Source organism: Erwinia typographi, from assembly GCF_000773975.1.
Classification (GTDB): Bacteria; Pseudomonadota; Gammaproteobacteria; order Enterobacterales; family Enterobacteriaceae; genus Erwinia; species Erwinia typographi.
In genome coordinates, this window is the sequence record NZ_JRUQ01000042.1 from 1 (window position 1) to 46,090 (window position 46,090).

45 protein-coding genes and 2 tRNA genes are annotated in these 46,090 nt (G+C 53.1%); 21 read left to right on the forward strand and 26 right to left on the reverse strand.

Going from position 1 to position 46,090, the window contains the following annotated elements; all coding sequences use genetic code 11:
* Positions 1-54 precede the first annotated feature (54 nt).
* A complete protein-coding gene (iraP, locus tag NG99_RS15025) occupies positions 55-390 on the reverse strand; it encodes an anti-adapter protein IraP (RefSeq protein ID WP_034894558.1) in 336 nt (111 codons plus the stop codon).
* Between the two features lie 463 nt (positions 391-853).
* Here iraP and NG99_RS15030 point away from each other — a divergent pair, with 463 nt between their 5' ends.
* Together NG99_RS15030 and NG99_RS15035 are read left to right on the forward strand one after the other, a co-directional pair.
* The gene (locus NG99_RS15030) at positions 854-1,468 is read left to right on the forward strand and encodes a hypothetical protein (protein WP_034894561.1); all 615 of its coding nucleotides are present in this window, start codon (positions 854-856) and stop codon (positions 1,466-1,468) included.
* A gap of 170 nt (positions 1,469-1,638) precedes the next feature.
* Positions 1,639-2,004, forward strand: a complete 366-nt coding sequence (locus tag NG99_RS15035; RefSeq protein ID WP_034894631.1) for a TonB family protein — start codon at positions 1,639-1,641, stop codon at positions 2,002-2,004.
* Positions 2,005-2,170: 166 nt separating this feature from the next.
* On the opposite strand, the gene NG99_RS15040 is transcribed toward NG99_RS15035, so the two are convergent.
* Positions 2,171-3,115 carry a ketopantoate reductase family protein gene (locus tag NG99_RS15040; protein ID WP_034894564.1) on the reverse strand — a complete coding sequence of 315 codons (945 nt, stop codon included), beginning with the start codon at positions 3,113-3,115 and terminating at the stop codon, positions 2,171-2,173.
* A gap of 205 nt (positions 3,116-3,320) precedes the next feature.
* On the opposite strand from NG99_RS15040, the gene NG99_RS15045 reads away from it, so the two are divergent.
* The 5 genes from NG99_RS15045 to NG99_RS15065 are packed head-to-tail and all read left to right on the forward strand — an operon-like array spanning position 3,321 to position 9,585.
* On the forward strand, positions 3,321-4,307 hold the full coding sequence (locus NG99_RS15045) for an ABC transporter permease (RefSeq protein WP_034894567.1): 987 nt from the start codon (positions 3,321-3,323) through the stop codon (positions 4,305-4,307).
* On the forward strand, positions 4,304-5,173 hold the full coding sequence (locus NG99_RS15050; protein WP_034894569.1) for an ABC transporter permease: 870 nt from the start codon (positions 4,304-4,306) through the stop codon (positions 5,171-5,173). Before NG99_RS15045 ends, NG99_RS15050 begins: the two co-directional genes overlap by 4 nt.
* Positions 5,174-5,177: 4 nt before the next feature.
* The gene (locus tag NG99_RS15055) at positions 5,178-6,788 is read left to right on the forward strand and encodes a rhodanese-like domain-containing protein (protein ID WP_052130733.1); all 1,611 of its coding nucleotides are present in this window, start codon (positions 5,178-5,180) and stop codon (positions 6,786-6,788) included.
* Positions 6,785-7,936, forward strand: coding sequence for a mandelate racemase/muconate lactonizing enzyme family protein (locus NG99_RS15060; protein WP_034894571.1), 1,152 nt, complete (start codon positions 6,785-6,787; stop codon positions 7,934-7,936). The genes NG99_RS15055 and NG99_RS15060 overlap by 4 nt, the downstream gene beginning before the upstream one ends.
* Positions 7,937-7,956: 20 nt before the next feature.
* Positions 7,957-9,585, forward strand: a complete 1,629-nt coding sequence (locus tag NG99_RS15065) for an ABC transporter ATP-binding protein (RefSeq protein ID WP_034894573.1) — start codon at positions 7,957-7,959, stop codon at positions 9,583-9,585.
* A gap of 24 nt (positions 9,586-9,609) precedes the next feature.
* Here NG99_RS15065 and NG99_RS15070 read toward each other — a convergent pair whose 3' ends face one another.
* The 13 genes from NG99_RS15070 to NG99_RS15125 all read right to left on the reverse strand — a co-directional run bounded on the left by NG99_RS15070 (position 9,610) and on the right by NG99_RS15125 (position 22,011).
* Complete coding sequence (locus NG99_RS15070; protein ID WP_034894574.1) at positions 9,610-10,413, reverse strand: SDR family oxidoreductase; 804 nt, start codon at positions 10,411-10,413, stop codon at positions 9,610-9,612.
* 12 nt (positions 10,414-10,425) lie between these two features.
* Positions 10,426-11,631 carry an SfnB family sulfur acquisition oxidoreductase gene (locus NG99_RS15075; protein ID WP_052130734.1) on the reverse strand — a complete coding sequence of 402 codons (1,206 nt, stop codon included), beginning with the start codon at positions 11,629-11,631 and terminating at the stop codon, positions 10,426-10,428.
* On the reverse strand, positions 11,624-12,973 hold the full coding sequence (locus tag NG99_RS15080; protein ID WP_034894575.1) for an LLM class flavin-dependent oxidoreductase: 1,350 nt from the start codon (positions 12,971-12,973) through the stop codon (positions 11,624-11,626). Before NG99_RS15080 ends, NG99_RS15075 begins: the two co-directional genes overlap by 8 nt.
* Positions 12,970-14,325, reverse strand: a complete 1,356-nt coding sequence (locus NG99_RS15085) for an LLM class flavin-dependent oxidoreductase (RefSeq protein ID WP_034894576.1) — start codon at positions 14,323-14,325, stop codon at positions 12,970-12,972. The genes NG99_RS15080 and NG99_RS15085 overlap by 4 nt, the downstream gene beginning before the upstream one ends.
* 10 nt (positions 14,326-14,335) lie before the next feature.
* Entirely contained in the window at positions 14,336-15,601 is a 1,266-nt protein-coding gene (locus NG99_RS15090) for an acyl-CoA dehydrogenase family protein (protein ID WP_052130735.1), read from the reverse strand.
* Positions 15,602-15,623: 22 nt separating this feature from the next.
* Positions 15,624-16,418: a class II aldolase/adducin family protein gene (locus tag NG99_RS15095; RefSeq protein WP_034894578.1), complete on the reverse strand. Its 795-nt coding sequence runs from the start codon at positions 16,416-16,418 to the stop codon at positions 15,624-15,626.
* A 36-nt stretch (positions 16,419-16,454) separates the two neighbouring features.
* A complete protein-coding gene (locus NG99_RS15100) occupies positions 16,455-18,056 on the reverse strand; it encodes an ABC transporter substrate-binding protein (protein ID WP_034894580.1) in 1,602 nt (533 codons plus the stop codon).
* A gap of 374 nt (positions 18,057-18,430) precedes the next feature.
* Entirely contained in the window at positions 18,431-18,901 is a 471-nt protein-coding gene (locus NG99_RS15105) for a GNAT family N-acetyltransferase (protein WP_198138792.1), read from the reverse strand.
* 382 nt (positions 18,902-19,283) lie between these two features.
* Positions 19,284-19,511, reverse strand: a complete 228-nt coding sequence (locus NG99_RS15110; protein WP_034894582.1) for a hypothetical protein — start codon at positions 19,509-19,511, stop codon at positions 19,284-19,286.
* Positions 19,512-19,874: 363 nt separating this feature from the next.
* Positions 19,875-20,093, reverse strand: coding sequence for a DUF7661 family protein (locus tag NG99_RS15115; protein WP_034894584.1), 219 nt, complete (start codon positions 20,091-20,093; stop codon positions 19,875-19,877).
* 32 nt (positions 20,094-20,125) lie between these two features.
* Positions 20,126-20,284 (reverse strand): hypothetical protein, encoded by a 159-nt coding sequence (locus NG99_RS29265; RefSeq protein WP_157032632.1) that lies wholly within the window; start codon positions 20,282-20,284, stop codon positions 20,126-20,128.
* A 29-nt stretch (positions 20,285-20,313) separates the two neighbouring features.
* Entirely contained in the window at positions 20,314-20,553 is a 240-nt protein-coding gene (locus NG99_RS15120; protein ID WP_034894587.1) for a putative hemolysin, read from the reverse strand.
* Between the two features lie 69 nt (positions 20,554-20,622).
* A complete protein-coding gene (locus NG99_RS15125; RefSeq protein WP_034894589.1) occupies positions 20,623-22,011 on the reverse strand; it encodes a PTS transporter subunit EIIC in 1,389 nt (462 codons plus the stop codon).
* A gap of 329 nt (positions 22,012-22,340) precedes the next feature.
* Between NG99_RS15125 and NG99_RS15130 the strand changes: the two genes are divergently transcribed.
* Positions 22,341-23,540, forward strand: coding sequence for an enolase C-terminal domain-like protein (locus tag NG99_RS15130; RefSeq protein WP_034894591.1), 1,200 nt, complete (start codon positions 22,341-22,343; stop codon positions 23,538-23,540).
* Here NG99_RS15130 and NG99_RS15135 read toward each other — a convergent pair.
* The gene (locus tag NG99_RS15135; protein WP_034894593.1) at positions 23,537-24,247 is read right to left on the reverse strand and encodes a GntR family transcriptional regulator; all 711 of its coding nucleotides are present in this window, start codon (positions 24,245-24,247) and stop codon (positions 23,537-23,539) included. The two genes, NG99_RS15130 and NG99_RS15135, sit on opposite strands and share 4 nt — an antisense overlap.
* Before the next feature lie 244 nt (positions 24,248-24,491).
* Here NG99_RS15135 and NG99_RS27635 point away from each other — a divergent pair, with 244 nt between their 5' ends.
* The gene (locus NG99_RS27635; protein ID WP_052130736.1) at positions 24,492-25,028 is read left to right on the forward strand and encodes a GNAT family N-acetyltransferase; all 537 of its coding nucleotides are present in this window, start codon (positions 24,492-24,494) and stop codon (positions 25,026-25,028) included.
* A gap of 154 nt (positions 25,029-25,182) precedes the next feature.
* On the opposite strand, the gene NG99_RS15145 is transcribed toward NG99_RS27635, so the two are convergent.
* The 7 genes from NG99_RS15145 to NG99_RS15175 all read right to left on the reverse strand — a co-directional run bounded on the left by NG99_RS15145 (position 25,183) and on the right by NG99_RS15175 (position 32,070).
* Positions 25,183-25,256, reverse strand: a tRNA-Gly gene (locus tag NG99_RS15145).
* 1 nt (position 25,257) lies between these two features.
* Positions 25,258-25,333 (reverse strand) — tRNA-Lys (locus NG99_RS15150).
* 192 nt (positions 25,334-25,525) lie between these two features.
* Positions 25,526-26,596 (reverse strand): ABC transporter ATP-binding protein, encoded by a 1,071-nt coding sequence (locus NG99_RS15155; protein WP_034894596.1) that lies wholly within the window; start codon positions 26,594-26,596, stop codon positions 25,526-25,528.
* Positions 26,589-28,358 carry an ABC transporter permease gene (locus tag NG99_RS15160; protein ID WP_034894598.1) on the reverse strand — a complete coding sequence of 590 codons (1,770 nt, stop codon included), beginning with the start codon at positions 28,356-28,358 and terminating at the stop codon, positions 26,589-26,591. Before NG99_RS15160 ends, NG99_RS15155 begins: the two co-directional genes overlap by 8 nt.
* A gap of 87 nt (positions 28,359-28,445) precedes the next feature.
* Positions 28,446-29,534: an ABC transporter substrate-binding protein gene (locus tag NG99_RS15165; RefSeq protein ID WP_034894600.1), complete on the reverse strand. Its 1,089-nt coding sequence runs from the start codon at positions 29,532-29,534 to the stop codon at positions 28,446-28,448.
* 173 nt (positions 29,535-29,707) lie between these two features.
* Positions 29,708-30,424: a response regulator gene (locus tag NG99_RS15170; protein WP_034894602.1), complete on the reverse strand. Its 717-nt coding sequence runs from the start codon at positions 30,422-30,424 to the stop codon at positions 29,708-29,710.
* Positions 30,421-32,070 carry an ATP-binding protein gene (locus NG99_RS15175; protein ID WP_034894603.1) on the reverse strand — a complete coding sequence of 550 codons (1,650 nt, stop codon included), beginning with the start codon at positions 32,068-32,070 and terminating at the stop codon, positions 30,421-30,423. Before NG99_RS15175 ends, NG99_RS15170 begins: the two co-directional genes overlap by 4 nt.
* 214 nt (positions 32,071-32,284) lie before the next feature.
* Between NG99_RS15175 and msrA the strand changes: the two genes are divergently transcribed.
* From msrA to NG99_RS15215, 8 genes are all read left to right on the forward strand, one after another.
* Complete coding sequence (msrA, locus tag NG99_RS15180; RefSeq protein WP_034894605.1) at positions 32,285-32,821, forward strand: peptide-methionine (S)-S-oxide reductase MsrA; 537 nt, start codon at positions 32,285-32,287, stop codon at positions 32,819-32,821.
* Positions 32,822-33,315: 494 nt separating this feature from the next.
* Entirely contained in the window at positions 33,316-34,965 is a 1,650-nt protein-coding gene (gene mqo, locus NG99_RS15185) for a malate dehydrogenase (quinone) (protein ID WP_034894607.1), read from the forward strand.
* A gap of 233 nt (positions 34,966-35,198) precedes the next feature.
* Positions 35,199-35,297, forward strand: a complete 99-nt coding sequence (locus NG99_RS29270) for a YoaK family small membrane protein (RefSeq protein ID WP_157032633.1) — start codon at positions 35,199-35,201, stop codon at positions 35,295-35,297.
* Between the two features lie 122 nt (positions 35,298-35,419).
* The gene (locus NG99_RS15190) at positions 35,420-35,779 is read left to right on the forward strand and encodes a hypothetical protein (RefSeq protein ID WP_034894609.1); all 360 of its coding nucleotides are present in this window, start codon (positions 35,420-35,422) and stop codon (positions 35,777-35,779) included.
* Positions 35,780-35,931: 152 nt separating this feature from the next.
* Positions 35,932-36,366, forward strand: a complete 435-nt coding sequence (locus NG99_RS15195) for a 6,7-dimethyl-8-ribityllumazine synthase (RefSeq protein WP_034894611.1) — start codon at positions 35,932-35,934, stop codon at positions 36,364-36,366.
* 286 nt (positions 36,367-36,652) lie between these two features.
* Complete coding sequence (gene lldR / locus NG99_RS15200) at positions 36,653-37,408, forward strand: transcriptional regulator LldR (protein ID WP_034894613.1); 756 nt, start codon at positions 36,653-36,655, stop codon at positions 37,406-37,408.
* A 9-nt stretch (positions 37,409-37,417) separates the two neighbouring features.
* A complete protein-coding gene (lldD, locus tag NG99_RS15205) occupies positions 37,418-38,569 on the forward strand; it encodes an FMN-dependent L-lactate dehydrogenase LldD (protein ID WP_034894615.1) in 1,152 nt (383 codons plus the stop codon).
* Between the two features lie 204 nt (positions 38,570-38,773).
* Positions 38,774-39,739 (forward strand): chemotaxis protein, encoded by a 966-nt coding sequence (locus NG99_RS15215; protein ID WP_034894619.1) that lies wholly within the window; start codon positions 38,774-38,776, stop codon positions 39,737-39,739.
* Here NG99_RS15215 and NG99_RS15220 read toward each other — a convergent pair.
* On the reverse strand, positions 39,709-40,620 hold the full coding sequence (locus tag NG99_RS15220; protein WP_034894621.1) for a DMT family transporter: 912 nt from the start codon (positions 40,618-40,620) through the stop codon (positions 39,709-39,711). The two genes, NG99_RS15215 and NG99_RS15220, sit on opposite strands and share 31 nt — an antisense overlap.
* Before the next feature lie 172 nt (positions 40,621-40,792).
* Here NG99_RS15220 and NG99_RS15225 point away from each other — a divergent pair, with 172 nt between their 5' ends.
* The gene (locus NG99_RS15225; protein ID WP_232298319.1) at positions 40,793-41,662 is read left to right on the forward strand and encodes an AraC family transcriptional regulator; all 870 of its coding nucleotides are present in this window, start codon (positions 40,793-40,795) and stop codon (positions 41,660-41,662) included.
* On the opposite strand, the gene NG99_RS15230 is transcribed toward NG99_RS15225, so the two are convergent.
* Together NG99_RS15230 and NG99_RS15235 are read right to left on the reverse strand one after the other, a co-directional pair.
* Positions 41,629-42,198, reverse strand: a complete 570-nt coding sequence (locus NG99_RS15230) for a hypothetical protein (protein ID WP_157032634.1) — start codon at positions 42,196-42,198, stop codon at positions 41,629-41,631. The two genes, NG99_RS15225 and NG99_RS15230, sit on opposite strands and share 34 nt — an antisense overlap.
* The gene (locus NG99_RS15235; RefSeq protein ID WP_034894623.1) at positions 42,173-43,072 is read right to left on the reverse strand and encodes a winged helix-turn-helix domain-containing protein; all 900 of its coding nucleotides are present in this window, start codon (positions 43,070-43,072) and stop codon (positions 42,173-42,175) included. Before NG99_RS15235 ends, NG99_RS15230 begins: the two co-directional genes overlap by 26 nt.
* Before the next feature lie 599 nt (positions 43,073-43,671).
* Between NG99_RS15235 and NG99_RS15240 the strand changes: the two genes are divergently transcribed.
* The 3 genes from NG99_RS15240 (at position 43,672) to NG99_RS15250 (ending at position 45,835) form a co-directional block, all read left to right on the forward strand.
* A complete protein-coding gene (locus NG99_RS15240; RefSeq protein ID WP_034894625.1) occupies positions 43,672-44,658 on the forward strand; it encodes a lysozyme inhibitor LprI family protein in 987 nt (328 codons plus the stop codon).
* Between the two features lie 237 nt (positions 44,659-44,895).
* On the forward strand, positions 44,896-45,390 hold the full coding sequence (locus tag NG99_RS15245) for a DUF1198 family protein (protein ID WP_034894627.1): 495 nt from the start codon (positions 44,896-44,898) through the stop codon (positions 45,388-45,390).
* A 151-nt stretch (positions 45,391-45,541) separates the two neighbouring features.
* Complete coding sequence (locus NG99_RS15250; protein ID WP_034894629.1) at positions 45,542-45,835, forward strand: hypothetical protein; 294 nt, start codon at positions 45,542-45,544, stop codon at positions 45,833-45,835.
* The last annotated feature ends 255 nt before the right edge of the window (positions 45,836-46,090 follow it).

A 46,090-nucleotide genomic window follows, 5' to 3' on the forward strand; every position in this document is an offset into this window, starting at 1 on the left:
AAATCTATGTACAGGCTCGAAAAAATAACATGATGCATTTTTCTTACGCTAGCTTTACTTTCTATCAGGTAAGCTTTCGAAGTTATCTATTGCTTCTTCGCTAATCTCATTTTCAAAATTATTGATTAGCTGAGTCAGTTCCAGCTGTTCCTGGAATTTCGTTAGTAACAGCTCGGCATCTGATTTGATCAGACCATCTGAAGACTCAAGGACCGAGTTTATTGCTTTATTAACACTACCAATCATCGCAGATACGCCACCTTCTTTGCCTGTTGCGAGCATTAGCGCACTGATGAGAAGGGATTGTGTCTCAACTTGGGCCGTCAGTTGTTTTGCTTCCGCGTCCATAACCGACATTTTTGCAAGCATATTGAGTATGACGTTTTTCATAAATGAACCTTAATTCAATAGGTTGATTATCATCCCTGAGCATCTAAACTTAAGGTGTCTTTAGTTTTAGCTGGCGCTAATTCAAAGGAGGTCACAATAAGTTCTCATGTCAGAGAAAAACTATTCCAGATGGTGGGATATTATACCGATCAAAGTCTGCACGGCAATTCTGGCGCGGTGTTGTTGACAGATATTGAACGTTACAACGTTCAGGGGCATGGTGCTCGTCAGATTGGACCGCTGCTGCAAGATTCTACCGGGGTTAACAGCACGGCAAGATAGCTATCTGCGGCAGGGGGAAAACAACCGAGCACGATGAAATATGTCATTAAATAACAATATATTGCAAACTGTTAGTGAAAGTGGGATATCACCGGAAAGGGGGATGAGCGTCACACCAAAGGTTAAGGAAAAAGCTTTCTACTGCTGTACAGTTCCTCTTTATTTCTGAAGAAGCACTTTTATGTCATTGCGAGCAAATATCCTTCTTTTTATATTGTCTTCTGCCATCGTGTCAGCGGCAATGCTGATGTTGTTTGTTGATGTTTTCTGGTTTCATGATGGCGTTAAAGAAACCTCGTTCACAGAGATATCCCAGGAGCTTATCCTGGCCCTGATTGTATCGCTGCATATGTTTATGGCCAGGCGAAGAGACAGCATGTCGCACTGTGGTGTGTTGATCGCCGCCTTCTTCACCTGCATGTTTATTCGTGAAATGGATTTTTTATTTGATGAGTTATCACACGGGTCCTGGGTATGGTTTGCTCTGGGAGTTGCAGTATTGAGCATAGTTTACTGTCTGCTAAAACCCGCTTTGACGGTCAATCAGCTGATAAAAGTTATGAGTTATCCTTCCTTTGGGATGATGCTTTCCGGGATATTATCAATCCTGGTCTTCTCAAGGATATTCGGGATGGGGATACTGTGGGATGGATTGATGATTGATGGATATAATCGTCTGGTCAAAAATATGGTGGAAGAGGGTACTGAGCTTTTTGGTTATACTTTGTGTTTAATATCAACAGTCTGGCATTTGTTCCTGACCAGCAGGCCGTCGCAAAAACCGGATAAACAGTAATCCGAATGATATACAAGTATCCCTCTTCAATAGGCTGAGCCTGAGAACAGTCGTCCACGGCGTTAACCTCTTGAAGAAGACTGTTCTGAGGGTGATAAATATAAAGAAGTGTCGAATAAGCGCGCCTGATGTTTTATAATGAGAATGATTTTCATTATAGGGACGTTGTCATGGTAAAATCTCTGCTTTTTTGGGCTGTATTGCTTATTACGGCTTGCTCAAATCAGACAAATAATCAAAACTCCGCAATTCCCAAACAGCTGATTGTTACCGCTCCTGCCTATCCGGCATATGCCGCAGCTAACAGGATAACCGGGTACGTTAAGTTTGATTATGATGTTGGCGCTGACGGGAAGGTAAGTGAAATGAGAATAATTGACTCCAAGCCTCGGTTCTTATTTGAGGATGCGGTGGTCAAGGCTGTTTCCCAATGGCGGTTTGAGAACAACAAACCCTACCACGGCTTACATAAGAGCGTCTTTTTCAGGATCAACTACGATCCAGGGATGAATAAAATTACCAAAGTCTTACGATAACCCACTTCGGGCGGTTTTAAGCGACCCGCAAGGGGGGAAATCCCTGGAAAATATCGGCGTTACGCCAGAGTGGAAGTCGCCGGATGAGACGGAGGCGTTAGTAAAAGCCACATGGGATGTAAGCAAAGATATTATCAAGCGAGCGCATATCAATACCTTTTAAGCCTTATCTTACTTCGGCTGTTGCCAGTACCCTCTGCTGTAACAGGGGTAGCAGAATATCAAGTAACGGTGTGGCAACCTGGGCTTTACGCGCCAGCGTTTGCAGCCTTTGCAACTGCACGTCGATCTCCATGGGGCGATGCGCCAGCAGGTCCTGTAGCATCGACGGCGCATGCTTCTGGCGGTAAAAACGCGCGAGTAAATGCTCATCGGCCTGATCAATATTCACGCCGTAACCGGCTGCGACTGCTCGCGTCTCGGCCAGCAACTGCAAAAATTGCGTTTTGAGCGCGGGGATCTTCAGCACGTCGCTGGTATAAGAGTGCGTTAGGGTGGTGAGAAGCGAGCTGGCTACGTTAATGCGCAGTTTGTTCCATATCTCAGTACGGATTTCTGTGGTCAGCGTTATCGGCAAAGTAGCCTCCAGCTCAGTCTTAATCTTCTGTAATCGAGGGGTTAAAACATCCGTCCTCTCCCCCAGAAAGAATTTAAGGTGGTTTTGGCTGAGGCGAATGACGCCGGGCCTGATCACCGTTGCTGGACACTGCACCACGCAGCCTATCACCCGCTGCAAGCCAATACTCTCTCTTAAACTCTGGTATTCGCTGCTCTCATCATTGTCGAAATACCACCAGGGAATCCCATTTTGTGCAAACACCACCGGGGTATCTTCGCCAAGAAGAGAGGCCAGGCTGGTCGCTGCTGCGGGCAGGCTATAAGCCTTCAGGGTACAGATCACCAAATCTTGTTGCCCAAGCTGACTGGCATCATCGCTGGCGATGACGTTGACCACAAACTCCTCATCAGGCGTCTGAAACCTCAGCCCGTTGAGCTGAATTGCCGCTAAATGCTGGCCCCTGGCAACCACACTGACTTCAAAACCTGCCCGTGCCAGTAGCGCAGCGAGAGTTCCGCCAACCGCCCCTGCACCAAAAATAGCTATTCGCATGCTTTTCCTTATAGTGAAAGTGAATAAGAGAGCGCCTTGCTAATATAGATATCCTGATAAAAATAACGCCTATCCTGCAATAAATATATGCTTACCTGAATTTATGCATTTAATCTATATATTTCTAATTAAGTACGCTGGATATAACAATAATGTCGTTTTCTTCTGGACTGTAGCAGATATTCTTCCTGTCGGAGGAATTACTATGAACAGTACCATTACCTATGTAAGCTGGCGTGTTCTTCAGGTTGTCCCCACGCTCATTATTATTATTCTTTTAGCATTTGGCTTAATGAAGCTTGCGCCGGGAGATATGGCCGATGTTATCGCTGCGCAATCAGGCGGTGCTTCACCTGAATACATGAATGAAATGCGCCATTTATATGGCCTCGACGTGCCATTATGGCAGCAGTTTGCTAACTACCTGCACTCGCTGTTTACTCTCAATATGGGCTACTCGTTTCTCTACAACGCTCAGGTGTCCGAGCTGATTTTTAGCCGTCTGCCGGCCACGTTATTACTGGCTCTGACGGCTATTCTGTTTGCCCTTATTGTTGGGGTGTTGTTGGGGATTGTGGCCGCCCGTTACCGGGGATCATTTCTGGACGGTTTCATCTCAGTATTCTCAACGATTGGCTTTGCCACTCCGCTTTTTTGGATCGGGCTACTGTTTATCGTGCTCTTCTCACTCGGGTTGGGATGGTTTCCGGTGGGAGGATTCTCTACTGTTGGGGCCGGGCATACCGGACAGTGGGGCTATGTGCTCGACGTACTGCACCATTTAGTTTTACCCGCCTTTTCACTCAGTCTGTTCTTTTTGTCAGTGTATGTCCGCTTAACCCGATCGGCGATGCTTGATGTTTATCATCAGGATTATGTTCGCACCGCGCGGGCAAAAGGATTACGGGAGTGGCGGGTCATCTTCAGTCACATGCTGCGTAACGCTGCGCTACCAATTGTTACCCTGACTGGACTGGAAATCGGTGGCCTGCTGAGTGGTTCGGTGGTCATTGAAACCGTTTTTGGCTGGCCCGGCATTGGTCGGCTGGCTTATGACGCGGTGCTGCAACGCGATATCAATTTACTGCTGGGCATCTTTTTGCTGAGTTCGCTACTGGTGGTGGCGATGAATCTGCTGGTCGATCTGTTGTACGTGGCACTTGACCCACGAATTGGGAGACGTCGTTCATGACTGTCGCTGTTCTTAGTCCGCCGCGCCGCGTGTCAGCCGGTTTGCGACGCCTGAGCCGTTCCCCCTCATTACTCATCGGCTTGCTGTTGCTGGCTGCAATCATTATTTGCGCAATTATCGCTCCCTGGCTTTTTCCCGGCGATCCGCGTGAAATGGTCGGCGCCCCTAACCAGTGGCCCGGTACTGCTGTCGGCTACCCTTTAGGTACCGATATGATGGGCCGTGATGTCATGGCGCAGCTGTTCTATGGCGCTCGCGCATCTCTTTCAATTGGTTTAATCGCAACGGCGTTATCGCTGGTTTCTGGTGTGGCGATCGGCGTGATTGCCGGCTATTTCGCCTCAACCTGGCTTGATGACGTTTTGATGCGCTTCACCGAAGTCTTTCTCACCATGCCTCGCCTGCTTTTTGCCATCGCGATCATTCTGGTGCTGGGGCCAACCCTGCTTAGTTTATCACTGGCATTAGGGGCAACATCCTGGCCTCAAATTGCCCGACTGGTGCGCGCCGAAGCGATGAAAATTCGCGAGCAGGATTTTATTCGCGCGGCTTCAACCATTGGATTGGGCGATTTTCGCATCATCTTCCGTCACGTTCTGCCAAACAGCATCACCCCTGTGATGGTGGCGTCCTCCGTATTGATTGCGCAGATTATCCTGTCTGAAGCTTCTCTCTCTTTTCTCGGTCTGGGCGATCCCAGCCTCGTCTCCTGGGGCGGCATGGTTGGTGCCGGGCGTGAAGTGTTGCGAACCGCATGGTACATGGCCGCGCTGCCGGGCCTGGCGATATTTATTACCGTGATGAGCTTTATGCTGATCGGTAATGGTCTGAACGACATTTTTAACCCACGTTTAGCGGGGAAGTAATGCTATGGCTGAAGCAAAAATTCAGGTAATCGACGTGTTCGCTATCAGAGACGCTTTGCGGGATCGGCGTGAGCTGGCGCTGATTGATGTTCGTGAGCCCGGTGAGTTTGGCGCAGGGCACGCATTGCTGGCGGTTAATCTGCCGCTGAGCGAACTTGAAGTTCGGGTGAGGCAGGCAATCCCCAGGCGTACCACCCGCATTATTGTGCAGGACAGAGAAGGCGGTGAACGAGCGCGTAAGGCCATCCTTCGCCTGAGGCAATCAGGCTACACTAACGTCTATCTGGCGCAGGGTGGGGTAGATGCCTGGCAGAAAGAGGGGCACGCGCTATTTCAGGGCGTCAACGTTCCCAGTAAAGCGTTTTCAGAGTGGGTTGAAGTACAAAAGCACACGCCGGCCATTTCCGCTGAACAAGTGCATTCCTTGCAGCAGGAGGGAAAACCCTTACTTTTGCTTGATGGCCGTACGCCCGAAGAATTTATCCAGCACCATATTCCCGGCGCGATTAACTGCCCCAATGCTGAGCTGGTGGACTGGTTCTCGCGGCAGCAGTTACCTGACAATTTGCCGGTGGTGATCACCTGCGCCGGACGCACGCGCGGGATTATTGGCGCTCAGTCGCTGATCGAAGCGGGGATCAGGCAGCCCGTTGCCGCGCTGGCCGGGGGGACGCAAGCCTGGCGCATTGCCGGGCTGCCGTTGAGTCATGGCGAGCAGGATCATCCGCTGTTTAAGGCCCAGCCAGCGCAGCCCGCTTTCCCGGAACATTACGCGGTATCTGTTGCCACCATTACCCATGCGCAGCTGGAGCAGCGGCGAGCAGATGAACAGCAAACCACCTATCTGTTTGACGTGCGTACACGAGAAGAGTATCAGGCTGGCACGCTGTCGGATGCTCAATGGCTGCCCGGTGGTCAACTGATTCAGACTATCGATGAATATGCCGCCACGCGTGGCGCGCTTATCGTATTGTTCGATCCAACGGGGTCGCGAGCCCTGGTTACGGCAAGATGGCTGTATCAACTTGGCTGGTCCGTGAGCGTCTTGCCGGATGATGAGGCCCTCCGTCAGCCTCAACCGAAGCAGCCCGAGCTTAGCGAACTGTTCCCAGGCGTCACAACGCTTTCTCCCGCAGATGCTTACGCCCGGTTAACCAACGATGTGCAATTACTCAGCGCCGATCGCAGCAAACAGCATCTGCAAAATCATGTTGCAGGCGCACGCTGGGTAAACCGTGCACGCCTGCAAAAGCTGACCGAAGAGCTCAATGTGGATAAACCAGTTTGGATCTTTGCTGCGCAAACTGCTCTGGCCTGGGCGATTGCCTGGGATCTTCGTACCGACTTTGGCATCAATGCGCAGGTCATAACCGGTGATGTCGCTGCATGGCAGAGTGCAGGGTGGTCGCTGACGCAGGACGAGGCACTCAGCGACAAAGAGCGTATCGATTTCCTGTTCTGGCTGCACGACCGCCACAGCGGCAACTTACAGGCCTCGCGTGATTACCTTGCCTGGGAAGCCAGCCTGCCAGACCTCGTCGAGCGTGAAGGGCTGCACGGTTTTCGTCGACTCCAGGATGAGCGCCACCCAACTAAAGAGGGGATCGGCGTATGAGAACGGCAATCCCTCCGGGCTCATCACCACCGCGTGGAGTCATCCGCGAGGTCGAGCTTTGGCCGCTGCGTATTCCGTTAAAAAGCCCTCTCCAGATAGCGGTGGGAAAACAGCGGCAGAGCATTGAGGTGGTTATCGTCCGCCTGCATACCGAAGAGGGCGTATCTGGGCTGGGCGAGACCCAGGCCTGGCAGCGACAGGGAAGTAATGAAACGCTGGCAGGATTGGTGGATGTGCTGAAAAACCAGCTTATTCCTCAGCTGATTGGGCGGTCTGTTTTTGACATTGCGCAGATCGCCCAGCAGTTTGACGCGTTAATTTATGGTCGACTGTCCGCTAAAGCCGCCCTGTTAGATGCCTTATACGACGCGCAAGCTAGGTTGCTCAATGTCCCTGTATGGCAGCTTTTAGGTGGACGCGCGCGCGACAGCATTGAAACCGGCGCGGTGCTGACTATTGCACAACCCTCCGAGGCCGTAGAGCAGGCGCAATCCTTCTACCAGCAGGGCTATCGCCATTTCAGCGTGAAGGTGGGCAAGGACATCCGCAGGGATATTCAGACTCTTGCCGCAATACGCTATGAACTGGGCGATGAGATTCGACTGCTGGTGGATGCCAATGCCGCCCTCGAATTTGACGATGCGCTGCGGCTGCTGAAGGGCATTGAGCCATTCAACGTTGAAGCTGCTGAGCAACCGCTTGCCGCGCACGATCTCAGAGGATTAGCAGAGTTAGCGTCCCGCACGCCCGTCCCTTTAATTCTGGATGAAAGCATCACCACCCAGGCTGACTTGCTGAATATCATCCCACAACGGATTGCTCACGCGCTTCATACCAAAACGGCCAAAAACGGCGGCGTCTGGCACATTCGTCCGCTATGGCAACTGGCGCATGCCGCCGGTTGGCGGGTAAGGCCCGGAAATCATCCTGCCACCTCGCTGGCAACGTTGTCAGTCGCACACCTTGCCACAGCCTGGCCCCATAGCCTTATCCCTTCACCGTTTACTCAGAGCGTGACCCACGATCTTGAGGGCGATGTGGTGACTGAACCGCTAAAAGTCGATCGGGCCCACCTGACGGTCAGCGATAAGCCTGGCTGGGGTGTTGAGCTGGACATTAAGCAACTTGCCCGCTGGCTGGCAGGCTAAATTTTTCCCGGGAGAACAGCATGAGCTTATTAACGGTACGAGATCTGCGTATTGGATTTGGCGATAAACCGCTGGTGCAGGGCGTTTCCTTTCAACTTAAGCCTCATGAGAAAGTGGCGCTGGTAGGTGAGTCAGGCTCCGGGAAAAGCATCACGGCGATGAGCCTGCTGCACCTTCTGCCCGGTGCGCAGATTTCCGGTGAGGCGATATTTGAGGAGCAAAATTTACTTACCCTGAACCAGGCGCGGATCAGAGAGATCAGCGGCCGGGATATTGCCATGATCTTTCAGGAGCCGATGACCGCCCTCAATCCACTGAAAACCGTGGGGGAGCAGGTCGCGGAAATTTACCGCATTCATCGCAATTATAGTCACCGCGAGGCCTGGCAGCATGCCATTGACCGCCTTCATGAGACCGGTATCCCAGAGGTAGAGCAGCGCGCGCATGCCTATCCACATCAACTTTCAGGTGGGCAGCGTCAGCGTGTGATGATCGCGATGGCGCTGGCGGGCGAACCCAAACTTTTGCTGGCCGATGAACCGACAACGGCGCTGGACGTGACGCTGAGGCTGCAAATTCTCGAGCTTCTGAGCCAGTTGCAACAGCGCAACGGGATGTCGGTGCTGTTGATCACTCACGATCTTCATCTGGTCCGTCGTTTCGCCGACCGGGTATTGGTGATGGAAAAAGGCGTGCTGGTGGAGGATGCGCCTACTGAACGGTTGTTTAACGCCCCTGCGCATCACTATACCCGCAAACTCCTTTCAAGCCGACCAGAACGCCGGGTTGAAGCCGTACCCGCCGATGAAAACGAGACGCCGCGACTGCGTGCCGAGCAGGTGCAAATCTGCTATCCGCGTATCAGCCGGGGCCTTCGTCAATGGTTTCGCCCTGGCTGGCATCAGGCGGTCAACAATGCCAGCCTGGAGCTGAAACGCGGTCAGACCGTGGGCATTATTGGTGAATCTGGATCGGGTAAAACCTCGCTGGCGAATGCCGTATTAGGGCTGGTCAAGCATCTCGGCGTGCTGGAAGTGGATGGCGTGTCGTGGCAGCAGGCGCTCAACACCAGCAGGCACGACCGCAAGTCTCAACGCCGTAAAATACAGGCAGTCTTTCAGGACCCCTATTCGTCTTTGTCGCCACGATTGACCATCGAGCAGATCATCGGCGAAGGATTGCAGTTTCATCAGCCGCATCTGTCAGCTGCCGAGCGTCGTCAGCGTATCTCATCGCTGCTGGCTGAAGTGGGGCTGCACCCTCAGCAGTTTCCCGATTTGTTGCAGCGTCATCCGCACGAGTTTTCTGGCGGTCAGCGCCAGCGTATTGCCATTGCGCGCGCGCTGATTGTGGAACCGGACATCTTAGTGCTGGATGAGCCGACCAGCGCGCTGGACGTTACAGTACAGAAGCAGGTGGTGGAATTACTGCAACAGATCCAGCGCGAGCGGGGCTTAAGTTATTTGATTATTACCCATGATGTCGTGGTGGTGGCCGCGATGGCCCATCATGTGCTGGTGATGAAAGAGGGGGAGGTGGTGGAGGCGGGGGAGGCCGTTACTCTCCTGTCGACGCCGCAGCATCCTTATACTCAGGCGTTAATTGAAGCGGCTCAGGACGTGCCGCTTCAGGCTTTACCCGCCGCCTGAATGAGGGCGGCCAGAGGGGGAGTCTTAGAGTATTGCCTTCTGCCCGCCATCAACGGTCAGCAGCGCACCCACGATATAACTGGCGCGCCGACTGGCTAAAAACAGCACGGCGTCAGCAATCTCTTCCGGTTGCCCAAAGCGTCCCAGCGGCAACTCTGCTTCCATTTTTGCCAGCGCCTGCTCCGTCGTCAGCGCCAGACGTTTCGCCTCATGCTCGACCGAGCGATGAATACGTTCAGTGAGGGTAAAGCCCGGATTCACCGCATTAAGACGGATGCCATAGCGGGCATAGTGTTGCGCCAGGGCGAGGGTGGATAATAGCAGCGCCGCGTTAGCGGCACCGCCAGCCGCATGTGACGGATTGGGTATCCTGCCGCCGGTGCCGACAATGTTCACAATCGCCCCACGCTGACCAAAACTGTCGGTTTTCTTTTTTCGCCATCTCGCCAGCATCGCATCCTGGGTATGGATATAGGTAAAATATTTCGCATCCATAGCGGCGCGCCAGGCTTCACTATTCAGTTCTTCTGGCGCGCGTCGTTGCGCATCCCCGGCGCTGTTGACCAGAATATCAATTTCCCCAAACCGCTCCGCTACCTGATTAACCACGTCGGTTGCCTGATTGGCGTCTCGCAGATCGGCCGATAAAGTAATCACGCGATCTGCTGGCTGCGCCAGGCTCTCTTCCGCCGCACGGAGGTTGTGTTCATTACGCGAGACAATGGCAACCCTTGCCCCTTCTGCGAGGAAACGTTGCACCACCGCTAAACCGATGCCTTTACTGCCGCCAGTCACAAGAACGACTTTGTTGCGTAATTCTAATTCCATGCTGTTCGGACCTCAGATTTTGGTATTGATGGGCGGCAGTGTGCCATTCAGATAGAAATCGCCGACCGCGCGGGCTTTATAGGAAACAGGATCGTGAGTGGTATGCGTGCGCGCATTACGCCAGTGACGATCCAGATTTATCGCCTGGGTGGTCGCCGAGGCTCCTCCGAGGCGGAACAGCTTTTCGCTTACCCACAGTGAGGCTTCGGTAGTGGCGTATTTGGCTTCCGCGATAGCAATCGATGCTTCGGCTAACAGGCGATCGGCTTCGCCGGCATTTTCATAGCTCGCCTGTAATGCCCGATCTAAAAGACGAGCGCCACGTTCCAACAGCGCATCCGCTCCGTGAGTCTGTATCGCCATTTCACCGACGGTGTGCAGCACGTAGGGGTCCTGCGTTGCGTCTGCCACGCCGCTTTCACGCAGTACTCGCGCATGCTCGCGACCATACGCGCAGGCATCCTCCAGCGCAGCTTGAGCAATACCGGCATCAATGGCGCAGTGGAGCAACTGGGCAAACGCGCCTTCATGGGTGCGGCGCTGACCAAACGCTGGCACGGGCAGTATTTCATCCTCGTCTATCACCACATCCTGATATTCGGTGGTGCCGCTGGCGGTGGTGCGTTGGCCCATACCATCCCAGTCGTTATGCACCGTGACGCCGGCACGATCCTGAGGTACGAAGATGGCTGCACGACCGCCATCAGGATGTAATGCCGTGACGAGGATAATGGTCGAGAACAGGCTGCCAGTGCTGTAGGCCTTACGCCCATTCAGTCGCCAGCCCTGTCCGCTGCGTTGCAACGTCGTACTGACATCGCCAATAAAATTGCCGCCTTTCTCTGCGGCCGCATTACTCATTAATCCTCCGCTCAGCGTATGGGCGAAGTAGCTCTGTTTCTGGCTTTCGCGACCATAGAGACGGAGTTTTTCAAGATTGGTGAACTGTGGGGCGACGGCTTGCGCAATGTTAGGATCGCCAGCCGCCAGCGTGCGTAGCACCTGACTGAAGGTCAGTATATCGATTTCAGCGCCGCCATATTCACGCGGTACGCGCAGTGCGAGCAATCCACTCTGCTTAAGCCGTTCAATTTCTTCATAAGGTAGCTCACGCGAGCGGTCGCGCTGACTGCTGCCCGCGGCGAACTGTTCACGAAAGGCATCAGCGGCCTTCAGCGCCTGCGCGGCGTTCAATATGGGAACGGAAGCGTTAGCCATTTTTTTCTACCTCATATTTTGTTGCGGCGTAACGGCTGGCAGGGCGCTGGAATCCCATGCGCTCGCGTAAGGTATCGCCGTGGTAAGCCGTACGATACAGACCGCGACGCTGCAATTCTGGCACCACCAGATCCACAAAATCTATCAACCCGCCAGGCAACCAGCCCGGCATAATATTAAAACCATCCGCCCCTTCTTCCTGAAACCAACTCGCCATAAAATCTGCGATATCAGCGGGCGTTCCCACCAGTAAAGGATGGCCGCGCGCCACGCCGACCTGCTGATAAAGCTGGCGAATGGTCAGATTATCGCGACGGGCGATATCAATCAGTAATTGAGCCCGACTGGTATATTCCCGACCCGGCGGCAGCGTTGGCAACGGACCATCCAGCTCATAACCTGCCAGGCTAACGCCGCCGAGATGGTGTTCAAGCTGTGCCAGCCCAACCTCTGGATGGAGCAGAGACTGTAACTGCTCAAACTTCTCTTTGGCCTCGCTGCGGGTGGGGGCGACGACCGGGAATAAGCCGGGCAGAATACGAAGGTCATCGCGTTGACGGCCCGCTTTTTCAGCCAGTCCTTTAATTTCACGATAAAAATGCTGCGCGTCGGCAAGCGTGGTTTGCGCGGTATAGATCACTTCGCCATATTTCGCGCCAAGCTCAATTCCCTGCACGGACGATCCCGCCTGCACCAGCAGTGGATAGCCCTGAGGCACGCGCGACACGGTAAGCGGACCGCGAACGTTGAAGAATTCACCCTGGTGATTGAGGGCATGAAGTCGCTGCGGTGGGAAATAGAGCCCTTCCTGCTGGTCGGCTATCAGCGCATCGTCATCCCAGCTGTCCCACAATCCGCGGACTACTTCTACAAACTCTTCCGCACGGCGATAGCGCGTCTCCGGAGGAGGAATGTTGGCGAGAGAAAAATTGTCGGCCTCGGCCTGGCTGGATGAGGTGACAATATTCCAACCGGCGCGGCCGTTGCTCAGATGGTCCAGCGACGCGAATTTGCGCGCTAAATGCCATGGCTCATTGAAGGTGGTGGACGCGGTGGCAATCAGACCAATATGTTGAGTCAGCGGAGCGAGGGCGGAAAGCAAGGTCAGCGGTTCAAGATGAGCTTTGGGCGTGCGCCCCAGCCGTTCAGCCGCCCGATCCCGAACGGCCAGCCCATCGGCCAGAAAAAACAGGTCGAACAGTCCCCGCTCGGCAATTTCAATCAGTTTGCGATAGTGCTCAAAGCGCATCGGCGCTTGCGGATCGACGTCGGGGTGTCGCCACCCCGCGAGATGACGTCCGGTGGTTTCAACAAACACGCCTAAATGCAGGGTTCGGCTCATTTCACCGCTCCACTTGCTGCATAACGGCTCGCTGGCTGACGCAATCCCAGATGATCGCGTAAGGTGCTGCCGGAGTAGGCTGTGCGGAACAAACCGCGCTTTTGTAACACCGGGACGACCTGCGTGATAAATTCATCCAGCCCGCCGGGCAACCATGGCGCCATAATGTTGAAACCATCCGCTGCGCCTTCCCTGAACCAGCTTTCAAGAATATCGGCTATCTCCTCAGCGGTGCCAAACACCGACCAGTGTCCGCGCGTGCCGTTAACGTGCCAGTAAAGCTGGCGGATAGTCAGGTTTTCACGCCGGGCAAAGGCTATCAGTAGCGCCTGACGACTTTGGTTGCCCTGCGTTAACGGCAGATCGGGCACCGGATCGTCCGGGGAATAGCCGGAGAGATCGAAGCCGCCGAGATGACGGGCCAGAACCGCCCAGCCAATTTCAGGATTGATCAGCTCTTGTAACTGCTCGAACTTTTCACGCGCGTGTTCAGCGCTTTCACCCACTACCGGGAATATCCCCGGCATGATTTTCAGGCTGTCGGGCGTGCGGCCCCACTCAGCCAGCTGTGATTTCACCTCGCGGTAAAATTTCTGCGCTTCACCAGCATCACGTTGGGCCGTAAAAATCACTTCCGCATGGCGAGCGGCGAGCGTCTGGCCGTCCGCAGAAGAACCTGCCTGAACAATCACCGGTTGCCCCTGTGGCGAACGCGAAATGGTTAAAGGGCCGCGAACCTGGAAGAATTCGCCCTGATGATCGAGAATATGTAGCCGTTCAGGATCAAAGAATCGCCCCTGTTCACGATCGTCCAGCAGGGCATCGCCGTCCCAGCTGTCCCACAAACCTTTAACTACCTCGACAAACTCCTGCGCACGTCGGTAGCGCAAGCCATGCTCCATCACTTCGCTGCGGTTAAAGTTTTTCGCTTCCCCGCCGGTCCAACTGGTCACAACATTCCAGCCCGCGCGACCTTTGCTGAGGTGATCGAGCGAAGCGTATTTACGGGCGACGTTAAAAGGCTCGTTATAGCTGGTGGAGGCCGTCGCAATCAGGCCAATTTTTGAGGTCGTCACCGCTAAGGCCGCAAGCAGCGTTAGCGGCTCAAAATTGACGGTGCGGGATGTCCGCCCCAGAGACTCATCCTCTTCATACTGAAACGTCATCTGGTCGCCGAGGAAAATCATATCGAATTTGGCCTCTTCCGCTCGCCTGGCAAGATAATGGAAGTGGTCAAAATTCATTCCTGCGCCAACGGGAGCATCGGGATGGCGCCAGGCGGCAATATGATGCCCGGCATCTTGTAAGAACGCCCCGAGATGCATCTGGGCGTTTGGCTTATTGCTCATCATGGCTCTCCGGCTAGTCGTACATGGTGATGGGCGGCGGCGTCTGGTCGAGATAAAAACGACCTACAACGCGATAGCGGTGGTTGATGGGATCGTGGGTGGTGTGAGTCCGGGCATTGCGCCAGTGACGGTCAAAATTGTTGGCGCTCAGGGTCGCGGAGGAGCCGCCGACGTCGTAAATCAATTCTGCGGCGCGCAGGGCGGACTCGTTGCAGATGATCTTTGCTTCTGCGGTGGCAATGGAGGCGGCAATCAGGCGGGCTTCGCGTTCAGCTTCTGCAAGATCGCCGTACCATCCCGACACGGCCTCATCGACCTTGCGGGCTGCGCGCAACAGTGTGGCTTCTGCCGCATGCGCATGCGCGGCGATGTTGCCGATAATATGCTGAACGTACCAGTCATCCACCGAGCGCTCAACGCCCGAATCAGGCCGTGGACGCGCGCCGCGATTGGCCCAGCCGATAGCCTCGTCGAGCACTGCGAAGGCAATGCCTACTTCAATCGTTGAGTGCAGCATCTGGGTAGCGGCGGGCTGATAGTTGCGGCGTTTCTTTTCCGCGTGACTGTAAAACATCACTTCTTCCGGCAGCACAGCAACATCGTTGAATTCGGTGCTGCCGCTGGCAGTGAGCCGCTGCCCCATGCCATCCCAGTCATCATGCTGTACTACCCCCTGGCGAAGGCGCGGTATTAATGCTGAGACAGTGTCGCCGAGGTCGTTTTTTGCCGTCACGCGCAGTCGGTCAGCATATAAGCCGCCGGTGCTGTAAAACTTTTTACCCCGTAAGCGCAGGCCCTGCGGCGTAGTGATCAGCTGCGTCGTCATATCGGTGACAAACTTGCCGCCCAGCTCACCCGTTGCGCCACTGATGATGTCGCCGTATCGCAATCCGGCAAAATAACGCGCCTGCTGCTCCGCGTTGCCGTTGAGCCGCAGACGTTCAACCGAGGTGAAATGGGGGATCAGCACCTGCGCCACGTTGGGATCGCCTTTCGCCAGCGCGATCATGATTTGGGCTAAATCTTCATAGGCAAGCTCAGGACCGTCCCATTTCACCGGAACGCGCACAGCGGTAATGCCAGCTGTACGTACCCATTCCAGCGCCTCATGGGCCAGAATTCGCTGCTTATCACGCAGTGAAGCTTCTGCCGCCAGCGCTGGCGTCAATGCTTGTGCGGCGCGAATGATCCCTTCCGCTGAGGTTGTCGCACTGACGACGGGATAATCAAAATGGCCCACTGGGCTTTCCAGTTCAACCGGGGAATTCTGTAAAGTCATCGTTATCTCCTGAGGGGCCTCATCAGTCGCGATAGGGCACGCCATCGCGATCCAGTAGGCGCTTCAGCGCGTTGAAATGCAGTTCAGCGCCGGGCAAATACTCGCTCTGCTGGCCGTCATGCAGCGGCGTACGGGTAATTTGATGACGAACTTTTTCCCGCAGCGCTGGCGTCAGCTCACGTAACGGCTCGCCCGTCCAGCGGGCATAGAGCTGGACCTGGCAGGCATACTCGAGAGAATACAGTCGATCCCAGGCTTCACCTGCGGTGGTGCCGGTCACCACCACGCCGTGATTGGCCATAAACAGGATTGATTTCAGCTGTAACAGTTCGGCCAGACGTCCACCTTCGTCCGGGTCACGCGCCAGGGCCTGATAGTCGTTGTCATAGGCAATGTCATCACTCAGCAAGGCTTCCGCCTGGCCGGTGATCAGCAAACGCTGATCGGCCAATCGTGCGATCGCGCTGGCATAGGGCATGTGGGTGTGAAAGACCGCCGCGTGCTGCGGGTCGAAAGCATGAATTGGCGCATGGATGCAGTAGGCGGAACGCTGTATCTGTCCTTTTCCCGCCAGCAGCTTGCCGTCATAACCCACTTTTAGAAAGACGCTGGCCGTCGCCTCTGACCAGTGCAGGCCAAAAGGCAGCAGCAGAAATGCCCGCTCGCCTGGGACGGCCAGCGTCAGATGGTTGTAAATCCCCTGACTAAAACCATTACGGTCAGAAAAATGATGCGCAGCGGCAAGGTCGATACGGGCCTGCCACTCTTCCGCGCTCACCTCGTTGCGAGAGACGCGTTCGATGTGTAAATCAGTCATAGCCTTCTCCTGGAGTTCAATGATTGAAAGGGCAACTTAAGGCGCTAACCATGCATCGCGGAAACCGTTGTGCGCGCCAGCAGGGGACAGATCGACACCGTGCAATTTCTTGTTCCATGCGGTGAAGAAAGGGGCCTGCATAATGGGAATCAGAGGGAGGTCGGTCATAGCAAGTCGTTGGAAATCATGGAAATCCTGCACGCGTTTTTGCGGATCGACTTCGCTTTCGTAGCGATGAATGATCTCGTCCATCGCCGGGTTGCTGTAGCCGAAGGCGTTGGCATAAGGCACGCCGCGCGTTTGTGCTTTCGAATCGTAAACGCGGGTCAGCCCCATCTGAGGATCGAGCATGATTCCCCACCCCTGGAACACCACATCAAAGTCGTAATCAGTGTAAATTTTGCGGGTGAAAGTCGCGTTATCCAGCGGAATGTATTGCAGTTTTACCCCTACCTTACTCAGGGACTGACGCAGGAATTCACCGACCAGTAAAGCCTGGCTGGACGCCGGATCGGTATAAAGCCTCAGGGTGAATCGCGTCCCATCGGCCTGGCGTTTAAAGCCAATCTCATCCAGCAGCTGATTGGCTTTATCGATATTTAGATCGTAGTGGGGCACATTATTGCTGAAATAGCGCGTCAGCGAGGAGGGAATAGCGCTGTATTCCGGTTTGCTTTGTCCATACCAGACCGTATCAATCAGCCGCTGACGGTCGATGACATGCGCGAACGCCTGGCGTACCTTCTGTTGTTCCAGATATTTATTCCGCAGATTAAACGCCAGGAAATAGGTCTGAGCGGCATAAGAATAGCCACGAGAGTCAAAAGAAAGATTAGGGTTTTTTTTCAGTCGCGCTATATCGGCAAAGGGAACGCCAGCAAACGGGATATAAGACACTTCACCCGATTCGAGAGCAGCGCTGCGTGCTGACGCATCTGGAATAAAACGGTAAATAAGCCGATCTAAATAAGGTTTCCCTTTATTCCAGTAGTCCGGGTTACGGACTAACTCGACATACTGTCCACGCTCCCATTTTTGAAATTTAAACGGACCCGTGCCAATCGGTTTGGCGCTCGCGGGGTTGGTGCGGATATCCTTACCGGCAAAAATATGAGCCGGTAAAACCTGAGATTCAGCACCGTCAAACGCATTTAAAATCACCTGCGACGGGGCGCTCAGGCGAAATATGGCGGTGAGCGCATCCGGGGTTTCAACATCGGTCAAGGTGGCAAAGGTTGATCGACCGCGGGAGTGCACTTTTTTCCACACTTCAAGCGCAGAGTAACGTACGTCCTCTGACGTAAATGGCTGACCGTCATGCCATTTTACCCCTGGGCGCAGCTTAAAAGTAATGCTTTTGCCATCCGGAGAAACGCTCCACGACTCCGCAAGATTGGGCTGCGGTTGGTAATTATCGTCATAACGTAACAGGCCGTCGAAAATGTTGGCGGAGATGGTGCGGTTGGAATATTGATTATTAAACGTGGCGGTAAGTGAACTGGGTTCCGGATCAATTGCTACGATTAACGTGCCGCCGCGTACCGGTTGTGCTGGCGATGCGTCTTGCGCCTCTGCCGCTGTTATCATTTGCCCAAGTGAAAAAACTATCGCCAAAAAAGTAAAAAAACGCCGAGCCATCAGATTTTCTCCATGAATAGTAATATGCGTCGATAATATTTATTGGGAATCTGTCGATCAGGCCGATACTAGCCTTGAGAATTGGCAATCCATAAGTAACAAGTTCAGGATAATATTCCTGGATTTGGCATTAGAGATGATTTTAAAGCGATAAATAGGGCGCTGAATAAGCCGTTTTAGATAAATACCCCCCTTCAGTCAGTCATTCGTTCAGACGAGGCATACATTTTTTTCAGGCCCGATTGATGGTGAGAGATAACGTTATAAATATAATTTTTTCTTAAGTGTGGGGGGCACCAACATGACGCCGGCTCAGTGGCGTATTTATCATGCCGTAAAATCTCTAACAATGATAAACACCGCAGCGGTGTGAATTAAAGCAGCTTATTCATATTGAAACCATTCACTCTGTAACCGTTAGATTCATAAACATGTTTTGCCCGATCGTTGCCAGCCGCCACCCGAAGTTTAATCTGGGTAACTCCCTGCTCGCGCAGTATTTTCTCCAGCGCTTTCATTGACTCGCTGCCTAAGCCTTTCCCCTGGTATTGCGGGAAAATAGTAAAATCATAAATAAAGGCAGACTTAGACAGTGAATCAGGTCTGTACCAAAGATAGCCAGCATGATGTTGCTGCTCGGAATCGCAGTGGAAAATGCTCAGCAGAACCTGGCCGGCAGTCTTTTCACCCGCAGGAAAGCTGGCTTCGATTTCTCGTTGTGCCTGGGCGAGAGCCTCGTCTGGCGGCAGCCGATAGCTTGATGAGATCTCTTCGGCATAATCTGGTATCAGGTATTGCACGAAAGCCGAAAACTGATCGGCCGTCATCGCTTTGAAATCAATCATCTGTTGTCCTTTATGAAAAACGTCTTACTGTATACCACGTATATCAGACATTCGGCGATAGTGTGGTGGGAAGGCTATCACACTGAATGAGAAGAGGCTCGAATATCCGGGCTGGAAGCGTCGGTCAAGCGCAGCAGTGGGTATTGTGAGTGGCTATAATAGGGCCAGTTGGTCGCAACGGGGCATCATGGCAGGATTGATATGAAACAAGAATGACTATGGTAAGGTAGTCTTGTGTCTCACTACCTGTTCCGTCTGGCCGCTGATGGTACGATTAAACAGTATGACGCTAATCAGTGGCCCGTGGAATCTGTTGCTGGCATCGCTCAAGGGTCTGGGTAATAAATCGGTTATAAAATGTAGATGTCTCCAGGGGCGTTAGTTATTTTTGGCCTATGTATCCGTGTATGAGTTTTTCAATCGTACCTGGCTTGTGCTCCATTACAGAGCCAATAAAATAGGTGTTCCCGTCATTAGATTTGAAAGGGTAGAGATAATAATTTTCCTCTATCCCTTCATGAAAAAGAAAGTGGTCCTGGTAGGGGTGAGAATACTCGGCCTCAACAAACTTACCTTTATTAGTGCCGTCGATAAGAAGAAAACGTGACATTTAGAGACCTCCAGTTGATTTCACATGGAGAACGTAACACATCGTGAGCATCATCACTGTTACGGATTGTGAGCCATTGGTAATGATTCGTAAAACACATTACGCAAAGCCTCCAGGCCCGCTCAGGGGGCTTCACTGCTGGGTTTTCTCTCCTGTTTACGCCCTGCCACTCCCGCCCAAAATCTCTTGTTAGCCTGGACCGATCGCCAGTGATTCATTGAGGTGGTGGAGCGGCGACAGAGGCAGTAATGACAACGTAGTGTGATGGAAAGGAGGGGACAAAAGACGCGACCCGAAGGTCGATTAGAGAGGCTTTTTTTATTGAGAAGTAACGCTACCGGCCGCAAGTCTCAGTAACAGCTTTCACTGAATCTGTTTTACATCAGGGTGCTGCTCAGTGGCGGCTTCATGGAAGATGTCGCCAAGCCAGAGCGGGATGTCATCCTGATTCATATCGTCTGGGATAGCGACGTCATAAAGCCTGGAAAACTTCTGTTCGGACAGGTCTACCCGAAACACCAGCCAGCGATTTTGCTCTCGCCTGACGCCGATATGCCGTCCAAAAACATCGTAAATCAACATTCGATCGCCTGTAGGCTTTAATTCTTCCACTCTCAGCCCGCGCTTAGGCCAATCACGGCATTTACCAGCCCCGCAGCGAACAAAACCAGACCGGGTATCAGGTAGTTTTTGTCCTTTTTCTTATAAAACAGCGCCAGCAGAACCAGCCCGATAGCCAGGAGGGGAACAGCGATAATGGCAAATGTAGACATGTATGCTCCTTTACAGAATGTTTTTCCGCTTATGCTTTGTGATCGCGCCGGTACAATGTCCACTCCTCAATGCGTTCACCGCCTGGCAGAGTGCAATAACCCGTAACGCCTTTATCCGTTGTGACCATATCCAGCTTCCCGCCCAGCTTACCACAATAGACTGAGGCCGGATTAGCCATGCCAACGGCGGGCTGCTTCGGCTCTTCTTGCCCGGTTGCGCAGGCGGCGAGCGAGGAGGTTACAGCGAGAGCGAACAGTACTTTTTTCATAAACTTTTCCAGCTATAAATTTTTAGACCCAAACATCTCTTTCGGCTTTTAAACAGCAGTCTGAAATAGTTAGCGGGTTTGATTCACCATCGGCACCGTTTGTTCGGTGCCTTTTCCTCTTACTATCATCAGATATGTCAGCGTAAATGACAATCCCAACGACAGCGCGACGCCCATCAGAACAAAGATAAAGTACGGGCCGATGTAGGCGGGCAGGCTGAAAATGCTCGACAGAATATAGCCATACAGCCGCACGCCAAAGAAGGCGATAAAGGCAGACGCCACCGAGCTGCTGATAGTTGTGGCAATAAAAGCCTTTTTGTAGCGGGTCAGTACGCCGAACAGGGCCGGCTCGGTGATCCCCAATAGTCCTGAAATCGCCGCCGAAAGCACCACGGATTTTTGTTCACGGGTTTTAACGTGGAAATAGATCGCAAAGGTCGACCCGGCAATCGCCATGTTGGCCATAAACATCATTGGCATCAGCATATCCCAGCCCCGATCGGTAAAGTTCTGCAGTGCGATCGGCGTCATGGCGTGATGCATACCGGTAAGAATAGCGACCGGGCGGATGGCGCCGACAATAAAGCCCGCGAAGACCGCTGAAACATCGAACAATCCCTGAATGCCGAACGCCAGCAGTTTACCGAGATAAATGCCCACCGGGCCGATCAGCGTCAGAGAAACCAGCGCCGTAATAAATAAGGTCAGCGTTGGCGTGAATACGGTTTTCAGCACCTCCGGCATAATTTTATCCACCCAGCGATGGATATAGCTCAGTGCCAGCACTGAGAAAATTACCGGGATCACGCTGGCTGAATAGTTGAAAACGGGTACTGGCAGCACCTCCATAAAATGGAGCGCGGTCGGTGCGCCTGCGGCGTGGCTGGCGAGCGCTTTAGCGGCATCAATAAGCGTCGGGTACATCAGGCAGGCCGCGACGGCGGCGGCGAGATAGTCGTTCGTTTTGAAGATCCTCGCTGCGGACACCGCGAGGAAAAAGGGCAGGAAGTAGAAAACGCCGCTGGCGATCAAATCAATGATCATCACCGTTTCGCTTTTTGCCGAGATAATCTTTAGCGCAATCAGCCCAGCCAGCAAACCTTTAATCATTCCCGCGCCCGCAATTGCCGGAACGATCGGCCCGAACACGCCGGAAACCGTATCCATAAACAGGGAGATGAGGCTCTTGCGACCTTTAGTGGCAACGTTTCCTGCTGTGCCTGCGGTCGCTTCCAGCAGTGGCGCGATTGCCTCATACCAGACGTTCACCTTCGGGCCAATGATGATCTGAACCTGATCGCTCTGGCTTTGCGCGCCTAAAACGCCCGGCAGATTTTTAATCTCATCCCACGAGACTTTATTTTCGTCGACTAAATCAAATCGCAGGCGCGTCATGCAATGCCAGACCTTATTAATGTTTTCTTTACCGCCAACCAATTTAATGACGGACTGCATTGTTTCACTCTTCACTCTCGAACTCCGTGACAAAAGTGTTTGTCTGATGGGAATGTAGTGTAGTGACGGTGTTTTTTAAAAACAAACCAATAAAATCAGATGTTCATCACATAACTTCATTTTAAAGCCACCTGGAAAGCTGCTTGAGGTGAATTGGTACGGTTTTATTGAATAATTGGCTACGCTTCCAGACCAAAATAAAGTGATTAATTTATGCTTTACAAGCAGGTTAAAAATACGGTGAAATAACATCAATACGCTTATTCCCTTTGCCATTTCATTCTGCTGGCAAGGCAGACTTTCATTATTAAAAGTATTAAGGATTGATCATGCAGCCTGTGCTGATTACCAATATTTCCTGCCAGATAACGCGCCCGGACCGCCATAATTTAGTCGTGGTGAGAATTGAAACCGATAGCGGCGTTTTCGGCCTGGGCTGTGCGACCTTCCAGCAGCGTCCGCTGGCGGTCAAACTGATGGTTGATGAATACCTGAAGCCGTTGCTGATCGGCCGGGATGCTAATCACATCGAAGATTTGTGGCAGATGATGATGGTTAACGCTTACTGGCGCAATGGTCCGGTGATCAACAACGCTATTGCGGGCATTGATATGGCGCTGTGGGATATCAAAGGCAAGCTGGCGAATATGCCGCTCTACCATCTGTTTGGCGGCAAATCGAAAGATGTCGTGACCGCATACAGTCACGCTGCCGGAGAAACGCTGGATGAGCTCTATAAAGAAGTGGAGCGCCTGCTGTCTGAAGGCTACCGGCATATCCGCTGCCAGCTGGGTTTCTATGGCGGCACCGCGCGTGATTTTCACAGTTCGCGCACGCCGACAGTCGGCGCCTATTACGATCAGGATCAGTATATGGATAACACGCTGGCGATGTTCAAAGCGCTGCGTGCCAAATACGCTAACCAGTTTCACATTCTGCACGACGTTCACGAGCGTTTGTTCCCGCAGCAGGCTGTGCAGTTTGCGAAAGCCGTCGAACAGTACCGGCCTTACTTTATTGAAGATATTCTGCCGCCGGATCAAAACGAATGGCTGGCGCAGATCCGCAGCCAGACTGCGGTGCCGCTGGCGACCGGAGAGTTGTTTAACAATCCGGCGGAGTGGAAAGATCTGATAGTTAATCGCCGTATCGATTTCATCCGCTGTCACGTTTCACAAATCGGCGGCATCACGCCGGCGCTGAAACTGGCGCATTTTTGCCAAAGTTTTGGCGTGCGTCTGGCCTGGCACTGTCCGCCGGATATGACGCCGATCGGGGCAGCGGTTAATACGCATCTGAATATTCATCTGCATAATGCCGCTATTCAGGAGTTTGTCGCTTATCCGGCCAACACGCAGCTGGTCTTTCCTGGCGCACGGGCACCGGAGAACGGCTATTTTTATCCCTGTGAAGAAGCGGGGATCGGCGTGGGCTTTGATCAGCAGGTTGCCGCCGGGTTCCCGCTGGTGTATCGCCCGCATGAGTGGACGCAAAGCCGGCTGCCCAACGGCGCGATCCACACGCCTTAAGTCTGGCGGAAGGCCAGATTGTCCTGATTGAACGGGATGACGTAGGTACAGGAATAATCGATATCTACAATATCACTGAACGCATACACCCGGCCGCCCTGCAAAATACCTCTGTTGGTAATATGCATGGCGGGGATACCTTTTTTACAGCCCAGCGTCTGCGCCTGTTCTTTACTGACGGTCACTGCCTGATAGCGGGTGAGCGAGTGTGAAATGGCGTAGCCTTTGCTCAACACATATTGCTGGATCGAGTGCTCAATGGTTTTTTGATTCAGATCGGCAAACCCTTCTGCTGGCATTCGCGAGTATTCAATCTGCACATTGCGCTGATTAATGCGGCGTAAGCGGGTAAATGCCCAGATAAAATCGTCGGTGGTTAATCCGAAAACCTGCTGCTCTTCTTTGTCCGGCCGCCGCTTGTGCAGTTCAAGCATTTTGAAGCTGATGTCAGCGAATTTCTTTTCGGTAATCGAGTTGTACACCAGCGGATTGCTGCTGACGCCGGGATTAATATAAATCCCCGATCCCTGAACGATACGCACCGCGCCGATACTCACCATTTTCTCCAGCGCCTTGCGCACGGTAAAGCGCGATACCGCATATTCCTCCGCCAGCTGGCGCTCCGGGGGTAATTTTTCAGGTAAAGACCCGCTGTGCTGATAAATCTTGCTCAGCAAATCCTGAGCGATAAATTCACTTTTTTTCATCGGCGATGATGTCGGTTCGGAAAAAGGGTATTTGAACATGCTGGCAGCGGGGAGGGCAAACGGCTGGTTTTATTGTTGCAGAGAAAGGAGGGCGCGAATGCCACTCGTTGGTGCTAACAAATCTTCTGTTATTTCAGCCTTTTTGGTCAATTTTACCTCTCGCTGGTTAAGGAGAGAACGCTGCTATAATACTCACCAGGTGGAACATACCCTCTGCCGCAAACACAAAAGCAGGATGAGCGTAATGTATACAAAATCAGAGCGACTGACTATGCGGCCCGTTACAACATCAGATGTTGATAACCTCTTTAGTATTTATGGTGATCCAGCCACGAATACTTTTAACCCCGCGGGTCCTTATGCTGACCTTGCTCATGCAAAAACAGTCCTGGCCCGCTGGATAACTCACTGGGAGAAACATGCTTTTGGTCCCTGGGCCATTTCATTGCGTGAAGCACCAGAAAAAGTCATTGGATTTGGCGGATTGAGCATTAGCATTTACGCCGGTATCACCATTAACAATCTTGGATACCGTTTTTCACCTGATGTATGGGGGAAGGGGCTGGCAACCGAATTTTCTCTCTGCGCCATCAATTACGGTTTTGACCAACTCAAACTTAATGAGATATCCGGTATTGTCAGGCGAAATCATCTGGCATCGCAAAAAGTTTTGTCCAAAGCTGGATTGAAATATCTTCGGGAAGTTGATGATGTCGCTAACGCACCGCCCAGTTTGCTGTTTAATCTCACCCTTAATGAGTGGCGTAGTAAGCGATTGTAGCTTGCACAAGCCTGCCTTTTCGACGTTAACCCTGGATCGTCGATCGAGATTACTTTGCTGAACTTTTGGCCGATCTCCCCAATGCAGGATAATCACGAATGCCGCTACGTCTGATTTAGAAAAAGCTTGTGGGATTATGGCTTTAATGAGGCTCTGGAGCGGCCAGTGGGAATCGAACCCGCGTCATCAGCTTGGGAAGCTGAGGTAATACCATTATACGATGGCCGCCTGGTGGGTCGTGCAGGGTTCGAACCTGCGACCAATTGATTAAGAGTCAACTGCTCTACCAGCTGAGCTAACGACCCAAGGCGACAGGCATAATAGCACTAAGTTGAGCCAAATGCTTGAGACAAATCAAAAGTGTGTAACCTTGCAGGGGGATGGGGGATGATGACGCTGCCCTTACTGAGGGGCGAACCGTGGTCGTTACCAATGCGAGGGCGCTCTGACGGCCAGTCAGAATAAAAGGAGCGGCAGACCACCGCTCCTGACAAGAATCAGGATTTCGGGAAAATCCAGAGATGATTCTCGGGCAGCAGCAGATGGCAGTGCTGCGGATCGCGGACATCAGTGCCATAAGCGCGGATGACAAAATCATCACCTGAAGTGCGGAACAGATATTCCCAGCGGTCGCCAAGATACATACTGGTCAGCAGCGGCAGTTCAAGCTGGTTTTCGCCGGGGCCGTCCACCAGCTTAACGCGCTCCACGCGGATCACCGCTGTAGCTTCCTGACCCTGTTGCACGCCTTCGCCAGCCAGTCCCCACAGCGCCCAGCCTTTGCCCTCAATACGCGCTTTACCGTCGCGAATCTCCGTGACTTTGCCGTGCAGGCGGTTATTACTGCCCATAAATTCTGCCGTAAACAGGGTTGTCGGCGAGCCGTACATCTCCTGTGGCGTCCCCTGTTGTTCAATTTTGCCGTTGTTGAGCAGCAGAATACGATCGGAAATAGCCATCGCCTCGTTCTGATCGTGCGTCACCATCAGCGCGGACAGGCCGAGTTTGATAATCAGTTCCCGCAGGAACACGCGGGCCTCTTCACGCAGCTTGGCATCAAGGTTTGACAAGGGTTCATCAAGCAGGATGACCGGCGGGTTGTAAACCAGAGCACGGCCAATCGCCACGCGCTGTTGCTGACCACCGGAAAGCTGATGTGGATGACGTTTACCAAGATGGCCGAGGCCAAGCTGATCCAGCACATCCTGAACCCGCTGGGTGATTTCCCCTGAAGCCACTTTGCGCAGCTTTAGCGGGTAGGCCACGTTCTCAAACACGGTCTTGTGTGGCCATAGCGCATAGGACTGAAACACGAGGCCAAGGTTACGCTCTTCCGCAGGAACCTCACTGCGCGCCGTGCCGTTATAAACGGTGTTTTTGCCGATGACAATCGTACCCTGAGTGGGTTTTTCCAGCCCGGCGACCGCTCGGAGCAAGGTGGTTTTCCCACTGCCGGAAGGCCCCAGCAAAGAAACGACCTCGCCGCGTTTCAAATTCATCGACACGCCCTTCAATACCGGATTGTCGCCATAGGTTAAGTGCAGGTTCTCGACCGATAATTCAATCATGTAATTTGACTCCAAAACGAAGGGCAATACCCAAGCCCACCACCACCAGCAGGATATTAATAAAGGAGAGGGCCGCGACGATATCAATAGCGCCCGCCGCCCACAGAGAAACCAGCATCGAGCCGATGGTCTCCGTTCCCGGCGAAAGCAGGTAGACACCCGTTGAGTATTCACGCTCAAATATCAGGAACATCAGCAGCCATGAGCCAATCAGGCCATAGCGCGAGAGCGGAATGGTGACGTGGCGAGTAATTTGTCCGCGCGTTGCCCCGGTGCTGCGTGCCGCTTCTTCCAGCTCCGGCCCAACCTGTAATAGCGTCGCGGAAATCAGCCGCAGCCCGTATGCCATCCACACGACGGTATAGGCCAGCCAGACGCTGAAAATGGTGCTGCGCAATGACCGCAGCCAGACGATCAGATTATCGCGCAGCCACTGTGACCAGGGCAGCCCGGAAAGCCAGCCCGATTTCAGCGCGTTGTCGAGCCACATCGGCAGAAACAGGAACACCCAGAGAAACGCCAGACCGGCAAGCAGTCCGGGCACGGCACGGGGCACCAGCACGCTGTAATCAAGAAACCGGGTGGTATTGTCCGGTTTGCGGTGCATGGCAATGCCGACAAACAAGTAGCAGGCGACCGCCACCGCGCCGCCGATGACGCCAATAGCCATTGAGTTGACGATGGCGCGCAGCAGGTTCGGCTGTTGCCAGATAGTGCGGAAGGTGTTGAGCGAGAGTTCATCCCAGAGGGATACGCCAACGCCCCAGTTGGAGATAAAGGCGCGCAGAATGACGCCAATCAGCGGCACGCCGATAGTGACGGTCAGCCAGAACGCTACCACCGCGCCAGCTACCCAGCGCCATTTCCCCAGCGGTAGCGCGCGCGACTGGGAGGCTTTACCCTTGACGGTCACAAAGCGATTGGCGGTGCGCATCAGGCGGCGCTGCAACATGACCAGCGGGATGGTGATACAAATCAGCACCACGGCAACCGCTGCCATCAGATGATATGAAGGCGTACCGAGTTTATTGGTCAGTTGGTACAAATAGGTTGCCAGCACCATATTGCCCTCGGGATCGCCTAACACCAGCATTAAACCAAACACTTCCAGCCCGAGGAAAAACAGTAAAACGATGGCATACAGCATCGACGGACGCACCATGGGCAGGCTGACGGCCGTCATGACCTGTAGCGGTGAGGCTCCGGCGATGCGCGCGGCTTCTTCAACATCGGAACCGACGCTGCGCAATGCCGAGGAGATATAAAGATAGGCATGTGGAACGTGCGTCAGGCCGGCAATCACCACGATGCTCGACATGTCATAAATATTCCACGGCACAAAACCCAGTAAGGACTGGGCCCACAGCGAGAAGAATCCCACCGGTCCGGCAGCTACCACATAGCCAAATCCCAGCACCATCGGTGAGACAAAGATAGGCACCAGGATCAGCGGCTCGATCAGACGTCTGCCCGGCAAATCAGTACGCACCATCAGAAACGCCAGGATACCGCCGAGCGGAATAGCAATGACCACCAGCCCGAAGGCCAGAATAAACCCGCTCTTCAGCGCCTTATAGAAATCCGGATCGGTAAAAATAAATTCAAATGACTCAAGGCTCCACTCTTTTGCCGGAGAAAAGAACGGCGCGGATAAGAAACTTTGTATCACTATGAACGACAGCGGAATGTAGATAACCAGTGCCGTTATCAACACCACAATGCCACGCGGCAGGCTTTGCCACTTTCTGCGCAATGTACTCATATTTTGTCCCTGGTCTGGAAGCCCAGAATAGCGAGATCAGGTAGGGGAAAAGAGGCGCGACGACCGCGTCGCGCTTTCGTCATGCCATTATTTGGCAGCGGCTTCGCGCCACTGTTTGATGTAATCAAGGCGCTTTTTCGGTTGCAGAAACTCGAGCAGACTTTCATCAACCGGAATAGGTTTCAACGCCTTACCCAGCATTTTGGTCATGCCGTCGATGTCGTTTTTACCGTCGATATCGTTACGGATTGAGGGGATATCTGCCTGACTTGCCAGTATGCTTTGCCCTTTTTCAGACAGCACATAGTCCAGCCACAGTTTTGCTGCATTGCTGTTCTGTGACTGCTGGCTGATGAAGGAAACCCGTGACAGCACCAGGGTGTAGTCCTTCGGATAGGAGATACCCAGCGAGGGATCGGTTTTAGCGCGAGCTTCGGCATAGGAACCCAGAATGTTAAAGCCAATCAGGTTTTCGCCCGACGATACGCGTTCCATCATGGTGCCGGTTGAAGACTGCACCGCTAAGCCACCTTTGGCGACGCCAGCCAGCGTTTGGAAATAGTTTGGATCGGCTTTGGAATCCTGGGCAGATAGCATAAAGCCAAGACCGGATTTTTCGATATCGTAGGTAGTGACTTTGCCCTTAAACTTATCGGCCTGGCTGCTGATGAGCTTCGCCAGCGCCGTGTGGGAATCGGGAACTTCGCCTGCCGGAATCAGGCGTTTGTTATAGATAAACACCACCGGCTCGTAAGTGGTGCCGTAAGCCTTGTTATTCCATACCGCCCATTTGGGTAACTGGCCCTGTTCAGGAGATTTATATTCCTGAGCATAATCGGTTGCGAGCTTCAGCGCGGTGTCCATGGAAGAGCTCCAGATGACATCGCCGCTGCCGCCGCCCGAAGCTTGTTCGCTGATAAAGCGGTTGTACAACTCGGTGCTGTTCATGTCGTTGTATTCAACTTTGATGCCAGGGTAGGCCGCTTCAAAGCCCTGGATCAGCGGTCCGGCCGCTTTGGTATCGGTTGTCGAGTACACCACCACTTTGCCTTCTTTGGTCGCGGCATCGACGACTTTTTGATAGTCAGCCGGATAGCCTTGAGGTAATGCAGACATTGCAGAAGAAGACACCAGCACCGCAGCGGCAAGCAGAGAGAGAGGGAAAATGTTTGACATTATAATTAACCTTTTAGTTACACTTTGGGAACTAAAGGTCAACATAACCGATGCCGTTTGCCAGGCAAGAGGGGACGATTGTTATCTTCCTGAAGTGTGATTGTTGGCGCTCTTTAGGCAATTAACACCATAAAAACCACAAAAAGCGCGTGAAAATCAGCCCGCCTCAAGCCTCATTTTTGCCCGGATCGCGCAGTATCGGATATTTTGCGGTAGAGCCGTCTTGGATGACCGATATGGCCATATTGCATCTCGACTCCGATGAAGTTGATTTCCACACAGTATTCCAGGTAACGGCGTCCCGTCGTTTTGCTGATCCCAACTTTTTCCACCACCTGTTCCACGGACCAGTTGGCCTCCGGTTTATCGATAAAAACGCGCTTAACCCGTTCAAGGGTGGTGGGTTCAATCCCTTTTAGCGAAGGAGCTGACGGCGTTTCGCTGGCTGGCAGATTAAACAGCCGGTCCAGGGCATGTTGATCAACCACCTTCACCTGGCGCAAGGTTTGCACCAGCAGCATAAAACGTTGCAGAGAAGCGCGCAGGCGGTGAAAAAATACCGGCTTGATAAGGTAGTCGAAGGCACCGCTACGCATCGCGTGGCTACAGGTTTGCATATCGCTGGCGGCAGTGATGAAAATAACTGAACAATCAAAGCTTTTCAGCAGTGGGCTGTCAATCAACTCCACGCCCTGACCGTCAGGCAAATAGTTGTCGAGCAGCACCAGCCGGGGCTGATGTAAGCGAAGAAGCGTCCGCGCCTGTTCCAAAGTGGCGGCGATGCCCACCACGCGCAGGTGGAAATTTTGCTCGATAAACTCCCGATGTAAATCGGCAAGATACGGCTCATCTTCAACAATGACGACATCAAGTGGCCGGGTGTTAGTCATGAGCGTTGTCCTGTTGAAACAGCGATCTGGAACGGGATAAACACAGAAAAAAGGGTCCCTTGCGGCGTATTGTCAGTGATTTCAATGCTGCCGCCAGCCTGATTGACGTATCCTGCCACCAGATAAAGGCCAATACCGTGTTCCAGGCCCGCCTTCTCGTTGCCGCTTTGCGGCTTACTGGTAATACCCTGCTCAAAGAGATGTGGTTTCACACTGTCGTCAACCCCGCACCCCTTATCGGCTACTTCTATCAGAATCTCTTGATTTCTGTCTGAAATATACAGCTCTACGGGCGTTGAGGGCGTCAGGGTTTTCAGCGTGGCATCCACGGCGTTATCCAGCAGATTGCCAATGATCGACATCAATTCCGTTTCGCTAATGGCTGCCGGGATGCGGCTTAACTGACAGGCCGGGTCAAATATCAGCTCAATGCCTTTCTCTCGTGCGCTGACGAATTTCCCCAGCAGCAGTCCACAAAGTGCCGGTGAAGTGAAGCGGGTAGAGACAAAATCCAGCACGTTCTGCGCGCCCTCGGACTGTGCCTGTATATAGCGCATCGCATCGTCATAGCGCTGCATTTGTAACAGTCCAACCAGCGTCGCGGTCCAGTTCAACTGTTCGTGACGAATAATGCGCAGACTGTCTGCGTAACGCGTCACCTGGCTTAGCTGGCTGCTAAGGGTATTGATGTCGTTTTTATCGCGAAAGCTAAATACCCAGCCGCTTTCTTTGCCCGGTTCCAGTTCGATAGCTACCCGGTTGACGATGACCTGCCGCTGATTCAGTACGGTGATTTGATCGTGATGATGACCGTTATCGGTCACGCCGCTTTGGGTAAAAAACGCCGGGGGAATTTTGACTACGTCTGCAAGCGGTTTTCCGAGGAGTTCTTTTTCCGTCTGATGGATATCAAAGAGCTCCCTTGCCGCCCGGTTAACCAAAATCAGCTGCTTTTCGGCATCAACGGCAAATACGCCTTCATACATCGCTTCAAGCAGGGCCTTTTGCTGCAGCACCAACAGCGCGATATCTTTTGGCTCCAGCCAGAACATCTGTTTTTTGACGTTGCGGCTGAAAATCCATGAAAAGATAAACAGCAGCAGTAGCAGAGCCAGGCCGTACAGACCCGCCTGCCAGAGCAGCCGGGCATTGATATTGGCGATATAGGAGGTGAGGTAACCTACCGAGACAATGCCGATCACCTGATGATGAGAATCAAAAATCGGCGCCTTGCTGCGCAGCGAAACGCCAATGCCGCCCTGACGAACAGAAATAATGATTTTTCCCTGCAATACCTCGGCATTATCACCGCCAATCATCGGTAAGTTCAGTCGTTCCGGCGATTCTGAATGGTACAGATGCTGCTCGCGCACGTCGCCAATCACGATATAACTGGCATCGCTCTGATTGCGCAGAGGCTGAATTAAACGGGCAATTCCCGCGATATCACGGCTAGCCACTTTTTCCGCCAGGCCTGGCATCAGCGCGATTTCACTGGCCTGCACCCGCGCGCGTTGTCCCAGATCGTGATGCAGCTGTCGGTCGATAAAATGAAACAGGATCGTGCCAAGCAGCGCTAGCAGCAGGCAGGAAAATAAAACCAGAGACAAAAAGAGTTTCACCTGAAAAGGTAATCTGCGTTTCATACGGCCTGCTGTGGGGAGAACAGGAAAGGGACATGCAGTGAGCCTAACACGTCAAAATGGCGGCGGTAATCTGGCAGCGGCAGAGTTGTGAGCTGGCTAGACTCTCTGGTATTCACGCCCGAGTAATCAGCGGGAGATAGGGCAACGCCATAGCCTTTCTGTCGCTGAGCGGGTAAGGTAACTCTATGTGTATCTATTGAGACAGGGTTGAACATTGAGTCAGGAATTTGCTGTATTTGGCGGCGGCTGCTTCTGGTGCACCGAAGCCATTTTTAAGTCAATCCACGGCGTGCAGTCCGTGGTGAGCGGGTACACCGGAGGAAACGTTCCGTTCCCCACCTATGATCAGGTCTATTCCGATACAACCGGTCACGCTGAAGCGGTCAGGATTGTGTTCGATCCGCAGCTGGTCAGCTTTGCCGATCTCCTTGATATCCACTTTGCTACTCACGATCCTACCCAGCCGAGTGTGAAAGAGGGCGTCGTTCGCACCCGCTATCGTTCTGCCATTTTCCCCGTCAGTGAAGCCCAGCGAGCGGAAGCCCTGGTGGCGATAGCCGGAATGGAAAAAGAGCTGTCAAAGCCGCTGGTGACGACCCTTGAGCCCTTTACCGAATGGTATGACGCGGAGGACTATCATCAGAATTTCTGGGAAAAAGAAGGCCAGGAAAACGCCTTCTGCATGATGAATATTCCCTCCAAGCTGGCAAAACTGAGAGATAAGTTCCCTCAAAACCGCCCAACAGAGTAACTCACAGGTTCGGGCGTTATGCTCGCAGGGGACTTTATGAAGACCGTTGTTATTATCGTAGCCTGTCTGTTTCTCTCAGGCTGCGCATCAGGAATTGCTTCGTTAATTCCCTCTTCTGACGTCTGTCCTAATGGTATTGACAGCGTCACCGGGCAGTGCCGATAAACTGCCAGCGGCCCGCTGAATAAATTAAATTTATCTATTTATTCAGCGGGGTGGCGTTTATCGCAGGCTGACTCTGGCCCAATCTGCATTTTTCTTATTAATTTGTGTGGTTTTTAGCTATTAATCCTCAGGATTGATCCGGTTAAAGCGTTATTTAGAGCAATCAGGCGTGGATACACAGGGGTAATTTTAACCTTTTGATTTTTAGCAACTATTAATTTAAGTAACTAAAGAAACTGAATTTGTAGTTAAAAGTAAATGTGATTTGTTAGCAAATTGATTAAAAATCGCGGCTTAAATTTTAACAATAGTTAAACAAAGTTGCCTATATGTCTCAATCAAAGAAAGTTGTTCCCGCTATTTCGCTTCTGGCCCTGCTTGTTTGTAGCAGCGTTCATGCTGAAGACGCTGAAAAAACCGATGTCCTGCTGATTGGCGGCGGCATCATGAGTGCATCATTAGGCACTTTGCTGCACGACCTCCAGCCCGACTGGAAGCAGCTGATGGTTGAAAAACTGGACGGCGTGGCGCTTGAATCCTCCAACGGCTGGAATAACGCCGGTACTGGCCACTCGGCCAACATGGAGCTGAACTACACGCCTGAACGCGCCGATGGTTCCATCGACTACAGCAAAGCGCTGGAAATCAATGAGGCCTTTATGATCTCCCGTCAGTTCTGGACCACTCAGGTGCAGCGCGGCGTGCTCAACAATCCTCACTCTTTTATCAATTCTACGCCGCACATGAGCTTCGTCTGGGGCGACAAAAACGTCGACTACCTGACTAAACGCTACAAGGCGCTACAGCAGACCACCCTGTTCCAGGGGATGCAATTCTCTACCGATCAGAATCAGATTAAGAAGTGGGCGCCGCTGATTATTGAAGGTCGCGACCCTCAGCAGAAGGTGGCCGCCACCTGGACGCCGGTCGGCACCGATGTGAACTACGGCGAAATCACCCGTCAGCTGGTCGGCAGCCTGAAGAAGAACGACAACTTCAGGCTGGAAACCTCTACTGAAGTCACCGACTTTAAGCGTAATGCCGATAATTCCTGGCATGTCACCGTGAACGACGTAAAGACTGGCAAAACACATGCGGTTGACGCTAAATATGTCTTTATCGGTGCTGGCGGCGGCGCACTGAAACTGCTGCAGAAAACCGGCATTCCTGAAGCGGACAACTACGCTGGATTCCCCGTCGGCGGCTCGTTCCTCGTAACTGAAAATCCGGAGATTACCCGTCTTCACACCGAGAAGGTGTACGGTCAGGCTTCGGTAGGCGCTCCGCCAATGTCTGTACCGCATCTGGATGCCCGTTTCCTGGACGGCAAGCGCGTGGTGCTGTTTGGGCCGTTTGCTACCTTCTCCACAAAATTCCTGAAGCAGGGTTCCTTTATGGATCTGCTTAGCACCACCACCACTAAAAACGTTATTCCGATGACGGATGTGGGGCTGGATAACTTTGACCTGGTCAAATATCTGATTGGGCAGGTCATGTTAAGCGATGATGACCGCTTTGCCGCGCTGAAAGAATACTACCCTTCAGCCCGTAAAGAAGACTGGAAGCTGATTCAGGCTGGTCAGCGCGTGCAGATCATCAAAAAAGATGCCGAGAAGGGCGGCGTGCTGAAGCTGGGTACCGAAATTGTTACCGACCAGCAGAAAACGCTGGCTGCCCTGCTGGGGGCCTCTCCAGGGGCTTCAACTGCCGCGCCAATCTCGATCAACGTGATGAAAAAGCTGTTCCCGGAGCAGTTCAATTCACCTGAGTGGCAGAGCAAGATCCGTCAGATTGTGCCGAGCTATGGTCAGGAGCTGAATGGCAACGTCGCGCTGACTCAGAAGGTGTGGGATGACACGGCGGCTGCGTTGCAGCTGACAAAGCCACCGGTGATCAATATGAACGCCGGTGCTCAGACTGCTTCTGAGGCCCGCCCTCAGGATGAGAAGCCCGTACCACAGCACGGTCTGGCACTTTAAGCGCCAGCTAACCGCAGCCCCCGACGTCCGCGTCGGGGGCTTTTTGCTTTCTGCCACTCACTCTTTTCCACAGTTAGCCACTATCCCCGTTCCCTGATCCCGATATTCAGACAAAGCAGGATTATTCACCCGCTTTCGGCCTGTGTTATTATCAGCGCTCCTGTTATTAACGGACAGGGCGTTTTCCTTTAGCATCAGCGCTGCCCGTAACCGTAAAAATTAATGAGGACATCATGAAGATTGGTTATTTATTCCCGGCGGCCGTGGGGATTGCGGGCGTTGCGTTGCTGGTGTGGTTTATTGCCAGCGGGGCGTGGATGCCTGGCGCTTAGTGAATACGCTTGCCGTAGGGAAGCGTATTTTGAGGCCAGGTGAGTCAACTTCTCTCGGAATTATCCAGCGGCAAATCGGGCTTTTCCTCTGCTACCCTTAGGGCAGACATTAAGGGAGGCCTATGCGCACAAGAAATGCACTACTGATTATCACCCTGTCGGCCGTTTCTCTGTCGGCATCCGCAGCACAGACGTTGAGCTGTAGCCTGACCCACAGCGTGGAATCTCCAGGGCGGCAACCTGAAGTCTCGGTAGTTAACCGACACTCTGTCGTTACGGATGAAGGCGACACCTTCACTTTTTCGACCGACGGACAGAAGAAAATCACCAGTCCAGCGTTGCAGCCGCTGAAGATGGACGATGGTGAGACAGCGCAGGCGGCGAAGGTCAAAGATGTGACCTTTGTGAAGCTGAAGGATAGCTACGTGTTGCGTAGCAAAAGCGAAAGCTATGTCTATTCGGACTGTAAACCAGCAGACTGACCGCGTATTGCCATCGAAAACCCAGCCAGCGTGCTGGGTTTTTATTTAACATTGAAGAAATGTTTTAGAAACAGACTTTCCCATTACCGCAGTGGGGCTTAAACTAGCTGACTTTAGGGTGGTCATCGTCGCCCGTTTGACAGGAGTAATATATGGTTTCCCCGCTGAAGGTGGCATTTATTAAAGCCAACTGGCACGCCGATATTGTTAACCAGGCGCTGACCGGATTCAAAAATGAAATGACCGCGCGTGACGTAGACTGCCAGATTACCGTGCTGGACGTGCCGGGCGCTTTTGAGATGCCTCTGCTGGCACAGCGCCTGGCGAAGCGTGGCGACGTTGATGCTATCGTCTGCGCCGCGCTGGTGGTGGATGGCGGAATCTATCGCCATGATTTCGTGGCCCAGGCCGTGGTCACCGGGCTGATGGACGTGCAGTTAGCGACCGACGTACCGGTATTTTCGGTATCCCTGACGCCGCACAATTTCCAGCCGGCAGAAGAGTTCACCGGTTTCTACAGCGAACACTTTATCAAGAAAGGCGCTGAAGCCGCCCGCGCCGTCTGCATGGTCGCTGAACTTAAGTAAGCAAAACGGCAGGCCGTTTGATATCGCCGGAAAGCACTTTACTCCGGCGATATCATCCTCTGCCGACTGTGTTGTTTCTGCTGCCCTGATAGCGCCTGCCTTTTCCTCACAAAATCTTCCCCTCAACTACTCGCTTAAAACAGCTCGGTTTTGGTCCTACCAATTATGGATATTTGTGACACAGCTTAGGCCCTGAAAGCGTCAGGTTACGCATTTGTTGCAATCTGCTCGGCTTGAAGTGAACAATCTCCCGGTCGCCATTTCCCTTTGGTAGGACCAATATCCAATGAGTAATCCTCTTTTGGTTGAACGCCTGCGGGTCTATATCCATAACAATCAGTTGCAAGCCGGTGAGCGCCTGCCTGCGGAACGGCAGTTGGCGCAGCAGCTTGGCGTTTCGCGCTCCTCGCTGAGAGAGGCGATTCAGAAGCTGATTAGCCAGGGAGTGCTGTTCAGCCGACGGGGGGGCGGCACTTTCCTGCAACCGGAGAAGGCGGACTGGACGAAAGAGCGTCTGGTTATGCCGTTAAGCTCGCTGCTGGCCGAGGACCCGGGCTATCGCTATGACGTGCTGGAGGCGCGGATGGCAATTGAAGCCAGTACCGCATGGCACGCCGCCAGTCGCGCTTCGGACGAGGACAAAGCCCGGCTGAAAACCTGTTATGAAGCAATGCAGGACATCTCCGATCGTGACGACCCCGATCTGGCGGCACATGCTGACGTTCGCTTCCATCTGGCGATCGCCGAGGCGTCGCACAATCTGGTGTTGCTACAGGCGATGCGCGGTCTGTTCGACCTGCTGCAATCCTCGGTGATGCAGAGTCGGCAGAAAATGTTCACCAGGCCGGAGATTATCGGACAGCTCTCCGCCCAGCATCTGGCAATCGTCGAGGCCATCGTTACCGGCCAGCCCGACGCCGCCCGCGAAGCCACTCTCCAGCATCTTGAATTTGTCGCGCAGACGCTGCACGGCCTGACTGAGCAGGAGGCGCGCCATGCCCGTAGCCTGCGTATCCCGGACAATGAACAGAACATTACATGAGGCACACCTGTGATCATCTCTTCTGCAAAAGACTATCGCGCCGCCGCTAAGGCAAAAATTCCGCCGTTTCTTTTTCACTATGCGGACGGGGGCGCCTATGACGAACATACGTTACAGCGCAACTGTGAAGATCTGGCTGATATCGCGCTGCGCCAGCGGATTTTGCGCAATATGTCCTCGCTGAATCTGGAAACGAAACTGTTCAACGAAACGCTGTCGATGCCGGTTGCGCTGGCACCCGTTGGGCTGTGCGGAATGTATGCGCGGCGTGGCGAAGTGCAGGCGGCGCGCGCCGCCGATAAAAAAGGGATACCGTTCACTCTCTCAACCGTTTCTGTCTGCCCGATTGAAGAAGTCGCCCCGGCAATGAAACGCCCGATGTGGTTTCAGCTTTACGTGCTGCGCGATCGGGGGTTTATGCGCAACGCGCTGGAGCGAGCCCAGGCCGCCGGGTGCTCCACGCTGGTGTTCACCGTAGATATGCCGGTGCCCGGCGCACGCTACCGCGACGCGCACTCCGGCATGAGCGGCCCGAACGCGGCCATGCGCCGTTACCTGCAATCGGTGACGCATCCTCAGTGGGCCTGGGACGTGGGTATTCATGGCCGCCCACACGATCTGGGCAATATCTCGGCCTATCGCGGAGAGCCGACCAATTTGCAGGATTACATCGGGTGGCTGGCGAATAACTTCGATCCGTCCATCAGCTGGAGCGATTTAGAGTGGATTCGTGACTTCTGGAAAGGGCCGATGATCATCAAAGGCATTCTCGACCCGGAAGACGCCCGCGACGCGGTGCGTTTTGGTGCCGATGGCATTGTGGTTTCCAACCACGGCGGCCGTCAGCTTGATGGCGTGCTCTCTTCTGCCCGCGCGCTGCCTGCGATTGCTGATGCGGTGAAGGGCGATCTGACGATCCTGGCTGACGGCGGCGTGCGCAGCGGGCTGGACGTGCTGCGGATGATCGCGCTCGGTGCCGATACTGCGCTGCTTGGACGCGCGTTTCTCTATGCGCTGGCAACGGCGGGCGAGGCGGGCGTCACAAATCTTCTCAATCTGTTTGAGAAAGAGATGCGCGTGGCGATGACGCTGACCGGCGCCAGCTCGATTGCTGAAATCACGCCAGACTCGCTGGTTGCCGCCGTAAAGCCGTCGTTCTGATGTCCTGAAATTACCCCTGCCGATCAATAAAGAGCGTAATAACCTGATGCAGGGGCAAAGTCCCCTGTACTTTTTTTCCGTTCTGCCGATAACCCTCTAAGAGAGATTGCAGGCGCGCAACGGCGCGCTGGACGCGAGGCTGCGGAACCTTAACCTGCGTGAGTGCCTTGTTGGGATCGGCCAATTTAAACGTAGAGGGTAACAATGGATAACTTTCAGAAAGAGATTGATGAGCGCGCGAACCTCGCCTTATCCAATAAATTTGAACTGCTGGTGTTTCGCTTAGGCTCCGATCTCAACGAAGAAAAATCAGAGTTATTCGGGATTAACGTATTTAAGCTGCGTGAAATTGTGCCGATGACCACCATCACCAAAGCCGCCGGGATGAAATCTCCGCTGCTGGGGATGGCCAATATCCGTGGGCAAATTATTCCGGTTATCGATCTGCCGGCAGTGGTGGGCTGTAAACCGGCTACCGGCCTGAATCTGCTTCTGGTCACCGAATACGCGCGCAGTACCCAGGCGTTTGCCGTCGAATCCGTTGAGGATATCGTTCGCCTCGACTGGAGTCAGGTCCACGCCGCCGAGGCTGGCGTCAGCAGCCGTAATATCACCAGTATCGCCTGTCTGAACAACGAGAATCAGCAGACCATCATGGTGTTGGTTCTTGACGTTGAACAGATCCTGCACGATGTCATTCCGTCGGTGCGCGAAGTGAAAGAGGGCGATATCAAGCTGAAAGAATTTAATATCAAACCCGGTTCGGTCGCGATTGTGGCGGAAGATTCAAAAGTCGCCCGGCAGATGCTGGAACAGGGCCTGAAGGCGATGGGCATCCCGGCGCTGATGCATAACACCGGGCTGGAAGCATGGGAGCAGATCAGGGTGATGGCGCAGCAGGCGAAGGACGAGGGGCATTCGATCCGCGATAAAATCTCGATGGTGCTGACCGACCTCGAAATGCCGGAAATGGACGGGTTTACCCTGACCCGTAATATTAAAAGCGACATGAACCTGCGCGACATTCCGGTGGTAATTCATTCTTCGCTGTCGGGCAGCGCCAACGAAGATCATGTGCGAAAAGTCGGCGCGAATGGCTATGTAGCGAAATTTGAGATCAATCAGCTTTCTTCAGTGATTCACCAGGTGCTGGAAGACGCGCCGCGCTGATTTCGCCTGAAGACGCCAGGTTTGGCAAACATCACCAGGTTCCCCAGCAGGATGAGCACCAGGCCCAGCACCGCGTTAGCGTGCCAGACGTAGCCTTCGTAAAAGGTGGAAAGGGTCAGCGCAACCAGCGGAAACAGCAGCGTGCTGTAGGCCGCCTGGCTGGCGCCGATTCGCCCAACCAGTGTGAAGTAAGCGCCGAAGGCGATCACCGAGCCAAATATCGCCAGGTAAAGCAGCGAGCCAAGATAGCGTACGGAGAACTCAGGCATAAAGCGGTCGCCGTTAAACAGGCTGATGGCGGCCATCACCAGCGCGCCATACAACATCGCGTAAGTATTGGTGGAAAGCGTCTCCAGTCCGCGGCGCTGATGGCGGGTGCTGATCATGTTACCCAGCGAGAAACCGAAAGTGCCTAACGCGCTGAGGCCTATGCCCGTTAACAGGGAAGGGGCCACCTGCGTAGCTATCAGCTGGTGCCAGAACAGGGCGATAATGCCGGTAATACCCAGAGCGGCCGCCGGAAGCAGATTAGGATGCGGACGCTGGCGGAAAAACAGCATACTGTTAATCGCGTTATACAGCACCGCCATGGAAAAGATCACCGACTCCAGGCCGCTGCTGATATAAGACGCCGCATGGTAGAAGCAGGCAAAGTTAAGGCCGAATACGCAGCAGCCCTGAATCAGGCAGAAGGCGTGATCGCGCAGGCTGATTTTGCGTAACCGCCGGAGCGCGCCAAGGAGTATCAGCATGGTCAGGGCGGCTAACAGGAAGCGCCAGAAAATAGAGACGGTCGCCGATACCACGCCCTGCTGCATCACTATCGCAATCCAGGTTGTTCCCCAAATCGCCACTACCAGTACATATAAAAGTCCGTTCATTTCTTCTCATTCACTCGCTGATGTTGCCAGCAGTGTCTCAGCGGCGGACGGCACGGGCTTTCATCAGCCTGCGGCGACTTGCAAAATCTTGCGGTTTTTTTTCCGCTGGGCGGATAAGCGCTGGAATCCGGAGCCGTCGCTTCTTACACTAAGGCTCTGAATTCAATCCTGGATGACCACCGCCATGCCCTATCAGGCTTTTAACAATCTTCGCCAGCACCGCGCGCGTTTGCAGGACAGCGTGCAGCTTGGTTCGGGCATTCAGCTGGCGGCCTGGCGCAATGATTTTGACTGTGTTACTCAGCGTAGCAATCACCACACGCTTAGTCTGTACACTGAGGCGGGCTTTGATACCTGGCATAAAACCACGGCGGGTTGGCAGAACGGCGGCGGTCCGGATCGTTTCTGCCTGATGCCGGAAAGCAGCGAGACAACCTGGGATATTCGATCCGAGTTTTCGTTTGTCCATCTCTACTTTACCGATGAACACCTGCGCCAGCTTGCCGAGCAGATCTGGGATAAAAGTCCGGCCAGCATTGCACTGGATGAAAAGATCTTCAGTGAGGACGTGCGCATTACTCAGCTGTATCGTCATTTTCTGCTGGGCAGTAGCTGGCAGCAGTATGCCAATCATCTGACGCTGAGCAGCGCCTCAACGCTGCTGATGACGCATATTTTGCAGCATTACAGTGAGGTGCTGTGGAAGCTGCCTGCCGTGCGCGGCGGCCTGGCTCCGGTGGCGTTACGCAACGTGATGGCGTTTATTGAGGAGCACCTGGCTTCGCCATTAACCCTGGCGGAGCTGGCGTTGCAGGCTGGGCTCAGCGAGTTTCATTTCGCCAGAATGTTCAAGCAGTCGACGAAGCTGGCACCTCACCAGTACGTGATGCAGCGCCGGATGGCAAAGGCCGAACAGATGGTGCGGCAGGGTTCGCAACCCCTTACGGAAATCGCGCTGGCCTGCGGTTTTAGCTCCTCAAGCCACTTCAGCAACCGTTTTAAAAGCGTCTATGGCATCATGCCTTCCGCGCTTCGCGGTTGATTCCTCTTTTTGTCTGTACGGCTCTCTTTCTGTCCGTCGCCGTTTTCACGGCGGGGCGACTGAGTGCCGATCTCGTTCGGGCGATAGCTAACGATTTGACCTGCGGGAGTGACAACGATCCGCTCTTCTCTGAACATGAATCCGTCAAATAGCACGCCGTTACGCGGCATATAGCCCAGAATATTGGCGATCATATTTTCTTCATTTGGGCTGGAAATATAGACCGGCCTGTAGTCAAAGCGTACGCCCTGCGCATCGGATTTTCGCTGCTCGAGGCGGACTTTCATCCTGAAGCGGTTATCATTCGGACTGCTCAGCGTTATCATCACCACCTTATCTCTGGTATCGAATCTGGCGTTGTAAAGCTCACGGTTTTTGGACCGCAGATCGTAATAACCCAGTTGGAGATCTTCGCCTGTGTATTCTGGGGTAAACAGTTCCGTCCTGAAAAAAAAACGCTGCTGCTGTACCAGCAGTACCCCGGCGGCCAGCAGCGTTAGCGCCATCAGGCTAACTGATACAGGTTGCCATTTCATTCAGTTTTCTCTCCGTTTCCCGGTAAATAAGTGCGTTAAACAGATTATTATCGGTGCGCCATTGGGCGATGTTCATCGCCAGCTGGCGGCGATCGCAGCGGCTGATAAGCAGCAGGGTATAGTTCATCGTGGTGTCAGAGGTAAAGAAAAAGATCCGCATCCTGACCTGCTGGTTTTTCAGCATCTGATTCAGGGCGAACAGGGTTTGCGTTAATAACGGGGTCAGGTTTTCTTGTGGGGCCAGCCGCTGCGGGCTGCGGTGCAGCTCATACAGCTGAATATTGCTGTAAGTCCCTGTGTCCTGCTCGGTGAGGCTGTTGAGCGGAGCGGGCTGACTGTTGATGCTCAGTACCATCACAAGCAGGATCAGCACCGAACACTGAACAAGGGCAATCTTAAACCACTTACCCATGTGTCGTTGCACCACCAGCTGGGCGCCCTCAGAGCGGGCAACTGGATCGTCTTCGTTCTGTGCAGGTGTGTTTTCGACAGCAGCAGCTTCTTCCATCGACACAACGTCCAGCTCATCCTGACAAAAATCCTCTTCGCGGCGAAATTCGCAAAATTCGGCTTCAAGGATATAGCCCTTTCTGGGAATCGTTTTGATGATGCGCTGCTGCTTGCCATCATCTTCCAGCGCCACGCGCAGGGCGTGAATCGCATTGGGCAAGCTGTTATTGCCAATTACCCGACTCTCCCATACAAGCGTATTCAGTTCTTTACGAGTCAGAATCACACCAACATGCTGCACCAGTACAATCAGTAGCTTGAGCTGATATTCCCCCAGGCGGCGCTGCTCTCCAGTGACTTCATGGATTAGTGAACCGGAGCGGATATCTATCAGCCAGTGATGAATAATACATTCAGAAATCATAAAGTGCGGTTTACCAGAGTGTTGTCTTATATCACTTAAGTCGTCTAAAGAGCCAAATGAAACATTAGCAATATTGGTGGCAGGCGTTCAGTCCCACAAAAAATTCCTTAGGATTGCCTTCATTTTCGCCAGGTTTATCTGTGTTTTCAATACCTTCTCCGGCAGCTTTATTTGGCTGTGAAGGGGATTTAATTGACAGGAAGTAAAATGGAGTATTCGTATCATTATGATTGTAAACTGTTTGTCTGGGATGGCGGGATGTAAGGAAGGTTTTTTTGTGATGTGGGTCAACTCGTTAACTCGGTGGTGAGAATATAGGATTATTCTTGGGGAAATAGCATTCAGGCTTGATATTCACTGGCGTGGTTTAAATAAGGTGTCTTTTATTTTTTTCTGTGTTTCTGAGCCGTTTAGTTATTATTTTATTCTTCCACTTAATTATCCCGCACCTGCGCCAATTATTTCTGTCGCTGGTCTTGTTCTGTATCAATAATATGTGGGTATTTTCTTAACCGTTCCCTGTGAAACAGGGTAGACTTCGCCGTCCTTTTTCTCTCAACCTGACGTGGCGAATAATCCGCGCGGAGACCCTATCTGTAATGACCCCGTTTCGCTTACTCAGCTTCGTCCTCGGTCTGACGCTGTTTTGTTCTTACGCCCATGCGATTGACTGTGCCCGATCTTCCTCCGTAGTGGAAAACACCCTCTGCTCGGTACCTCAATTGGTCTGGCTGGACAGCGTCCTGAATGACAGCTATCACAATCGCATCAGGGAAATCCCACAGCGTATTGAACAAAATATGGCCGACTGGCGAAAGTCTCGCGATCTCTGTACCAGTCCTTCCTGCCTGCGTCGCGCTTACCTGGAGGGGATTAGTACGCTTTACAGCGCCAGCCGTCCCTTTGACTGGCAGGGAGAGTGGTGGAACAGTACCGCCAGCAACGGCAACGGTGGGCAAATTATTATATATAGCGTGGCGGAGTGGGGATTCAGGCTGGACGCAACGCTATGGGGCGGAGTCTATAGAACCAGCTTCAGCGGCGAGTCGCGTAAATTCTATGGGTTGGGTTTTGTTGATCAGATCGCCTGGGGAGGCAAGTGCGCGCTACTGCTGATACCTCGTGAGGATGGTAGTATCGATGTCAGTAGCGACAGCTCCGGCAATTGCAGGCTGCTGATGCCCGGCGGCATTGCTATTGACGGCACGTACGTTCGCAGTACGAGCGATCCGCGACCTGCTCAGACGCTATTAAGCCTGGGGATTTTCCCTGACAAGCAGCTGGACGACCGCTTCCGCTCTCTGGCAGGGGAGGATTATGTGAACTATGTAGCCACCGCCAACAGCGTGGTTTATGGCAAGGATATCGATGGCCTGGGCGCTTCGGTGTTGAATCTATCGGTGAAAGGGATGGCTAACCGTAAATCGGCAATCATTATGTACACCCCGGATGGCAAAATTTGGGCGATGCGGGTGCGACCCGATAAACAGCAAGGCGTGAAAATCAGCTACCTGACGACGGAGCAGGAGAGCCAGTTCTTGCCGAAAACTCTCTCGACATGGCGTGAGCTGTTTATTGATGAGTAAGATCGCCAGATTTTCGCCACGGCTGTCTCCGGGGGCGATGATTTTTCCAGTGCTGATTAGTGAACAAATAATAAGGAAGCTGCCGCCCTGGTTTGGTGTGCTGCACGATATAACGGTGATAGCAGGGTGGGCTGGAAGCCGCTTTTCTGCTGGTTGCAATGGCTGCCAGGCTACTGCTACTCTGACGCCCCGGCACTGACCCCATAAGGGACGTGCTTGCCTGAAACAGGATGGTTAATGATTTGGTTGATGCTGGCGACCCTGATTGTGGTCTTTATAATTGGCTTTCGCGTGCTCAATTCACAGGCGCGCCGGGCGGCTAAAGCGCTAACGAAACGGCTGAACCTTGAGCCGGTGTATGTGGAGTCGCTGATTAGCCTGATGGGCCGCACTGCTGGTGACGAGTTTGTGCAGTATCTTACCCGTGATAATGAAGCGCACATCGCTAATGCGGCCAGCGTGCTGCTGATTTACCAGGTGTTTATTGTTGATGAATCTGAAGAGAGCCTGATGTTCTGGCGTGGGGTGCTGCGTAAGGCCTACCTGCCCACCGAGCTCAGCAACGAACATGTGCGGCTGGCGCTAACCTTCCTGCGCGAGCTGGAGCCAGATGCTCAGGAAATGCAGGCTTTTCGTCTGCGCTACAACAGCCGTTTTTCTCCGCAGGACGATGTCATAGCGGATACCGACAGCAATGTTTATTCCCTGCATTCACGATTGAATCGTCATTAGGCCTTTTTCTCCTCTTTTTCATTTGATTTACATGGTTTTTTACGTGAGGCATCGCATTTTTCTGCCATTAAACCGATTGTCGGGCAGGCTGTTTCAGATTAAAATTCCCACAGTAATTCAGAGGAATTTGAGCATTCAGGGAGAAAGAAAAATGGAACAGAGAAGGGGAAAAATAGAGGGCCGGTACGATGTCCTGCAACAGGATGTAAGCTTACTGAAACAAGATGTCTCCATCCTGAAAGAGGATGTTTCGGTGCTTAAGATGGATGTCGCCGTGATTAAATCTAATTACGTGACCAAAGAAGATCTTGCCAGGGTAAGCCGGGATATTGAGGGTGTCAGGGTAGAGTTATATAACTCGCTTTCTCAGCAAACCACCAAGTTCGTTGCCTGGATGTTTATTCTTCTCGGTGCGGGACTGGGTGTGGCAAAAATTATTTTCTGATTGCAACGCCAGTCCCGCTCGGCAGGAGGAATTGTCCGGTTAGGCGAACCTCTTCGACCATCCGGCCTGTAGCGCCGTACCGCCTTAAAGTGGCGACACTTCATTCTTTTCTATCACGGCAAGTGCCAGCCCTTTAGGCGGTGAGAGCGGCTGGCTTAAAAATGTCAGCTTTGTGTGGGCGTAGGTAAATGCCAGCGTGTTGGCTGCGGTGGTCGCTGTTACCGCGCTGCGAAAGGCCTCATTGTCGTTCCACGG

What these genes read in the sequence shown, in the direction of transcription:
- iraP (WP_034894558.1), bottom strand. Translation starts at nt 390, where the DNA reads ATGAAAAACGTCATACTCAATATGCTTGCAAAAATGTCGGTTATGGAC.
- NG99_RS15030 (WP_034894561.1), top strand. Translation starts at nt 854, where the DNA reads ATGTCATTGCGAGCAAATATCCTTCTTTTTATATTGTCTTCTGCCATC.
- NG99_RS15035 (WP_034894631.1), top strand. Translation starts at nt 1,639, where the DNA reads ATGGTAAAATCTCTGCTTTTTTGGGCTGTATTGCTTATTACGGCTTGC.
- NG99_RS15040 (WP_034894564.1), bottom strand. Translation starts at nt 3,115, where the DNA reads ATGCGAATAGCTATTTTTGGTGCAGGGGCGGTTGGCGGAACTCTCGCT.
- NG99_RS15045 (WP_034894567.1), top strand. Translation starts at nt 3,321, where the DNA reads ATGAACAGTACCATTACCTATGTAAGCTGGCGTGTTCTTCAGGTTGTC.
- NG99_RS15050 (WP_034894569.1), top strand. Translation starts at nt 4,304, where the DNA reads ATGACTGTCGCTGTTCTTAGTCCGCCGCGCCGCGTGTCAGCCGGTTTG.
- NG99_RS15055 (WP_052130733.1), top strand. Translation starts at nt 5,178, where the DNA reads ATGGCTGAAGCAAAAATTCAGGTAATCGACGTGTTCGCTATCAGAGAC.
- NG99_RS15060 (WP_034894571.1), top strand. Translation starts at nt 6,785, where the DNA reads ATGAGAACGGCAATCCCTCCGGGCTCATCACCACCGCGTGGAGTCATC.
- NG99_RS15065 (WP_034894573.1), top strand. Translation starts at nt 7,957, where the DNA reads ATGAGCTTATTAACGGTACGAGATCTGCGTATTGGATTTGGCGATAAA.
- NG99_RS15070 (WP_034894574.1), bottom strand. Translation starts at nt 10,413, where the DNA reads ATGGAATTAGAATTACGCAACAAAGTCGTTCTTGTGACTGGCGGCAGT.
- NG99_RS15075 (WP_052130734.1), bottom strand. Translation starts at nt 11,631, where the DNA reads ATGGCTAACGCTTCCGTTCCCATATTGAACGCCGCGCAGGCGCTGAAG.
- NG99_RS15080 (WP_034894575.1), bottom strand. Translation starts at nt 12,973, where the DNA reads ATGAGCCGAACCCTGCATTTAGGCGTGTTTGTTGAAACCACCGGACGT.
- NG99_RS15085 (WP_034894576.1), bottom strand. Translation starts at nt 14,325, where the DNA reads ATGATGAGCAATAAGCCAAACGCCCAGATGCATCTCGGGGCGTTCTTA.
- NG99_RS15090 (WP_052130735.1), bottom strand. Translation starts at nt 15,601, where the DNA reads ATGACTTTACAGAATTCCCCGGTTGAACTGGAAAGCCCAGTGGGCCAT.
- NG99_RS15095 (WP_034894578.1), bottom strand. Translation starts at nt 16,418, where the DNA reads ATGACTGATTTACACATCGAACGCGTCTCTCGCAACGAGGTGAGCGCG.
- NG99_RS15100 (WP_034894580.1), bottom strand. Translation starts at nt 18,056, where the DNA reads ATGGCTCGGCGTTTTTTTACTTTTTTGGCGATAGTTTTTTCACTTGGG.
- NG99_RS15105 (WP_198138792.1), bottom strand. Translation starts at nt 18,901, where the DNA reads ATGATTGATTTCAAAGCGATGACGGCCGATCAGTTTTCGGCTTTCGTG.
- NG99_RS15110 (WP_034894582.1), bottom strand. Translation starts at nt 19,511, where the DNA reads ATGTCACGTTTTCTTCTTATCGACGGCACTAATAAAGGTAAGTTTGTT.
- NG99_RS15115 (WP_034894584.1), bottom strand. Translation starts at nt 20,093, where the DNA reads ATGTTGATTTACGATGTTTTTGGACGGCATATCGGCGTCAGGCGAGAG.
- NG99_RS29265 (WP_157032632.1), bottom strand. Translation starts at nt 20,284, where the DNA reads ATGTCTACATTTGCCATTATCGCTGTTCCCCTCCTGGCTATCGGGCTG.
- NG99_RS15120 (WP_034894587.1), bottom strand. Translation starts at nt 20,553, where the DNA reads ATGAAAAAAGTACTGTTCGCTCTCGCTGTAACCTCCTCGCTCGCCGCC.
- NG99_RS15125 (WP_034894589.1), bottom strand. Translation starts at nt 22,011, where the DNA reads ATGCAGTCCGTCATTAAATTGGTTGGCGGTAAAGAAAACATTAATAAG.
- NG99_RS15130 (WP_034894591.1), top strand. Translation starts at nt 22,341, where the DNA reads ATGCAGCCTGTGCTGATTACCAATATTTCCTGCCAGATAACGCGCCCG.
- NG99_RS15135 (WP_034894593.1), bottom strand. Translation starts at nt 24,247, where the DNA reads ATGAAAAAAAGTGAATTTATCGCTCAGGATTTGCTGAGCAAGATTTAT.
- NG99_RS27635 (WP_052130736.1), top strand. Translation starts at nt 24,492, where the DNA reads ATGTATACAAAATCAGAGCGACTGACTATGCGGCCCGTTACAACATCA.
- NG99_RS15155 (WP_034894596.1), bottom strand. Translation starts at nt 26,596, where the DNA reads ATGATTGAATTATCGGTCGAGAACCTGCACTTAACCTATGGCGACAAT.
- NG99_RS15160 (WP_034894598.1), bottom strand. Translation starts at nt 28,358, where the DNA reads ATGAGTACATTGCGCAGAAAGTGGCAAAGCCTGCCGCGTGGCATTGTG.
- NG99_RS15165 (WP_034894600.1), bottom strand. Translation starts at nt 29,534, where the DNA reads ATGTCAAACATTTTCCCTCTCTCTCTGCTTGCCGCTGCGGTGCTGGTG.
- NG99_RS15170 (WP_034894602.1), bottom strand. Translation starts at nt 30,424, where the DNA reads ATGACTAACACCCGGCCACTTGATGTCGTCATTGTTGAAGATGAGCCG.
- NG99_RS15175 (WP_034894603.1), bottom strand. Translation starts at nt 32,070, where the DNA reads ATGAAACGCAGATTACCTTTTCAGGTGAAACTCTTTTTGTCTCTGGTT.
- mqo (WP_034894607.1), top strand. Translation starts at nt 33,316, where the DNA reads ATGTCTCAATCAAAGAAAGTTGTTCCCGCTATTTCGCTTCTGGCCCTG.
- NG99_RS29270 (WP_157032633.1), top strand. Translation starts at nt 35,199, where the DNA reads ATGAAGATTGGTTATTTATTCCCGGCGGCCGTGGGGATTGCGGGCGTT.
- NG99_RS15190 (WP_034894609.1), top strand. Translation starts at nt 35,420, where the DNA reads ATGCGCACAAGAAATGCACTACTGATTATCACCCTGTCGGCCGTTTCT.
- NG99_RS15195 (WP_034894611.1), top strand. Translation starts at nt 35,932, where the DNA reads ATGGTTTCCCCGCTGAAGGTGGCATTTATTAAAGCCAACTGGCACGCC.
- lldR (WP_034894613.1), top strand. Translation starts at nt 36,653, where the DNA reads ATGAGTAATCCTCTTTTGGTTGAACGCCTGCGGGTCTATATCCATAAC.
- NG99_RS15215 (WP_034894619.1), top strand. Translation starts at nt 38,774, where the DNA reads ATGGATAACTTTCAGAAAGAGATTGATGAGCGCGCGAACCTCGCCTTA.
- NG99_RS15220 (WP_034894621.1), bottom strand. Translation starts at nt 40,620, where the DNA reads ATGAACGGACTTTTATATGTACTGGTAGTGGCGATTTGGGGAACAACC.
- NG99_RS15225 (WP_232298319.1), top strand. Translation starts at nt 40,793, where the DNA reads ATGACCACCGCCATGCCCTATCAGGCTTTTAACAATCTTCGCCAGCAC.
- NG99_RS15230 (WP_157032634.1), bottom strand. Translation starts at nt 42,198, where the DNA reads ATGAAATGGCAACCTGTATCAGTTAGCCTGATGGCGCTAACGCTGCTG.
- NG99_RS15235 (WP_034894623.1), bottom strand. Translation starts at nt 43,072, where the DNA reads ATGATTTCTGAATGTATTATTCATCACTGGCTGATAGATATCCGCTCC.
- NG99_RS15240 (WP_034894625.1), top strand. Translation starts at nt 43,672, where the DNA reads ATGACCCCGTTTCGCTTACTCAGCTTCGTCCTCGGTCTGACGCTGTTT.
- NG99_RS15245 (WP_034894627.1), top strand. Translation starts at nt 44,896, where the DNA reads ATGATTTGGTTGATGCTGGCGACCCTGATTGTGGTCTTTATAATTGGC.
- NG99_RS15250 (WP_034894629.1), top strand. Translation starts at nt 45,542, where the DNA reads ATGGAACAGAGAAGGGGAAAAATAGAGGGCCGGTACGATGTCCTGCAA.